We start from the raw sequence: 57,671 nt of genomic DNA, 5'->3' as shown, positions 1-57,671 counted from the left end.
GCGCTCGACGACCCGCGCCTGAAATGCGATGCGGTCGTCGAGGCGCCAGCATTCGAGCCGGATCGTGTCCCCAGGAAAGACCGGCGCAGACATGCGCGCCCGGATCGTCTTCAGCCGTGCGGGATCTCCGTCGCAGAAGCTCTCCACCAGGCCGCGACAGGCAAATCCATAGCTCGCAAGCCCGTGCAGGATGGGCTTCTGGAAACCGGCCTTGCTGGCAACCGCGGGGTCTATATGCAGAGGGTTGAGGTCTCCCGACAGACGATAAAGTACCGCCTGGTCCGGGCGCGTAGGCAAGGTGACGACGCGGTCCGGCGTACGATCCGGGACGGGCGGCGGAGCGGCGGCGGGTTCATCGCCGCCGGAAACTTGTGAGAAGCCGCCATCGCCGCGCAGCAAGAGCACCTGCTCACTGACGGCCACCAATCGTTTGTCCGTTTCGTCCCACAGTTCCTTCTCGACGTACATGATGGCGCCCTTGCCCTCGCCCTTGTCGACGAGCCGCGCGACACGACTCTTGCCGACCAGAATTCCGCTCGAAGGAAGCGCAGCATGCATCTGCACGGATTGCTCGCCATGCACCATTTTCGCGAAATTGATTCCGAGCTCCGCATTGTCCCTCATCCAGGCACCCGGCGAGGCTAGAACGGTCGCCATGGTCGGAAGTGGCACGAGATCCTTCTCGTAGACGAGGCGCAGTTGCCGCTCGTCCAATGGGCCGCTCGCGGCACCGACACCGAGCGCGTAGAGAATGGTGTCTCTCGCCGTGTAGACGTGGCGGACCTCGCTGGAACGCCAAGCCCGCGTCTTTGCATAATCAACCATCGCTCCCCCGGGTCTGGTCCCCCGCCAAGAAACAGATACAGCCTTGGTCTTTGGTTGAACCAATGATATACAGCCCGCCGGTCGTGGTCAACGATGCCCTATGCAGATGAGCGGCCACGGGCTGACGCGAGCGCGAGAGACCTGATGAGTATTCGAAGAAAGGCCTGCATAGCAGGCGCCTATGAGCACCCGACCCGAAAAGCACCGGATAAGACGGTCGCCCAGTTGCACGCTGAATGTGCGCGCGGAGCCCTGGAAGATGCTGGCCTGCGCCTCGAGGATGTCGATGGCTATTTCTGCGCAGGCGACGCGCCAGGACTCGGCGCGAACAGCATGGCGGATTATCTGGGACTGCGGCCCCGCCATGTGGACAGCACCGACACCGGCGGGTCCGCCTATTTGATTCACGTCTCGCATGCCGCCCAGGCGATTGCCATGGGCAAGTGTAACGTGGCTCTGATCACGCTCGCGGGGCGGCCGCGAAGCGAGGGATCAAGCGGCGTAGCGCCACGACTCGTCGGCGCGGGAACACCCGACGTGCCCTGGGAGGCGCCTTATGCTCCCGTGACGGTCAACATGTATGCGCTGGCGGCGGCCCGGCACATGTACGAGTACGGCACGACCAGCGAACAGCTGGCATGGATCAAGGTCGCGGCCGCAACCCACGCGCAGTATAATCCGAATGCGATGTTGCGCGATCAGGTCTCGGTCGACGATGCCCTCGCCTCGCCGATGATTTCCGATCCCTTGCATCGCCTCGACTGCTGCGTCGTCAGTGACGGCGGTGGTGCCCTGGTCGTCGTCCGCCCGGAGATCGCGCGCTCGCTCAAGCGACCCGTCGTCAATATTCTCGGCGCTGGCGAAGCGATCAAGGGTCAGTTGAACGGGCAGGTCGACTTGACGTTTTCGGGAGCAGCATGGTCCGGTCCTCGCGCGTTCGAGGAAGCCGGTGTCAAGCCTTCCGACATCGACTATGCCTCGATCTACGACAGCTTCACCATCACCGTGCTGATGCAGATCGAAGATCTCGGGTTCTGTGAGAAAGGCAAGGGCGGAGCTTTCGTTGCGGATGGCAATCTGATTTCCGGAGTAGGCAAGCTGCCGTTCAACACCGACGGCGGCGGACTTTGCAACAACCATCCCGCCAATCGCGGGGGCATCACCAAGGTCATCGAGGCCGTCCGCCAACTGCGCGGCGAAACCCACGCCAAAGTGCAGGTCCCGGATTGCAACCTTGCCCTCGCCCAAGGCACAGGCGGCTTGCTCGGCTCGCGCCATGGCAGTGCCACCCTGATCATGGAGCGCGCGTGAGATGACGACGATGTATCAGGACCGCCCGCTCGGCCTAGCGGTGCACGACCCCGCAACCGCGCCATTCTTTGCCGCAACGGCAGTCGGGGCGTTCCGCGTGAAGGTCTGCGTTTCCTGCCGCAAGCCGCATTGGTATCCGCGGCCGCTTTGTCCCTATTGTCTCGGAGACACCGAATGGAGCGATGTCACCGGCAAGGGTGAGATCTATAGCGTCAGCGTCACCCGCCGTGCCGGCCCCACACCCTACGCGATCGCCTATGTGCGGCTCGACGAGGGCATCACGATGTTGAGCAATATCGTCGATTGCAATCTCGATTCGCTGCGCATCGGGCAACGTGTCCACGTCGTATTCAAGCCCGCGGAGGACGGGACGATGATCCCGATGTTCGCCCCGGAACAGGGCTGACGAACGGCCCAGGAGCAGCTTCATGGCGCTTGACCCAAAGCTTCGGCGAACGCTTTCGTTGCCCGCCGTTTGCGCACCGATGTTCCTTGTCAGCGGCCCTGATCTCGTCCGCGAGGCCTGCAAGGCGGGCGTGATTGGCGCCCTGCCACGCCAAAACGCCCGCTCGTTCGACGAATTCGCTGAGTGGCTGCGCACGATCTCCGCGGATTTGCGCGAACACGCCGCGCAGGCGCCGGGACCGGTCGGTCCGCTCGCCGTGAACCTGTCTGCAAAGACGCCGGAAGACCAGATCGGGAGTCACCTCGATCTGTGCGTCGAACAAAATGTCGACATCGTCATCACCGTCGGCGGCAATCCCAAGATCATCGTGCAACAGGCGCATGATCGTGGGATAAAGGTCTTCCACGACATCACCAGCATCCCGTTCGCCGAGCGCGCCATGGCCGCCGGCGTCGATGGCCTGATCTGCATCGGCGCTGGAGGCGGCGGCCACTCCGGCACGATCAGCCACCTCGCATTGGTCCGCAAGGTCCGCTCGATCTTCAACGGAACGATCGTCATGGCCGGCGCCATTTCCGACGGCGCCACCATACGCGCGGCAGAAGTGCTCGGTGCCGACCTAGCTTATCTCGGGACCAGGTTCATCGCTACGAAGGAGTCGCTGGCGCCCGACGAATACAAGCGCATGATCGTATCGCAGACGTCCGCAGACCTGATTTATACGGAGAAGGTTGCCGGCGTCGCCGCGAACTGGCTGGCCGCGTCGTTGCGCGCTGCGGGCCTCGATCCGGACGCCTTGCCCGACCCGATGGGCAAGGGCATGCGGCACGACCATCTGCCTGAGAGCGCAAAGCCCTGGAAGAACCTGTGGAGCGCAGGTCAAGGAATCGATTTGATCGACGAGATTCCGACCGTCGCGGATCTGATTGTGAAGCTGAAGCGGGAATATGCGGAAGCTTGCCAGATCCCCGCCATGGTCTGAGGTACCTTGCAGGACGATCTCCGGGCGGCCGCATCACCTCTTATGGTGATTTCCTCAAAGCCCGAGCACCTGCTTGGCGATGATGTCGCGCTGGATTTCCGAACTCCCGCCGAAGATCGTGTTGGCGCGGCCGTTGAGATGACGTGCCACCACGCTTAGCAATTCTTCTGGGATGATCGGCTCGTCATTGAGAGCATGGAGAGGACGGCGCCTTTCCTCCACCAGTGCATTTTGCCCGATCATTTCAACTCCCACGCGCGAGATGGCCTGGTGGATCTCGCTCGCACGCAGCTTGAGGACCGACGACACCGGTCCTGGATTTTCGCCTCTCTGCAAGGCTGACAACACCCGCAGCTCGAGGAACTCCAATGTCTGGACGTCGAGTTCGATGTCCGACAGTTTGGTCGCGATCTCCGGGTGCGATATCGCCTTGCAAGACAGGTCGGAGTTGGCCAGTTCCCGCACCTTCTCAAGCGCATGTCTCAGTTTCGGCGAGTTGATTCCGCCGCCCCGCTCGAATTCCAGCAGATACTTGCCGCACGTCCAGCCCCGTCCCTCCTCGCCGACGAGATTGGTCACCGGAACTTCCACACCGTCGAAGAACACCTGATTGACGTCATGGTCGCCGCTGATCATCGTGATCGGGCGAATCGTGATGCCGGGCGACGCCATGTCGATGAGCAGGAAGCTGATGCCGTCCTGTTGCCGCGGTTCATCGCTGGTTCGAACCAGCGCGAACATGCGGTTTGCGAAGTGCGCGTGCGTTGTCCAAATCTTGGTGCCGTTGACGATGTAATGATCGCCATGGCGAACGGCGCGTGTCGTCAGCGAGGCAAGGTCAGATCCCGAGCCAGGCTCCGAATAGCCCTGGCACCATCGATCTTCGCCGCTGAGGATGCGGGGCAGGTAGAACTTCTTTTGCTCCGGGGTCCCGAAGCGCATCAAGACGGGTCCGACCATCTTGATGCCCATGGGAGATAGCTGCGGCGCGCCTGCTGCGGCACACTCGGATTCGAAGATCCATCGCTGCCTCGCGGTCCAGCCGGGGCCGCCATGCTCCTTAGGCCAACCGGGTGCGACCCAGCCCCGCTCGTGCAAAGCCGTTTGCCATGGCGCGACGATGTCGGGATCGGAGAAGAAGGAGACATTGAGAGAACTGGCCCGCCGCAGTTCGGGCGAAAGACGGGCCGCGATGAATGCCCGCACCTCATCTCTGAAGCACAACTCATCGGGCTTGAGCAATATCGACATGACTGATCTCATTCAGATCGGGAGTTGCCAAACAGCTTGGCGTGACGCTGCAGATGGTAGTCCACGCTGCCAAAAAGCGCTTCGAACGCCAACAGCCGTTTGAAATAGAGTCCGAGGTCGAGCTCGTCCGTGACGCCCATCGCACCGTGAAGTTGCACCGCCTGCTCCGCGACACTCCGTGCGCAGCGGCCGATTTTGGCCTTGGCTCCGGATGCGGCGAGCGATCGCTGCGTCGGACCGGCATCGGCACCCACGAAAAGAGCCGCGCGCGACGCCATCGCTCGGGCTTCCTCGCATTGCACATACATGTCGGCCAGCCTGTGACGGATCACCTGGTTGGCCCCGAGCGGCCGACCGAATTGCTTGCGCACCTTCGTGTAGTCGAGCGTGGCGTCGAACATGCTTCGCATCATGCCGACGGCCTCGGCGCAGAGTGCGGCAATCGCCCGATCGACGACACCTTCGATCGCCGGCAGCGCATCCCCGCCCCCTCCAAGCCGCGCATCCGGCGGAAGCCGAGCCTGTTCGAATGTCAGCTCCGCGACGCGGCCCCCACCTAGCCGTGGTGCATCGCGCAGCCTCAGCCCCGCGGCATCCTTCGGCACCAGGAACAGAACAATTCCAGCCCCCTGCGCATCGGGCAAGCGCGCCGACACGATATGGGCGTCCGCAGACGCTGCGTCGAGCACGGCGATCTTGCGGCCGTGGAGCATCCAACCCTGCTTGTCGGTCTGCGCCACAGTGTGGACCTCGGAAAGGCCTGCCCTTGCATCCGACTCGTAGTGAGCGAACGATAGCAGACGCTCGCCGTTGATGATGGACGGCAGCAGGCTTGTCCGCTGCCCGTCCGTGCCGCATTCCGCAATCAGGGTCCCAGCCAGCAGCACCGTCGAGAGATAAGGCTCGGTCGCAAGCCCGCGGCCGAACTCCTCCATCAGGATCGCGACCTCGACGGGTCCTGCGCCAAAGCCGCCAACCTCCTCCGCAAACGGAAGCCCGAGCCAGCCCAGATCGGCGAACTTGCGCCAGTTCTCGCGCTTGAATCCCATAGGATCCTGCATCGCATAGCGACGTGCCGCCTGGTCGTACTGTTCAGCGATAAACCGCTCGGCGCTATGGCGCAGCATCTGCTGCGCTTCGCTCGGCGTCAGATCCATCCTTGAGCTCCATTCATGTCGCCCGCCAATCTCGGTTTCCGGGCGCGCAGATCGACCATCGCCTAATAAAGTCGCGAGAAGCGGATCGGAAGCCGCTTCAAACCGCCGACGAAGGATGTCTCGGTCCAGGCCGGCTCGCCAGCAAGTTCGATCCCGTCGACGCGCGAGAGCAGTTCGCGCATGAAGGCGATCATTTCGACCTTGGCGAGATATAGTCCGAGGCAGGCGTGAATGCCGAAACCGAAGCCGACGTGGCGGTTCGGGGTCCGGTCGGCGACGAATGCGAAGGGAGACTCGAAGGCATCCTCATCCCGATTTGCAGAGGGATAGGCCAGCAGCAGATGATCGCCTTGTTTGATGGTCCTGCCGCGCAACGTATAGGTCTCCGTCGCGGTCCGGAAGAAATGCTTCACCGGAGATACCCAGCGCACCATTTCCTCGACAGCGGCAGGAATAAGATCGGGATTTTGCTTCAGCTTTCGCATTTCTCCGGGATTCTCGATCAAGGCGAGCAGACCGCCGGAGAGAGTTGCGCTGATCGTGTCGTGACCAGCACTGGCGAGCGCCACATAATAGGACGAGGTCTCGAACTCGCCTATCGGCTCGCCGTCGACCTCGGCCGTCGCAATGATGCTCGCGAGGTCGTCGGTGGGGTTCCGCCGTCGTTCCCGCGCCACTTCCTTGAAGAAGTTCACATAGGCGAAGGTGGCATCGATCAGGTCGTTGCCGCGCTGCACCTCCGCATCGCCACCGCCGAAATAAGCTCGAGTGATATCGAGCAATCGCGGGCCATGCTCATCCGGGATTCCGAGAATCAGCATGATGACCCTGAGCGGATACCACCCTGCGACATCTTTATAGAAGTCGCACTCGGTCCCCTTTCCAAGCATCTGGTCGACACTGGTCCGTGCGATCACGGCGATCCTGTCTTCCAGATGGCGCACTTCACGCGGCTGAAACCAGGCATGCGTAATCTTCTTGTACTTGGCATGGTCCGGATTATCCATCTGATTGATCGCGCGGACCAGCATTGGTCGGCCTGCCATCGCGTCCCGGACCTTTGTCTCGAAATCGATGGACAACAGCTTGGTGCGGGGCGCGTTGATGAACTTCTCGTTCTGCCGTTCGATCTCGATGACGTCCTGATGCTTGCTGATGGTCCAGAACGGACGGAAGCCCGGAGGTTCAGTCCAATGTACGGGATCCTGCTTGCGAAGGGTCGAGAACAGGGCATGCTGCCTGTCGAGAGCCCCGTAGGTTTCGTGGTCGACGATCGCTTGGTCTAAACTCGTTTCTTGCATCGCGTCCTCCCCTCGCTTCTTGTTCAGTTCATCCGCAGCACTGGCTTGACGGTTGCGCCGGCTTCCATGTCTTCGACCGCCTGGTTTATCTTTTCGAACGGATAGAAGCTGACGATCCTGTCGAGCGGCAGCCGCCCCTGGCGGAAAAAATCAACGAGCCTCGGCAGGAAGATCGTGGGCACGGCATCACCCTCGACGACGCCCCGGACCGTCAGACCTCCGCCGACCAGAACGCTTGCCTCCACGGGAAACCGCGTCCCGCGCGGCGGCGCGGCCACCTGGGCGGATGAGCCCCGCTGCCGCAGGCACGCGATCGAAGCGGCGACCACCTCGGGCACGCCCGTGGTGTCGAGCGAGTGATCGACGCCGCGGCCACGGCCGAGCGCGGCAACGGCCTTGGCCAGATCGGGTGTCCGGCCATCCACGATGTGGGTTGCTCCGATGTCACGCGCACGGGCAAGACGTTCATCGCGGATGTCGACGGCAACGATCGTGCCGCAGCCCGCCAGCTTGGCGGCCATGATCGCCGCCATCCCGACCGCGCCGACGCCGAACACGGCGATCGACGCACCAGCCCGAGGGGTCAGCACGTTCATTACCGCACCCGCGCCGGTCTGGATCCCGCAGCCCATCGGCGCGAGCAGCGCGAGCGGCAGATCGTTGCCGACCTTCACCACGTTTCGGGCCGTGGCAATGGCATGGGTTGCGAACGCCGATTGCGCAAAGAAGTAGCCGCTAAGCTCAGCGCCGCGGTAGCGGAGGCCTGAGCCACCGCGCCGCTGACCGAACAGGTTGATCATCCCGAACTCATCACAATAGCCGGGCGCGCCGAGTTGGCACTGTCCGCATGCGCCGCACGAGCCAAAGCTCATCAGCACGTGATCGCCCTCGGCCAGCCCGACCACGCCCGGACCGACGCGTTCGATCACGCCCGCGCCCTCATGACCGAGAATTTTGGGGAGCGGCACGGGGAGGTGCTGCAGTTTCACCGCGAGATCGGTATGGCAGATGCCGCAAGCCTCGACCCGTACGAGCAGCTCTCCGGGCGCAAGATCATCCGACAGATCGCAGCTGATCAGTTCGAACGGTCGCTCCGGCGCAACTGCAACTGCGGCTGTGATCTTCATGCTCGTCTTCTCCGTTACAGATTGCGCAGTGCCGTCAAATCATGCGGAAGCGAGATGTAGGGGATGGATCAACGGAGTTGGAAGCGGATCGGGAGGCGCTTGGGCCCGTTGACGAACCAGGACACGGTCGTTGCTCCTTCGCCGTCGAGCTCAACGCAGGAAATCCGCTGCAACAATTCTTCGAAGAGGATCCGCATCTCGAGCTTGGCAAGATATTGCCCCAGACACAGATGGGCTCCGTAGCCGAAGGCGAGATGGCGGTTCGGCGAGCGATCGATCCGAAACGTGTCGGGATCCTGGAAGACGGCCTCGTCGCGATTCGCAGAGGCGTAGCACAGCATGAGCCAATCGCCGCGCCTGATGGAGCGGCCGTCCAGTTCGGTGTCCTCGGCGGCCGTGCGCATGAAATGCTTGACCGGCGTGGTCCAGCGGATCGCCTCGTCGACGAAGCCGGGGATCAGGCCAGGATCGGCTTTCAGCCTTTCGAACTGCTGCGGATGTTCGCAAAGCGCCCACATCCCGCCTGCACTCGAGGACGATGTGGTGTCGTGGCCGGCGGTCGCGATGGTCACGAAATAGCTGAGCGCATCCAGGTCCGAGATCGATTCGCCGTCGATCTGCGCGTTGGCGATGACGCTTGCAAGATCATCGGACGGGTTGGCGCGCCGGTCCGCAACCACAGACGAGAAGAACTCGCCGAACTCCAATACGACATCCGATAGAGCCGTGGCACCGTCGTTTCGACCCTTGCGCGCGTTATCCGGGTCCTTGGTGCCGAAGAACTCCTGCGTCAAGCGCAACATCTTGGGCTCATGATCCGGATCGACGCCCAGAATCGCCATGACCACCCGCAGCGGAAACCCGAGCGCGATTTCGGACACGAAGTCGCAATGCTGGCCGGACGCGGTGAGGCGGTCCGCATAGCTTCTTGCGATGTCGCGAATCCTGCCTTCGATCGAACGCAGATTACCCGGCGTGAACCATTTCTGCGTCAATGCACGGAACTTGGGATGATCGGGAGCATCCATCTGCACCAGGGTGCGGAGGAGGCCGTTGCCCCCCGTCGCCGCCTCGATCTTGGCTTCGGCTTTGCTGCTCAGCAACGCCACCGGGCGATCACTGCTGCGAAACAGCTGGCTCTGCTGGCTAATGGTCTGAATGTCCGCGTGGCGCGTCACGACCCAGAAAGGGTTGAACCCGCGCGGACTGGCCTTCCCGAGCGGTTGATTGACGCGCAGCCAGCGATAGGCATCGAAGATGCGTTGAGTGCCGTAGGCTGAAGGGTCCGTCAGCACGGCGACGATGTTGTCGGGGATTGGAAAATTCGCAGCGCTCAACCCCGGTCCCTCCTTCATGTCGCAGTGCTCGCGGGTTCAGGAAGGAAGCCCAGCGGCAGGCGATCGACGACTTCGACATTCCTGATGCGCCGTCGCGGCTACTCGGCTGCCGCGACGATCCTCTCTTCCGCGCCTCGAAGAACTTTGCCCTCGCGCAGCGCCGCGATCTCCTGCGGGCTCAGTCCCAAAAGGCTCTGCAACAACCTTGGCCCATCCTCGCCGAGCGCAGGCACCTTGTTCCGGACATTGGCCGCGCTCTGCGCGAACCGGAATGCGGGGTTTGGAATGAGCAGCGGCCCGGCGCCGTCATCGATCTCCTCAAAGACGCCGCGCTCCTGGATAGGCGGCAGCGCCATCGTCTCACGGATGGTCCGGTATTGAGAACACGGCACGCCGGCTTCGGTTAGGGTCGCCTCGCATTCCGCTGAAGCTCGCGATGCCGCCCAGCCGTCGAGCAGGTTCATCAATTCGGACCAGTGATGCTCGCGGGCGCTGCTGGTTGCGAAGCGCGCATCGGTGATCCATTCCGGATGACCGACGCCGCGCGCCAAAGCCTCGAAGTTGTTCTGGCTCACGGGGGCGACGAGCAGGAAGCCATCGCTCGCCTGCGTGGGTCGATAGACCGGCCGGCGGCGCTCGGCCGGGAATTGCGCTTCCTGGCACTCGTACACCAGCATGCCGACCATGGCGTCGAGCAGCGATACGTCGATATAGTCGCCCTGCCCGGTCTTGAGCGTCCGAAACAGTGCGGCTTGAATGGCTCCGAATGCCGTCGAGCCACCGAGAACATCAGCGATGAAGATTCCGTTCTTCAGCGGACGCTCGACATTCCCCTCCTGATAGTCGAGGTTCGCCATGTCGTAGCCCGAGGTTGCGTGCAGCACCGGCGCATACGCGCTCCGTCCGGACCACGAGCCCTCCTGGCCGAACCCCGAGATCGAGCAGTACACGAGCTTGGGATTGATCTTCGCAAGGGTTTCGTAGTCCAGCGCGAGCCGCTGCATGACGCCGGGGCGGTAGTTCTCCACGAGCACATCGCACCGGGGCACCAGATCGTAGATCAGCTTGCGGGCCGCGGGCTGCTTGAGATCCAGGGCGATGCTGCTCTTGCCGGCATTGAGCTGGGAGAAATAGGCGCTTCGCCCATCCCGCAGCGGCGGACGCAACCGGATGTGATCGCCCTCCGGGGGCTCCACCTTGATTACTTCTGCGCCCATGTCCGCCATCAACCGCGTGCAATAAGGGCCGGACATCATCGCGGTGAAGTCGAGGACGCGGATTCCGTCGAGGATTCCTGGCCGGGCCGGTCCGATTGCCATATCGACGCTCATTTCAGATTGGTTTCTGATACGGCAAGCGCCGCCAGCCGGCTGCCACCGATCGTATCGAGATAAACGCTGGACGAGGCGCTCCGCACGTAGCGATCGAGATAGGCGCTGAATGTCTCGGCACTGGCGCTGCTCTTCACATAGTCCTTCAGATGCGCTTCATCGGAGCGATAGAGCGAAGGTGAAGCGGTCGGATGCGCGCCGAATGGCGCCTCGACGACCGCGTCGACCATGGCGCTCGGCAGCTTGGTCAGATGATTGCTGCGCCTGATCGTGTCGGTCGACACGATGCGATCGACCGAGACGATGACCCGCCGGGACGCCTGGGCGATCATCGCGTCGAAGAACGGCGGCCCAAGGTGCTGAACGTTGCCGTGCTCGTCGGCTTGCTGCGCGTGCAGCAGGCAGACATCCGGCTTGACGGCCGCGACGGCGAGCATCCTGCGCTCGCCAGGCTTGGACGGGAGCGGCCAATAATGCTCCGGCGCAAATTTCGGCAGGTCGGTGCAGAGGTCCGGCACGGGCATGTAGGGCAAATCGCAAATTCCCGCGCGCAATCCGCCCGCAATAGCAGGACCGTCCAGATCGTAGACCTTGAGCGTGCCGTTCTCCGATTGACGACGGAAATGCGGCGCCAGACCGAACTGCTCAAAGCTGATGAAGACGCAGACGGTGGAGGCAACACATCCCGCACCGATCAGCATGTCCGGCGCGATCGAGCCGGGCGCAGGGATCAAATGCAGGTCGCGAGCTCCTTTGCGGATCAACGCGCGTACGAGCGCCATCGGCTGCGAATTGAATATCCAACCGCCAAGGGCAACTTTGGCTCCGTCCGGGATCTCGGCTACGGCCTCATCGACGGAAACGATCTTGCTCTTTGTCATGGGACTTCGGCTTGCCTGTCAGTCTGATGGAAGGAGATCCGCCGCACGGTCAGGGAAACTTGCGCCGGAGATCGCCGCGCCGATCGACATGTTCGCGCAGCAGCGCGAGCTCCTGATCGGTGGGCATGGTCGTCACAGGGGGCATGCCCTCGACGACGATGTCGAAGGCCGTGGAGTCGCGGATCTGCTCGAGCGTCACGCCGGGGCTGATCGACCTCACGCGCATGGCCTTGCTGTCCGGCACGAAATCGAAAACTCCAAGCGGGGACAGCACCAGTCTGGGGCCGCCAGGCGGCAATCCCGTGCGCTCGCGGGAATCACCGCCTTCCATGTGACCGGCTCCGCACAGGAAATCGACCCGCGGCACGAACGCGCTGCGGTCGTGACGCGTCAGGCACACATAGAACCGCTTGGCGAGACCGCAAAGCGCACTGATGCCGACGGTTCCCGGCCCGCGTACGCGCGGCTTACGCTGATCACCGACCACCACCGTGTTGATGTTGCCGAAGCGGTCGACCTGCAGCGCCGACAGGATGGCGAAATCGAAGAAGTGGATCTTCCAGTCGATGAAGTCGATCATGACCGGCAGATCCATCCAGGACTCCGCCGACTCGAGGTTCTCGTAGTCGGCCGTCGACAGCAGATGATCGCGCGTCGGATTGACCATTCCGCCCGGACCGGAGATCCACCACAAGCGCGGCGCCTGCAGGCGGCGCGCGAGATTGCAGGCGGCAAGCTGAATGTCGGAATTGGTTCCGATGATGACCTTCTCGCCATCGGCGATATCGCGCGCCAGCAACACCGCCAGCGTCTCTCCGAGGGAGGGATTTGCAGCCATTTGTCCGCGACCTATTGGTTGAACCATTGGCAATTTAGCGAGGGTCGGATGCCGTGTCAACGGACCCACGGCCGGCGGCGACGAGACCGCGCGGATTCGTGCCGGACAATTCGGACGTGATCGGGGGTCGGCCAGCCACGCGTGTCCGCATGCCATCCGGAGTGGACGCATCGGCTGCTCGACAGACGAGGGTCGCGTTGCGCAGTAAGTGGATTTAGCGCTGGGCGGCCGGCGGAGACCGGCGGGCGCGTGGAGCGGCCTTGGTAGCCGACACACCTGACACACCTTCCGCGGCCTGAATGCGCGACATATAGCTTCGCTGCAGCCGCTTCAGGCAGGATTCCATCTCGGCCACGGCAGCTTCAGCGTCGCCTGCAGCAAAATGATCCATGAAGCGGCGCCGCGACGGCAACACGAAGCTGTTGTCATACTCGCCGATCCGCTGCACGAAATGAGTGAGCACATCGAGCACCCCGTTCATGACGATGACCATGATCGGATTGTCCGTGAGACGCGCTAGCATTCTGTGGAATTCGATGTGCCTCTCCGCGCGGCCTGCGAAGTCGCCCCGGCGGCGCGCTTCCTGCGCTTCATCGATATTACGGTTCAGCATCTCGATGTCTGCGGCCGTTGCGCGCCGGCACGCTTCTCGGACAACGACCGATTCGAGCCAGATGCGGGCCTCGGTCAACTGTGCGGGCTGGATGGTACCGACGTGGTACATGTCCATCAACCCGGTCGCGATGGCTTCGCCGCTGTGCTGGCTGATGAATGCGCCCCCGCGGGCGCCCTTCTGCAGGCGGATGAGACCGGCATGCTCGAGCGAACGCAAGGCCTCACGAAGGGTATTGCGAGAGACGCCAAATTGCTCCGACAGCGCACGCTCGGAAGGCAGACGGTTGCCGACCGTAAGTCTGCCGGAGGAAAGCTCCGTTCGGATCTGAGCGGCAATCTCATCGAACGCGCGGGACGATTTAATTCGTTGGAACTGCGCAATCGGCGCAGCCTCTGCGTTGGATTTGGCCGGCAATTGTGAAGCGCTCATATCCACCCGATGGTTCGAAGCTGCAAGGAAATATAGGCGAAGCTGACGATTCTCGCCATAGCGCGTTGGCGTTGACCCAGACTTCTCACAAATGTAGAATGGTAGGACCAAACGGGGAGTAGCCACCAGAATGCTGCGGGAGTTGCCGTCGGACGAGGATCGCCGGATCCTGCAAGAAGCCGTCCGGGGATTCTTCGAGGACTTGTGGGACAAGGCTGCTCAGGTGCCCCCAAGGCTCTGGAAGCAACTGGCCGCTCAGGGCTTGACCCAGATTGCGGCCTCTCCCGCCGAAGGCGGCTTGCGCGAGATCGTGCTGGTCCAGGAAGAGGCCGGCCGTGCCAGCTGCCGTGCACCGCTCGCGGATGCAGCCTTGATCAACCTCATGCAGCTTCGAGCCCGCGGCGATGCCCACGCTCTCAGTTCGCTTGTAGATGACCTCCGTAGCGGTGACGCGGTAGTCGCCGTGTCTTTCGCAGGCTTCGATCATGAGGGAGCCGCAGGTTGGGCGAAAATGGAAGCAGGCCGCCTGATTGCGGACTTGGGCTTCGTCGAATCCGCCGACATCGTTACGCATCTGGCCATATTCGTGCCCGGCCCAGCTCTGGCCATCATCAACACCAGCGAAGGTGTCGCCGCTGAGCCGAGCCCGATGATGGGAAAGGCTGGTTGGTGGCGGGTACGGATCGATGCGGTTCCAGTCGTCCTGGTGCCGTCCACGGCTGCCGAGGTCCGAGACCTGCTCACAGTCGCGGCCGTGGCGGAGACCGCGCGGGCGTTCGGTGCAGCCCAGCGCGCATTCGAGCAGGCCGTTGCCTATGCCGGCGAACGTCGGCAGTTCGGGCAACCCATCGGGCGCTTCCAGGCCATTCAGCACAAGCTCGCGAACTGCCACATCGCCTTGCGCGCGGTTCAGCTCACGATCGCGAATGCCGCAGCTCAATATGACTTGGAAGCCGCGCAATGGCGCTGGTTCGCGGCCGCAGCCCTGGCGACGGCTAGCGGTTCTCTTCGCCAGGTGTCGCTCGAGACCCAGCACGCCTTCGGCGCGATTGGCTATAGCGAGGAGCATGAGGCTCCGCGGCACTTCCGACAGGTCCATGTCAGCATGCTTCGCCATGGCGGCCAACGCCCGCCGGCCGAACGACTCGCGAGCCATTTTCTCGACGGGGACGGGAAAATCCGGTTTCCGGACTACGATCTGGGACCGGCCGGCAATGCCTTCCGCCGTGAGGTGCGAGCCTGGCTCGACGCGTATTGGTCGGGCGAGCGCCGTGCGCGGCACGAGCAGCTCTCCTTTCGCGAACGCGAATATGACCGCGAGTTCGCCAGGGCGCTCGGCATGACCGGCTGGATCGGACTGAATTGGCCGAAGCGGTTCGGCGGACAGGAGCGTGGCGCCTTCGAGCAGATCGCCTTCATGGAGGAGATGGAGCACGCCGAAGCCCCGCGTGCCGGCGCGCCCGTGCAGGCGGCCATGCTTCAGGTCTACGGCACGCCGGAGCAGCAGCAGCGCTACCTGCCGGAAATCCTGCGCGGGGAGGCCATCTACGGCATGGGCTACAGCGAGCCCCAGGCTGGCTCCGATCTCGCGTCGCTGAAGACGCGCGCGGTCCGCGACGGCGAGCACTATGTGATCAACGGACAGAAGATCTGGACCACGACCTATTGGGGCGAGTATATGCTGCTCGCGACCCGGACCGATCCGAACGCGACCCCGCCTCATGCGGGCATCACGATGTTCATCGTTCCGATGACGACGCCCGGGATTGCGATCCGCCCCTCAGAGACGATGTATGGCGGCACCTTCGCCAACATCTTCTATGACGACGTGCGGGTACCTGCCGAAAATCGGATCGGTGCCGAGGGGGAAGGATGGAAGGTCCTGACCGGGGCATTGGCGACCGAACGCGGCTTCATCGGCGGCGGCATCGTCTTGAAGGTCGCCCACATGTTCGAACTGCTGTGCGAGCATCTCCGGACCGCCAAGCGCCACGGCATCCCGATGCGGCACGATCCGCTCGTGCGCGCCAGGATCGGCGCGCTCGCGGCCGAGATCGAAGCCGGGCGGCGCATGATGGTCTATTGTGCCGAGCAGGTGGACAAGGGCGAGACGCCCCCGGACGAGGCTGCCGTTAGCAAGGTCTATTCCGGCGAACTGATGGAGCGTTTCGGCGAGACCGCGCTGGACCTGCTGGGGCCGGAGGCGCTGCTCAGCGAACACAGCCCAGGCGCGGTCCTGCGCGGGCGCATTGAACAGATGCTCCGGCATTCGCTGATGTGGGTCATCAGCATCGGCACCAACGAAATCCAGCGCAGCCTGATCGCCCAACGCGGGCTGGGACTGCCGCGATAGCTGTTTGCCCCGGGAGGTGACATGACCACGACAGGCCGTCCGCAGCTTCCGCCGCCGCGCCCGAGAACGCCTGGCGCGCCCTCCGCGCTTCAAGGATTGCGTGTCATCGACTTCTCGCACTTCATCGCGGGACCCATGTGCACGCTCTTTCTAGCGGATATGGGCGCCGACGTGATCAAGATCGAGAACGCGGCGAACGGGGACGATTTTCGTCGTTTCCAACCTCACCTCGGCGGTGAAGGCGTGCCGTTCCTCTGGGTCAATCGGAACAAGAAAGGCATTGCGCTCGATCTTGCGAGCCAAGCTGCGCAAAAAATCGCAATTGAACTCGTCGCATCAGCCGATATCCTGGTGGAGAATTTCTCGTGCGGGGTGATGGAACGGTTCGGCCTCGGCTACGATGCGATGCATCAGCTCAACCCTCGCCTGATTTATTGCAGCGTCTCGGCCTATGGCCGCGACGGCGCAATGGCTGATCGTCTGGGCTTCGATCCGGTGATCCAGGCCGAGACCGGCTTCATGTCGATGAACGGTTTTTCGGACCAGCCAGGTGTCCGCACCGGCCCCGCGATCATGGACATCTCCACTGGCATGACGGCCGCGATTGCCGTGCTCGGCGCCTTGACCGCACGCCAGAACACTGGGCTGGGGCAGCGTGTCGAGACAGCGTTGTTCGATACCGCTGCGCTGATGCTGGGCTTTCACGCGATGAACTATCTTGCGACGGGTCGCAATCCGACTCGCGCCGGCAACCGCAGCGCCGATAGCACGCCGACGGGCACCTTCCAGACGGCAGACGGCCCGCTCTATGTCACCTGCGCGAATGATCGAACCTTTCGTCGCCTTGTCACGAACGTGCTGGAGCGGCCTGACCTGGCCGAGGATCCTCGCTTCGTAAGCAACCGCGACCGGATGGCGCATCGCGACGAGTTGACCGCCATCATCGAAGGGATTCTTGCCGGCCACTCCAGCGAACGGTGGGCTGCCAAGATGCAGGCCGCGGGCGTGCCGGCCGGCGTCGTCAGAACGATCGAAGACGCTTTCAGCTCTTTCGAAATGGCCGAGCGTGCGCTCGCGTCGTCCATTCCGCATCCGACAGCAGGCGACATACCGAACATCGGATCCCCATTGCGTTTCAGCGAAACGCCTGTTCTCGACCCGATCGCTGCCCCGACTCTCGGGCAGCATACGACCGAGGTGCTGGAGCACGTTCTCGGTTATGGGCCCGAACGCATTGCTGAACTGAGAACGGCGGGCGCATTCGGATCGTCAGGCTGACCCGCTCTCGCCGACGCGCGATGACGTCCGCTCACATCCGGCCGAAACGTCAATATCCAAGAAAGGGATTGCCGCCGCAGCGTGCTGCGCCCCCGCGCGCGACGGAAAAATAGCGGTCAGATGCGCCGGCCCGTGTCCTTCCAGAAGGGCTCCTTGAGCCGACGCTTGAAGATCTTCCCGCTTTCCTCGCGCGGAAGCGCTCCATGGAAATCGATCCGGCGCGGCACCTTGTATTTCGCGATACGTTCGGCCAAATAGGCGCGAACCTGCTCGGTCGTGAGTTCGCTTCCCGGTTCAGGCTCGATCGCGGCAGCCAGCGACTCGCCGAACTCATCGTCGGGAATGCCGAACACAGCACAATCGCGCACTCCAGGACATTGAATCAGAGCCGATTCGATCTCCGCCGGATAGATATTGACGCCCGCCGAAATCACCATGTCCGACCGCCGATCGCACAGATACAGCCGATCGTTCTTGAGATAGCCGACGTCGCCGACACTGATCAGCCCGTCGCGCTCGACCGATTTTCGCTTGGCCTCGTCGTTGAGGTAGACGAAATCCGCCAGCGAGTCCTGACGAACGTAGATCTCGCCCACCTCGCCCGGCGCGACCGGCTTACCGTTTTCTCCGTACAGCGCAATCCGGGCGCCCGGCGTGAGCCGCCCGACGCTGCCGGGGTGAGCCAGCCAATCGTCCGGCGTGCTCAGCATCACCGCTCCGACCTCCGTTCCGCCATAGGTCTCGTAGATGACCGGCCCCCACCAGTCCATCAGGGCCTGCTTGATCTCCGGCGCACAGGGCGCGCCCGTGTGGATCACCCATCGCAGAGAGCTCACATCGTATCGGCGGCGGGTCTGTTCCGGCAGACGCATCAGGCGGACGAACATGGTGGGAACCATCACCGCATGCGTGATCCTTTCCCGCTCGATCAGCGCCAGCGTTTCTTCCGGCTCGAATTTGGATTGGAACGCGATGATCTCGGCCTGTGCGATGGCCTGACGCAAACAGGCGTTCGGTGACGCATGGTAGAGTGGACCCCCGATCAACACGCGCACGCCGGGCGCGATGCCGTAGACGGCGCGCATCAGCTCTCCATACGCCTTGGCCTGCTCAACCGTCGCAGGCTCGCGCTTCACGCCTTTCGGGTTCCCCGTCGTACCGGACGTGTAGATCAGCGTCGCGCGGCTGCGCGGCGGGGCACCGCTCCAGGGCTGGAAATCCGCCAGCCAAGCCGGCCAGCAGCGGTCCGATCCCACCGGCTCCTCGGCACCTGGTGGAACGCCGAATTGCCGAACGAGCTCGGGCGGCGTCGGTACGCTCAGCACCAGAATGCCGCGCAAGGCCTCCCCGAGTTCGCTGCGCACCGCCGCGAGCAGATCGGCATGAGCCACCAGGACCTTGGGCTTCGCATCCCTGAGGATATAACCGACCTCCTGCGCCCGGCCGTGCCAATTGATCGGCACGCAATAGGCGCCGATCAACGCAGCGGCGTGGGTCGCCTCGACAAAAGCGAAGTCGTTGCGCAGCAGGACCGCAACAGTGTCGCCCTCGGAGACTCCGCAAGCATGCAGCCCGCTGGCCGCACGTGCGGCATTGCTCAGCACCTCTTCGCGCGCGCGAGCCGTTCCATCGAGAAAAATCAGTGGCGATGTCATCATCCCTCTAACAATGTTCTGTCCGGGGCGTGGGAGCACGTTTGGTGAAGCGCTCGACTTCTCGCGGCCGCCTGCCCGATCGTTCTGGAAACCGATCGGCTACTGCGTTGCCAGTTTGCAGTCCGGATTGGGCGCCTCCGGCATCAACTCTTCGGCTTTCATGCGCCGGACGATCTTGAAATAGTCCCACGGGGCCTTTGATTCCTCCGGCGATTTGACCTGGACCAGCAGCATGTCGCGCATCACGCGGCCATCTGCCCGGATCCTGGCCGAAGGGGTCGTGAGGTCCGAGATCGGCAGCTCGTGCATCTTCTTTGCGACCTCCGGTCCGGATGTCGAGCCCGCAGCCTTGACGGCCTTCAGGTAGTGCGTGACCGAGCTATAGACTCCGGCCTGAAGGGCGGACGGCGGTCGTCCCATTTTCTCGCTGAACCGCTTCGCAAAGCTGCGGGTGTTGTCGTCCGTATCCCAGTAAAATGCTGTCGTCGTATAGATGCCTTTCATGCGGTCCAAGCCGAGGCTGTGCACGTCGGAGTCGAACAACATCAGGCTCGCTATGCGCATTCCCTTCTGCAGCAGGCCGAATTCAACAGCGTTCTCGATGAGAAGGACGCCGTCGTGGCCGGCAAAGGACGAGGCAATCGCGTCCGGTCGCGCTTCCTGCGCCGCCAGGAGGAGCGAGGCATAATCCGACGTACCTATCGCCGCGCGCCGCGTGCCGACCAGTTGTCCCCCGGTCTCCTTCACGACGTCGGCAACCGCCCGCTCCATCTGGTGTCCGAAGGAATAGTCGGGCCCGACTACGAACCACTTCTTCACGCCGGACTCGGCTGCGCTCAGAACGGTGGCGCGCGGCAAAACGCTGGTATCGAATGTCCACACGAAGCCTGTCGGCGAGCACGATTTGCCATAGAGATCGATTGTCCCGGCGCCCGAGATGAGGGCGATCTTTCCCTTCGCATGGGCGAGATTCTGGATTCCGAGAGCGATGGTGGACACGGGAACGTCGGCAATCGCGTCAACATGCTCCTCGTCGAACCACCGTCGGGCGATGGTCAGGCCAACGTCCGGCTTCAATTGGTGGTCGGCCGAAACGATCTCGATCGGTCGGCCAAGGACGGTGCCGCCGGCGTCGCTGACCGCCAGCTCCGCGGCAAGGACCGAGCCGCGACCGACCGTATCGGCGATGACGCCCGACATGTCAGTCAAGACACCGATCTTCAGCGGCTCGCCAACCGCCAAACCGCTGCACAGGAACAAGCCCAGTACCGCGGCGACAACTCGTCCTGCCATGACCACTGCCCTCCCCTTTATTGGTTGGACCATTGATACATTGTGACTGTGATGGCCGCAAGCCCTGTTCGGTCCAACGAGTCCTTTGCCAGCCTCCGCCGGACGAGAAGGGAAGAGAGACTCGCTCGCAATCGGCCTATTCCCGGCCTTTGGGCAGGCCGCACCCACAATCGATACGACGCAAGGTTCTCCGCTCCCGGCCCGCCCTCGTCAGGCGCAGAATCGGCGGTCACCGTCGGCCATCTGAACCAGCATGCGCGGTGGAAGAAAGCGGTCGCCGTATTTCGTAGCGAGTTCGGAGGCACGTAGAGCGAACGCCTTCGGGCCAATCATGTCGATGTATTGAAGAGGTCCGCCGGTCCACCGTGGATAACCGATGCCTAGCACCGCACCGATGTTTGCGTCCCGGGAAGATTCGATGACGTTTTCCTCGAGGCAGCGCACGGCTTCGACGGCTTGGATAAAGAGAAAACGGTCGGACAACTCTTCGAGAGGAATTTGTGCCGAACGCGGCGGAAAGTGGTCACGCAAGCCGGGCCAGATTCGTTTCTTGCCACCGGCGGGATATTCATAGAAGCCGCCGCCACCGGCTCGACCGGGCCGCTTCAACCCGTTGACCATTCTGTCGACAACGGCCCAATGTGGATGGGCAGGCGCAGACTTACCCGCGGCCTGGAGGTCAGCGACGGTCTGGAGGCGAACACTCCAAGCCAGCGCAAGAGAGGTTTCATCCATGACGGCGAGAGGGCCGACGGGCATTCCGGCCCAGATCGCCGCGTTTTCGATTGCTGCAGGATCCACGCCCTCGGCCAGCATCGCGCCTGCCTCGCGTGTGAAGGTTCCGAACACGCGGCTCGTGAAGAAGCCGCGGCTGTCATTCACCACGATCGGCGTCTTGTTGATCTGCCGCACGAAGTCGTAGGCCCGGGCCAAGGTCTCCGCCGAGGTCGCTGCTCCCTTGATGATCTCGACGAGCGGCATCCGATCGACCGGCGAGAAGAAATGCAATCCGACGTAGTTCGCCGGTCTAGCCGAGGCTTGTGCGAGCCCCGTGATCGGAAGCGTCGACGTGTTGGACGCAAAAATTCCCCCGTGCGCCAAATATGGCTCGGCCTCCTGAGTGACGCTTCGCTTGAGGTCACGATCTTCTAACACCGCCTCGATGATCAATTCCGATCCTGCGAGATCGCTCGGGCTCCCGGTCGGCTTGATCAAGGCCAGCGCAGCGCTCATGCGATCCGCGGACAGTCGGCCTTTCTCGACCTGTCTCTCAAGTCCGCTCTGGATCTGCGATTTTGCCTTTTCCGCCTGCTCCCGGGTAACGTCCTTCAACACGACGGAGATGTCCCGTTGAGCGGCGACCTGGGCGATGCCACGGCCCATCAGTCCGGCACCCAACACTCCGATTCGCGCGAAACTGGCGTCGGGAATGCCTTCCGGCCGGCTCTTCCTGGCCTTGATTTCGTTCATCTGGAAGAAGGACGTCCGGATCATGTTCTTGGCAACGCTACCAACCGCGACGTTCGCGAGGTAACGGCTCTCGATCCGAGATGCCGTGTCAAAATCGAGGGCAGCCCCTTCGACCGCCGCAGACATCGCGGCTTCCAGGGCCGGGTAACGCAGGCGGTGCTTCTTCATCAGCAGCGTGGGCGCGGTTCGCAGCCAAGCCAGCGGCGCCGCGGCATTGGGCGTCGATCCTGGAATGCGAAAGCCTTTGCTATCCCACGGCTGGCTCGCCTCGGGATTGTCCAAGATCCAACTGCGCGCCTGCGCGAGCAACTCGTCTTTGTCCCGCGCGAGCCCATTCAGCAATTTCAGTTCAAGGGCGCGTTCCGCACCGAAGACTACGCCGTCGAGGACGAGCGGCATCGCAGCTTCGAGCCCCAGCATGCAGACCAGGCGCACGATACCTCCGGCACCCGGAATGAGCCCGAGAGTGGTCTCCGGAAGACCGAGTTGAAGGCCTCCGTCGTTGATGGCGAACCGCGCATGACAGGCGAGGCCGAGCTCGAAACCGCCGCCGAGCGCAGCACCATTGATGGCCGCGACCACGGGCTTTCCCAGCTTCTCCAGCCGACGCATCGTCGCCTTGGTGGCTTCGGCACGGGCAAAGAGCGCCGCGGCGTCATCGGCGGCGAGCAGCCCCTTGAGATCTCCGCCGGCAAAGAACGTCGGCTTGTTCGAGGTGAGGATGACCCCGATGATCATCTCGCGTTCCTGCTCGATCCGCTCAACCGTCCCGCGGTAAGCATCACGGAACGCCTGGGTCATGGTGTTCACGGCCTGACCTGGCATGTCCATGGTCAGCGTGACGATGCCCTGATCATCCCTGGCATAATCGATGGCGGTCATTCCGAATCCCCAATCAAACACGTTCAATGACAGTTGCGACGCCCATGCCGTCAGCTGCGCACAATGTGACAAGGCCCCGCTTCAGCTCGCGCCGCTCCAACTCGTCGAGCAACGTCCCAACCAGCACGCATCCGCTTGCGCCCAACGGATGCCCAAGCGCGATCGCGCCGCCGTTGACGTTGACTTTCGCCAGCGGCACCTTCGTTTCATCCAGGAAGCGCAACACTACGCTCGCAAACGCCTCGTTGACCTCGTAGAGATCAATGTCTTCGAAGCTCAACCCCGCCTTGCGGAGCGCCGCTTCCGCGACCGGTGCAGGCCCAGTGAGCATGATCGTCGGTTCGACGCCGAGCGCGGCCGTCGCGATGATCCGCGCGCGTTGCCTCAGGCCGAGTTCGCTCCCCTTTTCGGCGCTGCCGATCAGCATGAGCGCAGCGCCGTCGACGATGCCCGAGGAATTCCCGGCCGTATGAACGTGCCTGATCTCCTCGACCTGAGGATATTTCGACATTGCGATGGCGTCGAAACCGCCGAACTCGCCCATCTCGGCAAAGGACGGCATGAGCTTCGCCAGCCCCTCCACGGTCGCATCTGCCCTGATTGCCTCGTCCGCCGCAAGCAGGACGACGCCATTGATATCGCGCACCGGCACAAGAGATCCATCGAAGCGGCCTTCGGCGCGCGCTTGCGCCGCCAGTTGTTGCGAGCGCAGCGCGTAGGCATCGACATCCTCGCGCGTCCGACCATCGAGCGTGGCCAGCAAGTCCGCGCTCACACCCTGCGGAATCATCTTTAGCTCGAACGACAACCGCGGCTGATGATCACGCACACTCGGTGCTGCGCCGATGCCCATGCGCGACATCGATTCGACGCCACCGGCGACGATCAAGTCGTCCCACCCGGAACGGATCTTCTGCGCTGCCAGATTCACAGCATCGAGGCCCGAGCCGCAATAACGGTTGAGCTGAAGGCCCGGCCCCGTCCAGGACCATCCAGCGGCGAGCGCGGCGGTCTTGGCGATCACGCCACCCTGCTCGCCATACGGCTGCACGCAGCCGATCAGAACATCGTTGATCAGCGCGGTGTCGATTTCAGTCCGCCGCTCCAGCTCTTGCATCAGCCCGGCCAGGAGTTGAACCGGCCCCACTTCGTACAGCGCGCCGTCCCTCCTTCCCTTGCCTCGCGGCGTGCGGATCGCATCGAAGATAATCGCTTCACTCATTTCTGATTCCTGAAGTCGGTCTGAAAGATGATGTCGGAGCGCCCCCGCGGCAACGCACGGCACCTCGACCATCCGGCACGCGATGGCTTGATCACTGCACCGGGCAGCTCTTCATACGGTACGTGATCGGCAACCGCTTCGGGCCACTGACCAGATTGGCCTCAATCCACGCGGGCTCCCCCGCCAGTTCGATCGAGTCCACCCGAGCAACAATTTCCGTGAACAGCGCTTTCATCTCCATCCGCGCAAGGTTGAGGCCAAGGCACTGGTGCACGCCGTGCCCGAAAGCGATATGGCGGTTGGGCGTCCGATCGACACGGAACGCGAAAGGATCGACGAAAACCTCCTCGTCGCGATTGCCGGATGGAAAGCACATCATGAGCGAATCGCCGGCACGGATCTGCTTGCCCCGAAGCTGATAGTCCTGAGTCGCCGTGCGGAAGAAGTGCTTCACCGGCGAGGTCCAGCGCAACATCTCTTCGACTGCGGAATTCAGCAGCTCCGGCGACTCGCGCAACCGACGGAACTCCGCCGGATGCTCGATCAACGCATGCAATCCACCGGCCATCGCCGAACTTGTCGTATCATGGCCCGCGGTCGCAATGACCAGGTAGTACGAGAGGCTCTCGAAGACTCCGGCCGGATTGCCGCCGACCGACGCATTGGCGATTACCGAGGCGAGATCGTCCTTCGGGTTCCTGCGACGGTCCTCCGCGATAGCGCCGAAGTAAGCAAAAAACTCCTGAGCCGCGACTTGGCGGCTTTGGAAGTTGTTGCTTCCTCCCGACAAATCCTTGTCAGACGAAGCGAGCAGAGCTTGCGTGAACTTGAGCATCTTGGCGTCGTCTTCGCGCGGAACGCCGAGGATCGTCATGATGATCCGCAGCGGGTACCAAAGCGCGACGTCGTTGACGAAATCGCACCGGCCACCGCGCTCGTCCATCAAAGCGACAAACTCTCCGGCAAGATTCTTGATCTCCCCCTCGATCTTGCGCAGGTTCACCGGCATGAACCACGCCTGTGTGATGCCGCGGTAAGCACGATGGTCGGGCTCGTCCATGGTGATGAGCGTCCTGACTAATTTCGCGTTCCCCGCGCGGACTCGTCTTTCTTCCTCCTCGATCGGCACGAGGCTATTACGCGGATCGTTGATGAATTTGTCGTTCTGCCGCTCGATTTCGAGGATGTCGCTGTGCTTCGCGATGGTCCAGAATGGCCGATAGCCGGCAGGTTCTGTCCATCGCACGGGGTCGCTTCGCCGCAGTTCGGCGAAGATTTCGTCGTACTTGCGGGGCGTTCCGTATGTGACAGGGTCTACGACCTGGTCATCGATCCGTTCGACCATCGGTCTCCTCCAGATGTTTGATTATTTTCTGACACCCTAACATCGGCACGAAAATCAAACCTGCCTCACAGCGCCAGGCACGTGACGCACGGTGCCAAGTTTATCTCGCAGCGGCCTGCCCGTCGGTGCGGGACGACGACCATTGCCTGGGCGATTGACCGTACCGTGCCCGAAACACCCGGCTGAAATGCGCGGGGTCGACGAAGCCGACGAGGTACGACACGTCGGTGATGCTCTGAGGTTCCTCCGCGCGATCTCGCAACAATCGCGCAGCTCGCGCGAGACGTAGCTCTTGGACCAACCCCATAGGCGTCTGATTGATCCGGCGGACGAGCCGGTACAGCGAGCGGCGGGACAGGCCGACAGATCGGCCGATGCCGTCGGGGCTGAGATCGGGATTACTCAACTGAACCTCAATGGCCTGTCTCACTTGGTCGATTTTCGCAGCGTTCGGGATGAAGGCGCTCCGTTTGGCAGCGCTCGCAGGCAGACTTGCTTCCACAGCATCCATAAACAGAACTTCCATCGAAGCCTGAACCCGCAAATTCGGCCATTCGGGAGACCCCAGGGCCTCGGAAATCATTGAGAGTGCAACCCGGCTCTCAGCCGACCTCGCGAGGCGGGTTCCGCCAAGCTGAGAGCGCGGCCAATGTTCGCAGTATCGATGACTAACGGTCACCCCGATCGTTCGACTGCCGTCCGGAATCAGAAATGAAGTCGGCACGGAAGCGTCAAAGATGGCCCATTCGCCGGCCCGGAGTTCCGTCGCACGATCAGACTGCTTCACGAATGCGCTTCCGAATCGCTGCAGCAAAATAAAGCAGCTTCCCGTCTCGGTCGGATCGATCGAAAATCCGTACGTGTCGTTGGCGCGGCCCAGTCCAGATGCGGCAACATAGTTGTCAACCAGCAGTGCATCGCCCAGTCGCTCAAGTCGTCCCCACACAGAGAACGAATGCGCCCGCCTCGTGTAGCAGCTTCCCGCGAAGTGCGGCTCGATAGCGGAGTGCCATTCGTCCGGCGACGTGAAGCGCCGGTGCATCGCGGAAATCGAATGGACGGGGCCGTAGGGCATTCTGCTCTCCAGGTCCCAATTATGAATGGTTGAACCTTTGCGTCAAGAGTGTTAGGTAGATGCCAATCAAAAGATCTGGCTGTCATCTGGATGGCCGGCAACAAGTCTGCTTGGCGGCAGGGAGGATCTGGTGGCTGGCGTGTTCCAGGGTCTGAAAGTCATTGACAGCGCCACCTTTGTCGCCGGCCCGGCGGCGGCCGTGATCCTCGCGGACTTCGGTGCGGACGTCGTCAAGATCGAGCCGGTCGGCGCCGGCGATCCGCAGCGGGTCCTCGGTCGTCTTCCTAACCTGCCAAAAGCCGACCATAACTACGCGTGGACAGTTGCCGCGCGCAACAAGCGTACGCTGGGGTTGGACCTCAAGACCGAGACTGGTCGAACCATCCTGGGGCAGCTCGTGCGTTCCGCCGATGTTTTCGTTACCAACCAGTCTCCGGCTTCACGCACTCGGCTCGGGATCAGCTATGAGCAGCTTTCGGAAATCAATCCGCGTCTCGTCTATGCGGCGCTCACCGGCTACGGGGAGACAGGCCCCGAAGCTGAAAGACCGGGCTTCGATGCCCATGCCTATTGGGCTCGATCGGGATTGGCCGATAGCGTACGCCCCGACCCCGAGAGCTCTCCTGCGGCACCCACTATGGGGATGGGCGATCAGCCGACAGCGGTCACCCTCTACGCCGGGATTGTCACGGCGCTCCTTTACCGGGAGCGCACGGGCCGGGGGAGCTGCGTCACGTCATCGCTGCTCGCCAACGGAGTCTGGTCGAATGCGGCATCGATCCAGGCGGTCCTGTGCGGTGGCGAGATCCAGTACCGCCTCCCCCGAAAGGCCACCCGGAACGCTTTGACGTGCTTCTATCGGTGCGCTGACGACCGCTGGTTCATGATCAGTCTGGTGCAGGAGGAACGCGATTGGCCGCGCTTCTGCCACGCAATCGGCCGCTCCGCCTTAATCGAGGACTCACGCTTTTCGGCGCTTGCAACACGGCGCGCCAATGCGGCCGAGCTTGTGGCACTTCTCGACGACCTGTTTGCGAGCCGCATCTCGTCCGATTGGCAACGCATCTTTCAGGCGGCTGACCTGACCGCGGCGATCGTGGCCAAGGCCGGAGATCTGGTCGGCGACGACCAGATGTATCATGCCGGTGCGCTTGTCAGAGCCGAGTGGATGCCGGGGCATGGCGCAATCGTGGACAGCCCGTTCCGAATAAGCGGTATCACGAAGAGGCCCCCAAACCCCGCACCGGAATTGGGCCAGCACAGTGGGGAAATCCTGGAGGAGCTTGGATATTCCGACGAGGACATTGCTCGCCTGAAAGTATCTGGCGTTGTCGGCTGATTGACGGCCGAAGTCCCGGCCCACTGTTCCAAATCGGTCGTAACCGAGCTGAGTTATGTCGATGGGAGGATCAACCATGCCACGAAGATACCTGCCCTATTTCGCCGCCGTTGGGTTGGCGGCGAGCCTCGCGGCTCTACCGGCCAATGCAACCGAAAAGAAGTACGATCCGGGCGCCACAGACCAAGAGATCAAAATCGGAAATCTCGCTCCCTATAGCGGGCCCGCATCAGCCTACGGCATCATCGGTCGCGTCGCTGCAGCGTTTTTCCGCAAGGTCAACGATGAAGGCGGCATCAACGGGCGGAAGATCACTTTCGTCAGCTACGATGACGCGTTCAGTCCGCCGAAGGCCGTGGAGCAGGCGAGAAAGCTGGTCGAGAGCGACGAGGTGCTCATGATCTACCAGTCGGTTGGAACGCCCTCGAACGCGGCGATCCAGAAATTCTTGAATGCCCGGAAGGTGCCGCAGCTCTTTGTCGCAAGCAATGCCACCCGCTGGGGCGATCCGGACCATTTTCCATGGACCATGGGCTGGCAGCCAAATTTCCAGAGCGAAGGGCGCGCCTACGCAAAATACATCCTGCAGAACTATCCGAACGCGAAGATTGCCATGCTCTGGCAGAATGACGACGGAGGGCGCGACGAGGCGAAGGGTTTGCGCGATGGGCTGGGAGAAAGGGCCTCGATGATCGTCGCCGAATCGTCATTTGAATTGTCGGAACCGACGATCGACGCTCACATCGCGCGGCTGAGAAACTCCGGCGCGGACATCTTCGTGTCCTGGACCACGCCGAAAGCAAGCGCTCAGGCCATCCGCAAGCTTGCAGAACTCGAGTGGAGGCCGGTCGTCTTCCTCGCAGGCGTCTCCACCTCCGTGGCGAGTGTGCTCCGTCCTGCAGGTCTGGAGAACGCCAAGGGGATCATCTCGAATGCCTATTTAAAGGACCCCAGCGATCCCGCCTGGAGCAACGACGCGGCCACGAGAGGTTGGAATGCGTTCATGGACAGGTATCTTCCAGATGGGGACAAGGCAGACCGCGTCACCGTCTATGGCTACGCCGTTGCGCACACGCTGCTCGAAGTCCTCAAGCGATGCGGCGACAACCCCACGCGCGACAACATCATGCGGCAGGCCGCGAACTTAAGGGACCTGGACGTTCCGATGCTCTTGCCCGGCATCAAGATCAATACGTCTGCTAAGGATTATTTTCCAGTCGAACAGATGCAACTCATTCGCTTCGACGGTCAGAGGTGGCAGCCTCTCGGAGAGCTGATCGACGGCGAAGTCGGAAGCGCCGGGACCAACTGAGGTGAGCTCGGTCCTGTGCTTTCCCAACGCAAATGCGAGAAGCAGATCCCATGCCTCGGCTCACGCCATCGTCGCGCGTGCGTCTGCGAGCCCTGGGAATCGGTTTCGTCGATGGCCTCAAGGTGCAGGACCTCTATCTCATGAAGCGTCGGAGAGGGGGTGACCGAGTATGCCCCGGGGGCATGCAGGTCATGGGAATTTATCGCTCGGGCGCACTCGCCGAGTACGTCGCCGTTCCAGCGGAAGCAGCACTAATCCTGCTGGATGGCACTTCCGCCGAGGCAGGGCCTCATTTTGCGCAGATATCTCACGGCCCATTCTGCGCTGACAGAGGGCGCAAGCTACAAGCTGGCGACCAGATGCTCGTCCCGCGCCCAGCCGGAGGCGTCGGAACCGCCGCGATACATTTGCGGATGATATTCGCAGGCCCGTCATTGCGGCGCCTCGACCGAAAAGAAACGAAAATCTTGCGTTCGATCAATTATACGCACTCCAATTCCGTAAGAGGCTATCATGAAAGCAGTCGTCGTCGAGAACTACGAAGCCATCGACAATGTCGCTCTAAAGGATGTGGCTCAACCGGACATAACGCCTGGGATGGTTCGTGTCCGGATACAGGCTGCAAGCGTTGGCTTTGTGGACGGCTTGAAGGTCCGGGGCCTATATCAGACCAGGGATCCCCTGCCCTTCACACCGGGCACAGAGTTTGCCGGCACAGTCGATGCAGTCGCCCCGGACGTGGAAGGCTTTGCACCAGGGACGCCGGTTATCGGTATGGCCAGATCGGGTGGGCTTGCTGAGTATATTTGCCTCCCAGCTTCAGCGCTTTTCGTCAGGCCGGAAGACGTGGCACCGGAAGTTGGCGCTTCGTTTTTTGCGAATTATCTTACAGCGCTCTATTCGCTGAAGGTGCGGGGAACGCTTCGTCAGGGCGAAACGCTGCTGGTGCTTGGCGCAGCCGGCGGGGTTGGCATCGCCGCGGTACAAGTCGCAAAGCTACTGGGCGCCTCGGTCATAGCAGCCGCATCGACTGAGGCGAAACGGCAGTTTGCGACGGCGTACGGCGCCGACGCAGTGGTGAACTACACCGTCGACGGCTGGCGTGACGAGATAAAGACTCTCACCAGTGGCCGCGGCGTCGACGTGATCTTTGACCCGGTGGGCGGTGACCTGAGTCTGCAGGCATTCCGTTCGATCGCCTGGAATGGGCGTCATCTTGTCGTCGGGTTTGCGGCCGGCAGCATTCCCGCGCTGCCGTTCAATTTACCACTTCTGAAAGGAGGCGCATTGCTGGGCGTCGACCTCGCTCAGATCGGCCGCCGCGAACCGGACGTGCGCGACCAACTGATTGCCCAGCTATTCGCCTGGTTGAGCGAAAAGACACTCCTTCCGGTCGTAGGGAAGATCTTCGCCTTTCGGGATTTCCGCGATGCCTTCAAGGCAATGACCACGCGTTCCGCACTGGGAAAGATGGTTGTTCGGATCGATTGACGATCGCCTTCGACGCTTTGCATGAGGACAACCTATGAAAGTTTCCGACGCCCTAAACTCACGAATGTCGGTCCGCGCGTTTCTGGATAAGCCGGTCCAGGGAGAGATCGTGAAGGATATCCTGCTGGCGGCCGGTCGTTCGCCTTCGGGCGGCAACCTTCAGCCCTGGCATGTCTGGGCGCTGGCTGGTCAAGAGCTCGAACGGTTCAGGTCGCTCGTCGCCGAGCGGATGAAGATCAACCCAATGGGCGAAAAAGCAGAATACAACATCTATCCACCCGAGCTGAAGGAGCCGTACAGGACCCGACGCTTCAAGAACGGCGAAGATCTTTATCGCACAATTGAAATTCCACGCGAGGACAAGGCCGCGCGCCTGAAGCAGCTCGCGAAGAATTTTGGATTTTTCGGCGCTCCGGTCGGCTTGTTCTTTGCCATCGATCGCGAGATGGAGCCGGGACAGTGGGCTGATCTTGGCATGTACTTGCAATCCGTCATGTTGCTGGCCTTCGAAAAGGGATTGGCCACTTGCCCGCAGGAAGCGTGGGCAATCTGGCACAGGACGATAGCCGAATTCATCGCTTTGCCGCCTCATCTCATGATCTTTTGCGGCATGGCTCTCGGCTACGCGGATGCTGAGCATCCCATCAACAGCCTTCGCACGGAGCGCGCCGACTTATCGGAATTTGCGACGCTTCGAGGCTTCTGACTTGCGGGGCACGATGAAATCATCGACACGACCACCTTCATGTTGGGTCTGAAGGGGCTTCGCTATCATGGCGGCACCATCCCTTCGCGAATGACCCTTGGAGCAAGGTGCTCCAAGGGTCCTGTCGTGTGCAGCGCTGGCGCTTAGACTCCAATGACAGAGCTCGGCGCAAGCGCAGGATAGCTCTTCCAAGAGCAACTTAAGGCGACATGACTCTCACGAACCGAACCGGCCTGCCCTCGAAGATCGCATCGCGGTTGCGCCTGCCTTTGGTGGCCGCTCCGATGCTCCGGGTATCGGGCGTCAACCTCGTCACGGCGGTTTGCCGGTCGGGGGCGATCGGCGCCTTTCCCACTGCCAACGCTGGATCGGTCGAAGAACTCGATCACTGGCTGAGAGCGATCGAGCATGGCGTTGCAGACTTGGGTCATCAGGCTGCACCACACTGCCCCAATTTGATCGTGCGGCAGCCGCGCTTCCAGGAAGACCTTGCTTGTCTCGTCCGCCACAAGGTGGAGATCGTCATCACCAGCGTCGGGTCTCCTGCAGCGGCCGTTGGACCGCTGCAGGATGTAGGCTGTCTCGTATTCGCCGATATCGCGTCTCTGAATCACGCAGAGAAAGCAATCAAGGCCGGGGCGGATGGGCTGATCCTGTTGAGTGCCGGGGCGGGCGGCCAGACCGGCTGGGCAAATCCATTTTCCTTCGTCCGAGCCGTCCGAGCAATCTTCGACGGACCGATCGTTCTTGCGGGCGGCGATGGCGTCGCGTTGGCTGCTGCGCAGCTGCTCGGTTGCGACCTTGCTTATATGGGAACGCGCTTCATCGCCACGCGGGAAAAGCATGGCGAGTGACGCCTATCGTCAAATGCTCATCGACAGCACCATGGATGACGTGATCTTGACGAAGGCCTTCACCGGACTCGAGGCGAGCATGCTGCGTCCTTCGATCGTCGACGCCGGTCTCGATCCCGCTCATTTGGATGAGTCCGTTTCGCAAGAGCGTGCCAAGGAGGTGTTTGGGACCAAGTCGGGCGGCCCGCGTCGTTGGGCCGAGGTCTGGAGCGCAGGCCACTCCGTGTCCGGCGTGCGCTCCGTGATGGGAGCGGCGGAATTGATCGACGAGATCGCCAGAGAATATGTAGCGTCGGTCAATTCGGATCTAGTCCGAAGCAGCAAGCAACTGCGAACGTGACGAACTGGTCCGCCGCGCGACAGTCAACGCATGATCAGCAGGCGAACCGTGTCGCAGGAAATCGTAGTTTGGCGCACGACGTCGTGCAAATGGCGGAGAGGGAGTCCGCGAGACGGCGCAAAATATCTCTTTTATTCAACTGGTTGGGAGATTCACGGACCAGCGGTTCCACAAAATTACCCTCACCCACTTAGTGGATTGGAATGGAAAAAGACGGACAAACGCGGCCAAGTCTCACAAGGCGCGAACTGTTACCAAATCTTTCTCATACCTCCAGGCTCCGACGGGTTCACGTCGAGCAGTGCTTGGAGCGAGCTCACGAGTTCCAACCGCCGACGTCCTACGGTTGTAGTAATGAGATCCCCTGTCCCAATCAACTCGTAAAGCTTCGTGCGTCCCAAGCCAGTGATCTCGCATGCTTCGTTAATCGTGCAGGTGAGCCGTAGAACGAACGGAATCGACCTCGGTTCTCCAAATGGCTTGGATGAAGCAATCGACACCCCTTCGCCTCTGTCTCCTGACCTTGCCCCCAAGTTTTATCCAGATCTGAGTTCGTTCGGGCGGTTGGATGTGCCCATCCGGGCGGTCGTAGCGGCGGGAGCTGGCGCGACCTCATATTTCTTGACGATTTACGCCTTCGCCATTGCTTATCGCCTCGTTGAGGCTCTTCAGCATAGCGCGTTTGAACAGCACCTGGATGGGCTATGAACAGCGCTCTATTTCAGCACCATCACAATAGCGACAGTTGGCTATGGCGATATCGTGCCGAAGACCGCCGCGGCGCGGTCGCTTGTGATGGGCCATTGGGCTCCTTTTTTTAATGCTACTGGGCTCGTCGGCCGAAGATCCACCGAAGTTAAGCGCCGCCTTCAGTATTCGACCACCGATTGACCACCGCTACACCGTGAACGAACGTGGAAGCTCGTGAGCCGACGCCACGAAAAACGTCAATGTTTTTCAAGACCTTCGAGCAAGCAGGCCCGCTCATAACGGCCTGGTTTCAGGTTCTCGCTGATTGCTGATCAGGGCTAGCGATTCTGGCCGCAAGATCGGCAAGATCGAGAACAATCTCCCCCCGCGGCCGACTATGCGTTGTTTCAGATCGGCAGTTGGGTGACGGGACGGCGCGGAGATCGACCGCTCGATGAAACGATTCCGAGATTTCGCGGCGTGGCCTTGTCCGTGGCGGAAAGTCACGGCCGACGACGATGCGACGTCCTCCGCCGCCCGACTATAATCCGCTGTCTTTCACAGACTGCATGACGACAAATGTCGACGTATTCGACACATGCGGAAGGCTCGAAATCTTTTCGCCCAATACCTGCCGATACCTTTTGATATCAGCGGTTCGAACCTTCAGCAGGTAGTCAAATGAACCTGCGATCATGTGGCACTCTTCCACCTCCTTGATCTTCATGACCGCCGAGTTGAACTCGGTCAACGCCTTCTCCCGTGTGTCCGAAAGCCGGACTTCCGCGAAAGCAACGTGCTCCAGTCCGAGCCGTCGTGGATCCAGCACGGCCCTGAAACCAACGATGTAGCCGTCGTCCATCAGGCGCTTCAATCGCACCTGACACGGCGTTTTGGATAGGCCGACCTGCTTGGCCAGGTCGGTTACCGACATCCGGCCATCTTCGGCCAAGGCCTGCAGAATTCGCCCATCGAACTGGTCTATTTCACTATTTTCCTGCGTTTTCGCCATGCGATTGGACCGACTTGCTCCAGATGAAAGGTCGATAATACCATATTTCGGCAGAAACAAAGTCTGAAAGCCGGAGCCGCCAATGCTATTTCTAACTCGGTTCGATCAAGCGTCAGATGAAGGCTGAGGTGATGTCCAACTCCACCATGACTGTTCTTCCGCAAAGCGACTCCGAGGCGGACCGGCATGCAGTCTTCTCCAACTTCGCTCCGCCGATCCATCCGCAGCGCGCATTGCGTCAAGCGATCACGGCGGCCTACCGGCGTCCGGAAACGGAGTGCCTGCCCCCACTCGTGGCGGCCGCAACACTCCCGGCGAGACTCCAGTCGGCGGCGACGGAGACCGCACGACGTCTCATTGAAAAGCTGCGCGCCAAGCAAACACGTTCCGGAGTCGAGGCGCTCGTTCAGGAGTACGCGTTGTCGAGCCAGGAAGGTGTGGCTCTGATGTGCCTTGCCGAGGCGCTGCTTCGCATCCCCGATACGCCGACGCGCGATGCACTGATCCGCGACAAGATCGCCACCGGTGACTGGACGTCGCACCTTGGCGGCGGACGGTCGCTGTTCATCAATGCCGCGACATGGGGACTCGTCGTCACCGGCAAATTGAGTTCGACCGTCAGCGACGGCAGTCTGGCTTCCGCACTGGCTCGCCTGATCGCGCGCTGCGGCGAGCCGGTCATACGTCGCGGCCTCGACATGGCGATGCGCATGATGGGAGAACAATTCGTCCGAGGCCAGACGATCGAGGAGGCGCTCCGCCATTCGAGCTCTCTAGAGCAACAAGGCTTTCGCTACTCGTATGACATGCTCGGCGAAGCGGCAATGACCGCCGCCGACGCCGAACGCTACTACAAGGACTACGAACACGCGATTTTCGCGATCGGACAAGCGTCCGCAGGACGCGGCGTCTATCAGGGCCCGGGCATCTCGATCAAGCTGTCCGCACTGCATCCACGCTACTCCCGGGCGCAGTCCACGCGCGTCATGGATGAACTCCTACCCAGGGTGAAGGCGCTGGCACTCCTGGCCAAGCGATTCGACATCGGCCTCAATATCGACGCCGAGGAGGCAGAACGGCTCGAATTGTCGCTCGATCTTCTCGAACAGCTCTGCCTGGATACGGACCTCTCAGGCTGGCATGGAATGGGGTTTGTCGTACAAGCCTACGGCAAGCGCTGCCCATTCGTACTCGACTACATCGTCGATCTTGCGCGCCGCGCCGGCCGCCGCATCATGGTCCGCCTCGTCAAGGGCGCCTATTGGGACGCTGAGATCAAGCGCGCCCAGGTTGATGGGCTGAACGGGTTTCCCGTCTACACGCGCAAGGTCTACACGGACGTCTCCTACATTGCTTGCGCCAGAAAATTGCTCGCAGCACCCGACGCGATCTTCCCCCAGTTTGCGACCCACAATGCCCAGACCCTCGCCACGATCTACTATATGGCCGGTCAGAATTTTCAGCCCCGGCAATACGAGTTCCAGTGTCTGCACGGCATGGGCGAACCGCTCTATGAAGAGGTCGTCGGTGACGCCAAGCTCAACCGCCCTGTGCGGATCTACGCACCGGTTGGCACGCATGAGACCCTTCTCGCATACCTCGTTCGGCGCCTGCTCGAAAACGGGGCGAACTCCTCCTTCGTCAACCGCATCGTAGACCCGAACATATCGGTCGACGACCTCGTGAGCGATCCCGTGGAAGCCGTCAAGGCGATGGCGACGATGGGCGCACAGCACAGCAAGATCAAACTGCCGGCCGAGCTGTTTGGAAGCAGTCGAACGAATTCGGCAGCCCTTGATCTGACCGATGAAGCCATCCTCGCGTCGCTCACACGCGCGTTGAAGGCGAGCACCGGCATCGAATGGAAGGCGACACCTCGACTCACGACCAACGAGGCGAGCGCTCCAGCACGTCCGATCTGCAATCCCGGAGATCGCCGCGACATCGTCGGCTGGGTGACTGACGCATCGGACGACGATGTGCTGCGGGCGACTGAGCAGGCTTCCGCTGCAGCCGCGAGTTGGGCGTCCGTACCACCGCCGGAGCGCGCCGAATGCCTCACCCGGGCTGCCGATTTCATGCAAGATCGGATGCCCACCCTTCTCGGCCTGATTTCGCGTGAAGCCGGCAAGTCGTTGCCGAATGCGATCTCCGAGGTGCGCGAGGCGATCGATTTCCTGCGCTATTATGCAGCGGAAGCACGCCGCACCCTCGGCCCGGCTCAAAAGCCGCTTGGTCCGGTCGTTTGCATCAGCCCGTGGAATTTCCCGCTGGCGATTTTCATCGGACAGATCTCAGCCGCACTGGTCGCCGGCAATCCGGTGTTGGCAAAACCTGCCGAAGAAACCCCGCTGATCGCGGCCCAAGGCGTTCGCATCCTGCATGAAGCGGGTATTCCGGCCGACGTCCTGCAACTGGTGCCGGGTGATGGCCGCGTCGGCGCCCTTCTGGTCGCCTCGCCGGCGATCTCGGCCGTGATGTTCACTGGATCGACCGAGGTCGCGCGTCTGATCCAGTCGGAGCTTGCAAACCGACTTTCGATGGAAGGTCGGCCGATCCCATTGATCGCAGAGACCGGCGGGCAGAATGCGATGATTGTCGACTCTTCGGCGCTTGCAGAACAGGTCGTCGGTGACGTGATTGCATCGGCCTTCGATAGCGCTGGCCAACGCTGTTCGGCTCTTCGGGTCCTTTGTCTCCAGGAAGATGTTGCGGATCGCATTCTGAACATGCTGAAAGGCGCAACGCGTGAGCTGACCATGGGGCGCACAGACCGCCTGTCGGTCGATGTCGGTCCGGTCATCACGTCGGAAGCAAAGAAGACGATCGAGGAGCACATTGAGACGATGCGCGGCTTGGGTTGCGCGGTCGAACGGATCGGCCAGAGCGCGGACACCACCAATGGCACGTTCGTATCTCCAACGATTATTGAACTCGATAGGCTCTCTGATCTGACACGGGAAGTCTTCGGACCTGTTCTTCACGTTCTGAGATACCGCCGTGAAGATCTCGATGCCCTGATCGACGACATCAATGCAACGGGCTATGGCCTCACCTTTGGCCTGCATACACGTCTGGACGCAACGATCGCGCACGTCACACATCGCGTCAAAGCAGGAAACATCTACGTGAACCGCAATGTGATTGGCGCTGTCGTCGGTGTCCAGCCATTTGGCGGCCGCGGACTGTCCGGTACGGGCCCCAAGGCCGGCGGCCCGCAATATCTGGGGCGACTTGTCACGCCCTCCCCGATCGCGCTGCAGCCCAGCTCCAACAACACCAACACGGCGCTTCTCGATTGGGCGAAGTGGCTTGAGGACAAGGGGGCGAACGCGGCCGCCGACGCGGCTCGTTATTTCGGTCAAGTCTCCGCGCTCTGGCATGAGGTCGAGCTCCCCGGGCCCGTCGGTGAACGCAACGTCTACGCGTTGCATCCGAGAGGCCTCATCCTTTTGGCACCCGAAACGGTGACCGGCCTCTATCATCAGCTTGGCGCAGTCATCGCCACCGGCAATCACGCGATAATCGACGCTGCATCGGGATTGCAGAGCTCGCTGGCGGGGCTACCGCCACACTTGGCCGGCCGCGTGTCCTGGTCGACCGACTGGGACGCTCACGGTCTCTTCGGGGGCGCCCTGGTCGAGCGCGGGGTCGAGCGCGTCCAGTCCGTCTGCAAGCGGATCGCCGCCATCCCGGGACCACTCGTGCCGGTTCAGGCAGCTTCAGCAAACGAAATTGCCCGAAATCAGAATGCTTACAATATCCAATGGCTGCTGGAGGAGGTGTCGACGTCGATCAACATGGCCGCGGCCGGCGGCAATGCGAGCCTGATGACGATCGGGTAGGACGTCGAGCGCACGCGCTTCCCGCGCGTGCACTTCGAGATGCGATCGCAGCAGACGTACGTCCTGGCCAAGCAGCCTGAAGATCGACGCCGCTACACAGCCTTGTACTTGCGGGCGAGCGCAGCGCTTCCGACGATGGTCATCATCAGCGTGACGGCGAGCAGGATGAAGGCGAGAGCGGCGCCGAAAGGCCAGTTGCTGACACGGTTGAACTGATCGTAGACCGCCGGGGCCATCATCTGGAACTGTGGCCCTCCCAGCAGGACGGGGGTGGCATAGGCGTTCATGCTCAGGATGAACACCATGACCCCACCTGCAATGACGCCGGGCATCGCCAGCGGCAGGACCACGCGCCGAAACACGGTGAACGGCCGCGCCCCGAGATTGGCTGCGACCTCCTCTGTCTGGCGCGGAATGCCCTCGATCACCGCGGAGAGGGTCAGAACCATGTAGGGCAGGACGATGCCGATGATGCCGATGACCACGGCACCGGGGGTATAGAGCAGTTTCAGGGGAGCCGTGCCGAGGCCTGCGCCCTGCAGCGTGGCATTGATCAACCCGTCATTTCCCAGCAGGGCAATCCAGCCTGCCGAACGAACCACGTTGCCGACCAGCAGCGGGAACATCGTGAGGATGGTCACGAGGCTCTTGAGCTTGCTATCCATCCGCGACAGCCAGTAGGCCGCAGGAAACGCGAGGATCACCGTGACCAGGGTGCAGAGGACGGCGACGCCCAACGTCATCAGCAGGACGCGCTGATAGTAGGGGTCGGCCACCGCGCGCAGATAGTTCTCACCGGTCAGGGCCTCGATCATCAGCGAGGCCGCGTCAAAATGGTTCAGAGAGATGCGGGCCATCATGACCATCGGCGCGACAAGGAGCACACAGACGAGAAGACCGGCAGGCAGGATGAAGATCGCCATATCGCGCCTCAGCCCTTGAAATCTTTGTTCCAGAAATCGAGAAAGGCGGCCTGCTGCTCCACGAGATAGGTGAAGTTCGGCGTCCAGAGGCGCGCCCGCTCGGCCTCGGAGAAGTTGATCTGCTTGTCGAGCTCGGGCGGCAGCGGTGCGTCCGTGACGGTCGGGACGTATCCCATCTTGGTGGCAAAGGCGATTTGCGACGAGGGCTCGAGCATGGAGTTCAGATATTTGAAAGCATCTTCCTTGTTGCGTGCGTTCTTGGGAACCGCAGCCTCATAGATCGTCGGGAAAGCCCCCTCTTCGGCGATCACATGGCCCAGCGGGATCCCGGCCTGTTTCCACATGAAGCCCCGCGCGGCCGCGATGATGGTGAACCAGATGTCCTCGGATTTCAGGGCCGCGGCGACGGCTTCCGTGGAGGCCAATACCTTCACGTCCAGGGACCGCCATTCCATCAATTTCTTCTTGGCGGGCTCGAAGTCGTTCATTGAGCCGCCGCCGGCGATCGCGGCAAACGCCATATTGGTGGTGAAGAGGAAATCGGAGAGGCCGACCCTGCCCCGATATTTCGGATCCCAGAGATCGTTGATCGACCTGGGCGGCGTGGGCACGCGGTTCGTGTTGTAGACGATGGTATGGGCCGAATAGATATGAGGAATGGAGTTCGGCTTGCGCAGGAACGGCAGCACTTTGGCGGTCCGCGGCACGACCTGCTCCGAGACGCCTTCGAGCACGTCGCGCTGAGCGGCGGCGAACATGTCGAAATCTGCGAGACAGGCGACATCCATGCTCCCGCGCCGGCTCTGACGCTCGGCGAGCAGCTTGGTCCGGCGCGGAACAGGGCTGGATACGTCCTGAAGAACGTCGATACCCGTCGGCTTCATGATGGCGATGTCAACGCTTTCGCGCAGCAGATCGCCGAAGTCTCCGCCCCAGGTCCCAACGGTGACCTGGCGGCTTTGGGCCGATGCCATGCCTGGCAGCAGAGCGGCGGCTGAGGCAGCGCCGAGAAATCCACGACGGGTGAGTGCGGTCATTGTCGTAACCTTCTGGATTGGATTTTCTATTTTCAGGCGAGGATCAGCCGTGCAGCAGCCGGCTCCCAGTTCACGCGAACCACGTCTCCGGTCTTGAGCTGACGCATGGCATCGCCGGCGGCCGGCGTCGCTCGAATGGCGGTGAGCGCTACGCCGTCGAGTTCGAGCCGGTACTCGGTTTGAGCACCGAGATAGAAGATGCCGGAGATCCGCGCGGGAAGTCCGACAGCGTCGGGAGCGGCGTGGACCGCGACGCGCTCCGGCCGCAGAGCCAGCACACTGGCATTGCTGGGAGCCGCCGCGACATCGCAGGGCAGCAGGCTGCCGCCTGCGCTTCGCAGCGCCTGGCCCTCGATGGTGCCGGTGATGATGTTGCAGCGTCCGACGAAATCCGCGACGAAGGCATCCGCGGGCTGCTCGTAGAGCTCTTCAGCGGTCCCGATCTGCCGCACGCGCCCGCTTTCCATCACCACCAGACGGTCGGACATGGTCAGCGCCTCCTCCTGATCGTGCGTCACCATCAGGGTAGTGAGACCGAGACGCTGCTGCAGGGCGCGGATCTCAGTACGCACATCGGCGCGCAGCTTGGCGTCGAGATTGGACAAGGGCTCGTCCAGTAGAAAGACGGCGGGATTGATGACCAGCGCTCGCGCAAGCGCTACGCGCTGTTGCTGGCCGCCCGACAATTGGCGTGGCATGCGATCCGCCAGATGGTCGAGCCGAACCAGCTTCAGCGCCTCGGCGATGCGCCGATCGCGGTCGGCGCGATTGACCTTGCGCATTTCGAGGCCGAACCCGACGTTGTCGGCGACGCTCATGTGCGGAAAAAGCGCGTAGGATTGGAAGACCATGCCGGTCTGGCGAGCGTAGGGCGCGGTGCGCGTGACGTCCTGCCCCGCGATGACGACGCGGCCGGCGGTCGGCTCGATGAAGCCGGCGACCATCCGCAGCGTAGTGGTCTTGCCGCAGCCGGAGGGGCCGAGCAGCGAAACCAGTTCACCTTCGGCGATCGCGATGTCCGCGCGCTCGACGGCGACGGATAGTCCGTATTCCTTGCGCAGTCCCTCGAGACGGAGCGTGCCCACGGTGTATCCTCCTCAAAGGGTCAGACGACCCGGGACAATTTCACGAAACGGTCGGTGACGAGCATCAGCGCCGCGACGACCAGGATCTGCACCGTCGCGACCGCGGCAAGGGTCGGATCCATGCGGAATTCGAGATAGTTGAGCATCGCGACGGGCAGCGTGGTCTTGCCAGCGCCCACCAGGAGCAGGGTCAGCTCGAGGCTCTCGAAGCTCTGGATGAAGGAGAACATGGTCGCCGCAACGATCCCCGGCCGCAGCATCGGCAAAGTCACGCGGCGAAACACGGTCCAGGGGCGCGCGCCGAGATTGGCGGCCGCTTCTTCGGCGATGGTGTCCAAGCCCTGCAGGCTGGCGGTCACCACCCGCACCGTCCAGGGGATGGTGAGCAGGACGTGGGCCGCGATCAGGCCCGGCAGGGTGCCGACGATGTCGAGGTCGAGCCTGTTCTCCAGCTTGAGATAGAACAGATACAACGCCGTTCCGGCGACGATGCCGGGCACCGCCAGCGGACCGAGCAGAAGCGTATTGATGGCCGACTTCGCCGCGATGGTGCTGCGCGACAGCGCAAGCGCCGCTGCCGTGCCGAACGCGACGCCAATTGCGGTTGCGATCAGCGCCACTTGCAGGCTGAGCAGAAAGCCATTGGCGAATTCGCGCCGGGTCCAGGCATTGAAGTACCAGCGAAAGGTCAGGCCGCTCGGTGGAAACGACACGATCTCGTCGCGGAAGAAGCTGGTCATGATCACCATGACCACTGGCGCAAGCATCAGCACATAGGCGATCGCCACCAATGTGCGATGAGCGAGACGGCTCGACGTCATGGCCCGCCCCTCCGTGCCTGCTGAGCTGCGAGGAGAAATGCCGGGACGACCATTTGCGCCAGCATTTCAACGATGGGCAAATGCCCGTCGTGAAAATGCCCCGCCTCGTGCAGCAGGTTGATCTGGCCGATGACTTCGCTGTTCCAGCGCACGGGCATGTTCAGGATGCTTGCGCATCCGAGCGCGAGGATTTTCTCATGATCAGGAAAGTCGCGTGCAATGTCGCTGGCGTTTCGACCAATATAGGGCACGCCCGACATGAGCACGCGGCGCATGGTGGGGGCTTCTTCCAAGGCCTTTGAACCCTGGGCCGGAAACCGATCCGGCGCGCTGCTATAGAGCCGATCGGCGACACCGTCCGCCGGCCGGTAGAGCAGAGCCGTAAACAGCTTGTGGCCGACGGCCGCGGCGAGCAGGCGGTCCAGCACGCGCAGGCTCGCGCCGGGCTGGTCCCGCTCGGCCAGCGCAGTCGCCAATGCCGCGAGCGGCGCCATGGAGCTACTATACTGAAGCGCGTCGCGGGTGCTCATGCGCCAGGTCCCCGGCTTGCAACAAGCGGAAGATGCAGTGCCGATGGGCGCTCGCCGCCAAACGCCACCGTGAGGAGCGGAGGCCTGCCGTGCGGCACCTGCGCGAAATGATCGGCGTCAGCGCCGGCAATCGACAGACGGATGCGGCTGCCGGCTGCGAAACGCCAGGCGGTCGGCAGCAATGGAATGCGGATGCACTCCCAGGCGCCGGGGACCAGCGGTGCCGCATCGGCCCGCGAGAAGCTCCGGAATGGCCAGGTGGTGCTATAGCTGTCCGGCGCCGGGGTTTCCTTGCGGTGCAGAGCCCGCAGCAGTCCCTCGGTCACGTAGCGCTCGGTGCCATCCGCTTCGATTTCGCTCACATAGACGAACAGCGCCGCATCGGGCTCGCTGGAGGATAGCCAGATATCCGCAACGCCATGACCGGCGAGCTCCATGGCCTCGACCAGGGGCGCCGAGGTGTAGCTCAGCATCCGATCGGTGCGTCCTTGCCAGTCGGTGTAGTAGCTCCGGCTATCGACGCCCGCGATGCGCTCAAAGCGCGTCTGCTGCCCCGTGCCGAGGGTGAAGTCGACCTTGTAGGACTCCGCGCCGCCATGGGTGGCGGTGTCGCCGAGACCGTGGCCGGACGTGAGGAACAGTGTCCGCTGCGCTTCAATCGGCGGCCAGGCGCGAGACGCTCGCCATGCCTGCGCATGGAGGGAAAAATAGTGGATCGGGGCCTCGTTCTTAAGGCCTGTGTCCCACCCGAGAAGATAGGTATCGAAGAATCGCAAGACTTCGCCGAGAAGCGGGAAATCCACGACCTCGGAGGTCCGCCAGGGCGAGATGTCGATCCGGGCGCCATGGTCCCAGGGGCCGAGCAGGAGATGGCGCGGATTGTCCTTCATGGTCAGGAAGCGCGAGATCGCACCATTCATGTAGCCGGCCCCGTCGCACCAGCCGGAGACCGACAGGATCGCCACGTCGCGCCGCACGCCCGCAGACAACGCATAGGGACTGAACGAGGCAGAGCTGAAGCCGGGATCGTAGACAAGCGCTTCTTCGCGGAATTTGAACTCCGCCATGAAATCGGTCTGGCGGAAGTTCGCCAGATGCTCACGGACCGCTTCCCGCACCAGAACGCCGTCGGTATCCGCATCGACCGGCTGCGGGCCTTCGAAATCCGGATTGCTGTAGTAGGAGAACTTCTGGAGCACGTCGCGCCGATCATGATCCAGGCCGATGAGCAGCTCATCATAGATCTGCGTCAGCGACGTGACCTGAAGGCCGCCCGGGAAGTAGTTGTCGGTGTAGGTGTCCCACACCGAAAACAGCGGCGCGATGGCCTTGACGGCCGGATGACCCGTGCTGGCCAGGAAGTCCGACGCCGCGCCGAGATAGGACACGCCGGTGGCGCCGATGCTGCCGTTGGACCAGGGCTGGGCCACGATCCAATCGGCAATCTCGCGGCTGTCCTCGCGCTCCTTGGGGGAGCGGAAGCTGTCGCGGGTGCCGAAGCTGGCGCCCGTGCCACGGACATCGACCACCACCACCGCATACCCGCGTGGCACGAAGAAATCGCGGAACTTACCGGTGTTGGGATTGACCTCGCCACTCCCGCCCGGCCGCAGCTTGAAGCGGCGATAATACGGGGTGAACAGAGCGATCGTTGCGAACGATTTGTCGGGTGCCGCGCCGTCGATGGCTTCGGGCAAATAGACGTCCACGGCAATGCGGCAACCATCGCGCATCGTGACGTAGCACGAGACAGGCTCCGTCAAGCGGGACGTCACTGGTCGACGCTCAACATAGTCGCCCGGGGCCATCTGCCAGGCGCGATCGGTTTCGGCACACACGGTCATTGCGGCTCTCACATGCCCATCATTTGGGCTTCCACTTGAGCTGCAAAGAAACATTGCAAATTTCATGCGTCAAATGCGTAATATGTCGTATTATATGCGGAATGCGCATTCAGGAGCTGGATTTGCCCAATCACCGTGGTCTGGAAGCCCTCCGGGCGTTTGTGGAAACAGGGTCCGTGTCGCGGGCGGCCGAGCGGCTGGGGCGCACGCAGCCCCAGGTCGGGCGGCTGCTCAGCGCGCTGGAGAAGGAGGTGGGCTTTCCTCTGTTCGGACGCGACAGCCGTCCTTTGACGCTGACGCGCGAGGGGCGGGAGTTTTACGCCCATGCGGAGCGCGTTCTCCTTGGCCATGATGGACTGCAACGTTTTGCGGTGCAGATGAGCCGCGGAACGCGCCATCATCTGCGAATCCTCACTGCTCCCTTCATTGCTCACGCCATGGTTGCCGATGCCGTAGCCACCGTGGCCAAGCGCTCTCCGAACTTCACGGCTTCGATCGAATCCCGGGTGCGCCTGGATATCGAGACCTGGGTCGGCCAGGAAACCTTCGATCTCGGGGTCACCATCCTGCCGCTCTCGCATGCGGCTTTCGGGACCGAGGAGTTCCTGCGCGTCGAAGCCATGGTCGCAATGCGCCCGGATCATCCGCTCGCGGCGCAGCAGATCGTGACCTTCGATCAGTTCGCCGCCGAGGACGTCATCGTCACGCATCCGCGCTCGATCCTGCGACAACATCTCGAACGCCTGAGCCGTGAAGCCCGCAAGCCGTTAAAGGTGCGATTTGAAGCCACCAATGGCGTGATCGCCTGTCAGCTCACCGGGAGAGGACTCGGATGTTGCCTGTCCGACCCCTTCGTCGCCCGCTCCAGCGGTGTGCCGGATCTGGTTCTCAGGCCATTTCGTCCGGCCTTTCCGCTCCAATACGGCTTCCTGCATCCCATCTGGCAATCCCGTTCGCCGATGGTCGTCGAGCTGGCTGCGGAAATCAGCGGGGTCGCCAAGTCTCAGTCCGAAGCATTCCTCCAGGCCCCTCGTTGAGCCGCCCAATCAGGCTGTTCTGACGCCGGTGCTTGTAAGGTGCCGGCCGTATTCTGGCTTCTTTTCTCGAGACCCCAGCGGCGAAATGCCTGCTCCACTGAGAGAAACTATCTAAGAAAGACGCCATGGTCCGCGAACCTGTTTCGCACCAGAACCAGGCGCAAAAAGCACGATCAACCTGAACGAAAGCTAGCAAGAGCAAGGAAGCTGATCGCTCGGTCGCCGGCTCGCAGCATAGAGAAGCTTGCCGCTCAAATGGTAGTTGATTGGTCATCGGCTTCTTGCGTCCGCTAAGCGGATCTGACGAAGTTTCAATTTGATCCTTCAGACTTCATCGCAAACCCTGGTTGAAACTCGCTAAGCGAGTCGAGACGTGCGTTGCCCGGCTGTTGACGATGATTTCCGCGCTCGCTTGCTCGATCTGGTGAACGAAGTAGAGCGTAACTCCTCGAAATCGAATGAAATTTCTGCGGAACCAACGAACCTCATCAATACCCTGCCGCTCATAACGGTCTGGTTGCAGGTTCGAGTCCTGCCGGGCCCACCACGCTTCGTCCTTCGGGCTACGCGTGGCGCAGCCATGCGGAGACCGAGGAGCGAGAGAAAGCGAAGACGGACTGTCGCCGAAGTCGGCTTCCGCGCCAGAAATGCCGACGCAAGCGTTCGTCACTTCCAGCCGCGCACAATATCGAGGAGGGCCGGAGCCGACAGTGCAGCGAAGGCACCGATCGCGGCGACCTTGTGCTCGTCATACCATCCGGCCTGGTGAAGTAAATTGAGCGATCCGATTGTCTTTCCGTTCCAGCGCACGGGATAGTTGACGGCACTTTCGCAGCCGAGCGACCGGATAAGCTCATGATCGAAGAATGCGCGCTTCATGTCTTCGTAGTCGTAGCAGATGCGCGGCTTACCGGTCAGCACGATCTCCTTGTAGAATGCGCTTGATCGATCGATGGGCTTGCTTCCGCCGACGGGATAGGCCCCTGGCTGGTTGGAATAGTAGCGCTGGTTCTGCCCGACATCCTCGTTGAGCACCAGAACGGTGAACAGCTTGTGTCCAACCGTTTGCGCCAACGCGAGGTTGAGGCTGGCCAGAATGACATTGGGCTGCCCCGGCTCTGTCCCCGCCCGCGCAACCTCGTCTATCGCAGCCAGACGAACCTTCGAATCAGGCGCGATGCTCGCCTCCGTCGCGGCCCGAGCTGAACCGCATATCGGCGTCGCAAGAACCGTCCCCAGTCCTCCTGTCAATAGGCCACGGCGCGCGAAGACCGGTGAGCTGATCGACAGCATTGCGTATCTCCTTTCCATCAAAAATTGACAATAGAAGCTTCTCTCCCGAGAGGCGCCAACGACCGCGGAGCGGAATCCAGATTGAAACATTCACGCCGGCGCAAGTCGCTCCGGCGGAGCACGAGACAGCTTGCCGTAGCGCCGAGCGAAACCAACGCTCCCGAGCACGGTGAAGGCCATGGTGAAGATCAGAAGCAAGAACGCCAACGCCGCTCCCATCGGCCAGTTGTTGCTCCTTATGAACTGGTCGTACACGGCAGGCGCCATCATCTTGAACCTGGGACCGCCCAGGAGAACCGCAGTCGCGTAGGTGTTCATGCACAGAACGAACACAAGCGTGCATCCAGCTGCGACGCCCGGCAGCGCGAGCGGAAGAACGATGCGCCGAAAGACCACGACCGGGGACGCTCCGAGGTTGGCGGCCGCTTCTTCCAATTGGAGGGGAATACTCTCGATCACCGACGAAATGGTTATGATCATGTACGGCAACACCACCGCAATGATGCCGAATACGACCGCTTTCGGCGTATATATGAGTTGCATAGGCTGTGCGATCAGACCCAGCCGCGCAAGTCCCCAGTTGATGAGACCGTCGCGATCGAGCAATGCCATCCAGCCCGCGGACCGGACCACGTTGCCCACAAGCAGGGGAAACAGAGTAGCGATCAGAACGATGCTCTTCCACCGGCTCTCGATGCGTCCCAGCCAATAGGCTGCCGGAAATGCGATGATGAGCGTGACCATCGTACACAGCAGCGCAATGCCAAGCGTCGTGAGAACGATCTGCTGATAGTACGGATCGGTCGCTGCGCGTAGGTAGTTGCCGGCGGTCAGCGCCTCTACCATCATCTGCGTCGGACCTAGCTCGTTCAACGAGATCCTGAACATCAGAACGAGCGGACCGACGAGCAAGCCGAGAATGAGAAGACATGCGGGAACGAGCAGGATCGCCATGATCAGGCCTTGAACTGCTTGTTCCAGAAATCGAGGGTACGTTGCGAGCGCCCCGTCGAGTAGGCGTAGTCGAGCTTCAATAGCCTGGTCCGCTCCTCCTCGGTGAGAAGCACCTCCCGGGCAAGATCTTCCGGGAGCACCGCATCGCGCACCGTCGGGGCATATCCCATCCTTTCGGCGAAGCCCGTTTGCGCCTTGGCGTCCAGCATCGCATCGAGATAAGCGAAGGCTCCCGCCTTGTTCCTGGCGTTCCGGGGAATACCCGCCTCGAACACAACGGAAGGAGTTCCTTCCTTCGGCACCACATGGGCGAGGGGGATTCCGGCTTTCTTCCACATGAAGCCACGCGCCAGCCACATGATCGTGATCCAGACTTCCTCCGATTTGAGGCCCGCTGCCAGCGCTTCGTTGGACGGATATATCCTCGCGTCCAGTGACCGCAGCTCCAGGAGCTTCTTGTCGGCCGGCTCGAAATCGTTGACGCTTCCGCCGCCCGCGAGCGCTGCAGCAAGCGTGTTCGCCCCATAAAGAATATCGGAAAGCCCGACACGACCACGCCATTTCGGATCCCATAGATCCGCATATGACTGCGGCGGAACGGTCACCTTGGTCGGATTGTAGAGGATGACCTGCGCCGAGTAGATGTGCGGAATCGAATATCGCTTGCGCAACTCCGGAAACACGGCGTCAAGTCTGGACAGTTGCTCGGGCCGGATCTCCTCCAGGACCTCCGATTGCGACATCAGGTAGGCGTCCGTATCGGACAGGCAGGCTATCTCCATCGAGCCACGGCGGCTGCCTCGCTCGGCCAGCAACTTGGTCTTCCTGGGATCGACATTGGCGACGTCCTGAACGACCTCGACGCCCTTGACCGAAGCCAGCGGCTTGTCCAGGAGATCACCCAACAGCTGGCCGTAGTCGCCTCCCCATGTTCCTACCACGATGGGTCCATTCGCCGCTGCGACCGATCGGGGGTTGCCGAAGAGAAAGGTGGCTCCGGTGCCGCAGCCCAGCGATAGAAAGTTACGCCGTGAGTATCTCATCTTGCCTAATCCTTCGCGGTTTCGGGAATCAGCCGAGGAGCATCCATGTCCCAGCTCAGCGAGACCGGATCGTGCGGGCGCACTGAGAGCATCGGGTCGTCCCGGACCGGCGTTGAACGGGTAACGACCACCCGTTCCGCCTCGCCCAGCAGCACCTGGTACTCCGTCTGCGCGCCGAGATAAGTCACAGCCTCGAGCCGCCCCTGGATCGCCGCGCGATGGCCGGGCTCGATCGCGATGCGCTCGGGGCGGATGGCAATCGTGTCTGCCGTGGAACGTTCGTCCTGTCGTTTCCTGGACGGCAGCAGAAGACCGCCGCGCGTTCTGACGCGCTCATCGTCTTCCCGCCTCGCCGGCAACAGATTACAGCGTCCGACGAATTCGGCGACGAATGCATCGCAAGGTTCTTCATAGAGCTCGCGCGCGGAGCCCACCTGCCGAACCCGCCCTCCTTCCATCACGACCAGCCGATCGGCCATCGTCAGCGCTTCCTCTCTGTCGTGCGTGACGATCAAGGTCGTCAGGCCGAGCCGCTGCTGAAGCGCGCGGATCTCGGTACGGACCTCCGCCCGGAGCTTGGCATCGAGGTTGGAGAGTGGCTCGTCCAGCAGGAACAGCTTCGGGCTGATCGCGAGTGCGCGGGCAAGAGCGACACGTTGCTGCTGTCCTCCAGACATCTGTTTCGGGAAACGGTCGGCCAGATGTGACAGCCTGACGAGGTTCAACGCGTCCGCAATGCGCGGTGCGCGCTCCGCACGGCCAAGGCCGCGCATCTCCAGACCGAAGCCGACGTTCTCGGCAACGGTCATGTGCGGAAACAGCGCATAGGATTGAAACACGAGACCCGTTTCACGCGCATGCGGCGGGCTTCGTGTGATGTCGGTTTCCGCCAACAGCATTCGGCCGCTCGTCGGCGTCACGAAACCCGCGATCATGCGCAACGTGGTGGTCTTGCCGCAGCCCGATGGCCCGAGCAGCGCCACCATCTCCCCCTGAGCAATCTCTAGATTGAGATCATTCACCGCGACCGAGGCTCCAAACTGCTTCGTGAGCCGCTCGACTGTCAGCCTGGCCATCAAACAATCCTCGAAAGCTTCACGAATCGATCGGTTGCGAGCATGAGCGCGCCGACCAGCACAATCTGAGCCGTCGCCACGGCCGCGAGCGTCGGGTCCATGCGAAATTCCAAATAATTCAGCATGGCCACGGGCAACGTGATGCGTCCGGGCGCGACCAGGAGAAGCGTAAGATCCAGATTCTCGAAGCTCTGGATGAACGAGAACATGGCGGCGGCGACAATGCCCGGCCTCATCACCGGCAGCGTGATCCGCCGGAAGACCGTGAATGGTCCGGCTCCGAGATTTGCCGCAGCTTCCTCGATGGCTTGGTCGATACCTTGAAGGCTGGCGACGACCAGCCGCACCGTCCACGGGATGGTGAGCATAGTGTGGGCAGCCACCAGACCGGCCATCGTCCCCTTGATATCGGTGTCGAGGGCATCTTCGACGGCAACGTACGTCATATAGATTCCCGCACCGGTGACGACACCGGGCAAGGCCAAAGGGGCCAGCAGGAGCGCATTGATGCCACCCTTTGCCGGAAACTTCGAACGCACGAGCGGCAATGCAGCCGCAACCCCGATGGGAACCCCAACCGCGGTCGTCGCCAGCGCAATCTGGAGACTGGTCAGAAGCCCACGCGAAAACTCCGGCCTGGACCACGCGTTTTCGTACCAGCCCAGCGTCAAGCCATCCGCAGGAAAACTCACGATCTCCTGGGCGAAGAAACTTATCAGCACGATCATCGCCACCGGAGCGAACACCAAGAGGTATGCGCCGGCGACGCTCGCCGCGAAGACCAGGCGCCCAAGTCTCGGGTATCCCCGACCTGTCGAGGGTGACGATGCCAGACTTCGGAGTGCATCCTCGGACATCAATTGACGATCTGGCTCTTGATGTCTCTTGGCGCCTTGGTCAAGATCTCCGGCTGGCGCCCCACGACGACGGTGTCATCCATGCGGAAGCCCCCGAGACCATAGACATAGATGCCGGGCTCCGCCGAATACACTTCATTGTCCAGAAGGGGCCGATGGTTGAAGGCCATATCATGCGGGTACTCGTGACCGAGCAACCCCATTCCGTGGCCCGTTCGGTGACGAATGAAGCTGCCGCATCCAGCCTCTTCGATGATCTTCTGCGCGGCTGCATCGATCGATGACACCGGCGCACCCGTCACGGCCGCTGCTGATGCGGCTTCATTGGCCGCGCGAGCGACCTCGTAGTACTTGCGCTGATCCGGCGAAGGCTCGCCTGCAAACCAGGTGCGCTCGTTTTCGATCACGACGCCGTTCAGGCGCGGAATGACGATGTTGACCAGAACGTCGCTCTTGCCGATCTTCGCTCCGCATGAAGCACCGTCGCCATGCGGAGACGCCGATGCGGGACCGCTCAGCGTCCAGCACCTCAGCACTTCGAGATTTGCACCGGGAAAGCGCCGCGCCCCCTCCTCGACCATGCTGACCGCCATCTGACAGTCCAGCTCCTGGACCAGGCGGCCGGGCCTTATGTTTTCCCGGTAGCGATCCTGGATGTAGTCCGACAGCGAGGCTGCCTGCCGCATGATCTCGAGCTCCTCGGCATGCTTGACCCAGCGCATTGCCCGCATGTCCTCCAGACACGGGATCAGCTTGACCTCGGGCGACATTCCGGCGGCGCGGGCAAGACTAGGCTGGCTCGCATCAATACCGATGCGAGATGCCCTCAATCCGCAGCGACTCAACAGATCGTGGATCATCTCGGGAAGCTGAGGCAGCGAGAAGCCGCGCTCCGTCAGCTTCGGATGCTCGAAATAGAATTGCACGTCGTCGACCCAGAATTGCTCCCGCTCGCGCGCCATGCGGACGTGGTGCGTCGACAGTTCGTTCATGATCGCGCGCGGCTCGCCATCGAACGGCACGCAAACCAAGATCGGGCGCTCCCATGTCTGCACATCGACGTTGAAATTGGTCGCAAACTGAAAGAAGTCGGCGGTGGAGAACAGAAGCGCGTCGAGGCGATTTCGGGCCATGACGTCACGCATCAGTTTTCGTCGATAGTCCCAGACCGAACGGCTCAGAAACTTCATGATTCTCCAACTCTCCCAGTCGCGCGATCGATTGTCCCGGCTCATCGCCCAATCGACGCGGCCCGAACGCGGGGCCCCGCCCGCACCCGCGAACCTGCCTTCAAATGACGTTGGCATAATGGGTGTGAAGGGGCGAAAGCATCCGGCAGATTCCTGCTGAGACCGGCCAATTCCTGCTTTTTTCACCCAAGGGATCGTCGCGTTCTTCCCTGCAATATGCTTCCGCCGAAGGCGCACGCGCCGGTCGAATGGCCGTTTCGTGCGGAATGTTGCCCGATCCTGCCAATTTATTTTCGACCGCGTCACTTTACGGTCATCGTCAATTCCTGTTCGGTGCCCCGCACGAATTCGGCGGTCGCAGCGGTTTTGCAACCATGCACCACGACGGATGAATGCCGACCGTCGAGCCGGCAATGCCGCCCTTTGGATGGACTCTCCAATGATCTCGAAATCGGAATACGCTCACCGGCTGAAGCGTCTGCAAGACAGAATTCGCGACCTAGATGTATTCATCGTTACTTCGCGCGAGAGCATCTACTACCTGACCGGCGCAGGTTTCGAGCCGTTGGAACGGCCGTTCTTCCTTCTCGTACCGAGCAGCGGCTCTCCCACGCTGCTGACGCCGATGCTCGACCTCGATCACCTCGGTAAGGCGCACAATATCAGGCCGGCGAACCTGAAGGCCTATTGGGACTACCCGGCGCCCCATGGCAGAGGTTGGCGCGAGACATTGCTGGAGTTGATCGGCTCGCATTCGGCCATCGGCGTCGAAGCGAGCCTCCGCATGGAGATCCGGGCCGCACTTCCTCACGAGGTACAGGTGCTGCCGCTCGTCGAGGAATTACGGCTGATCAAATCGCCGGCCGAGATCGAAATGATCCGCCGCGCAGCGCGATATGCCGATACTGCCGTGCAGCAGCTCATCGCAGCGGCCTATTTCGGTTCAACAGTCGCCGAAGGGATCGCCCGCACCCGACACGTGACCGCCGCGATGATCCGCGAAACATCCGATTTCGAACTGGCCGACTCCAACGTTCTCATGGCGACCTGGGCAGCTCCCCAAAGCGCTCAGCCCCATTCCATCCCCGCGCTATCGGACAGAACCCTCGAGGGTCCGCACGTAGCGCTCGCGCTGACGCGCTGCAACGGCTACGCTGCCGAGTGCGAGCGGACTTTCTTCACCTCAAGACCGCAAGGCTGGTCGGTTGGCGCCTTCAAGGCGATGATGGCTGCGCGCGAGCTCGCAATTTCCCTCGTGCGTCCTGGCATTCCATGCGCGGAAGTCGACAAGCGCGTAACGGATTTCCTGAAAACCGAGGGGTATTCCGGCGACGAGGCTCGCCTGCACCGGGTCGGTCACGGGTTTGGCCTGGGTAACCACGAGGGCCCGTGGATCTCGGAAGGAAGCCAGGAGACTCTGCAGGAGAACATGGTGATCAGCATCGAGCCCGGCATCTACGACAAGCGAGAGGGCGGCGTTCGTCACTCGGACACGATACTGGTCACCCGAGACGGCGCGGAAATGCTGACAAAATTCCCTGACGGACTGGATGATCTCATTGTAGGTGGAGCGAGGCTTAGCGCCCGCATCCAGGGGGCGCTCGTCAAGCGCGCCCTGAACGTGCAGCAGAGGGCCGCGATCAGTTGAGGCGACGATAATCCCGTGGAGACTGGCCAACGACGGATTTGAAGGATCGGCTGAAATGCGAGGGATCCTTGAATCCGCAGTCGAGCGCAACTTCCAAGATGTCGGCACGACGATCCAGCAGCTGTTCCTTGGCCCACTCGATCCTCTTGACGAGCGCATATCGAGCAGGAGATAGGCCCGTCGACGAACGGAATTGGCGCGAGAAGTGAAACGGACTCATTCCGGCTTCCCTGGCCATCTCGTGCAGCGATACGCCGCTCGCGATTCTGGAGGCGATGAGATCCATCACCCGTCTGAGCTGCGCTGGACGCAAGCCGGACGCCGAATGCGGCAGGCTATTCCGCGTGTATTGTTGCAGCAGATAGGCCAGCAGGGCATGTGTGAGCCCGTTGGCAAACTCAACGCCAAAGCGGCCGTCCTGCTGCATGGCCCACAGCAGTTGATTTCCGATCTGAAGAATCCTGTCGTCGCGCGAGTAGAGCGGATCGACGAAACGGATCCTCTCCTCACTATCGATCATTTCCGCGATAGCGGTCCTTGGGATCATGCAGTGGAGCAAATCGAAGCCGTCGTCGGTGGACCATTCCCGTTCACAATCCGGATCGACAATTCGCACCGAATTTGCGGGGATCGGTCCAGCCCAGATCTGACGTCGGTCGACGAACGATCGGGCCTTCATAGGCTTCAAGACGAGCGACAGGAGATAGTGGTTCGCTCGCGGAGCCTTCTGACTGAATGGACTGCCCGCCTCCGTTCGCCGCCAACGAGCGAGGCTGATGCCGGATTTCGGCAAGGGCTCAAGAAATGCCGCCGGAGGCATACCCCATCTGGCTGCGATCTTGGCCTCAGTCACGGATGTCATTTCCGAAACTCCATATTTGCCCTCGGCGATCTCTGAACGTCGTTGAGTGAGGGAGACATTGCGCATCCCTACTCTACGTTCAGGGCGGGAGAACCCCGGGGGCAAAACAAGACGAAAATTACGTGCTCCGAGACGGTCTACTACGTAGATTTCAAAAGACAAAGTGGAATGTTCCGCACGTTCTGCGCCATAGCCGAGACCGCCCTACCGTCCCAGTTTCGCACCAGAAACGACGACACCGAAACGCAACGAAAGCGATCGAAAGCAAGCAAAATTATAGCAAGACCAACGAACCCGACCAATATACCGCCGCTCATAACGATCTGGTTGCAAGTTCAATTCCCCGGGCTTCCCGTGTGTACAATCGGTTGCGGGTGAGTGGAGGCCCGGCGGATGGGGTGCGACACCAGGAACGCACCAATTTGCGGTAAGTCGGGTTGCTTCGAGATCGGACTGGTGCCGCGCCTCTTCGTGCATCGGATAGGTGTTCTGCTTCCCCTCTCGGGGCTCTTAGTCAGAATTGCCCGTCCTTTGCGCGCGAAAATCTGCGACAAGCTTCGACCTGGCAAGTTCGTCTCTGATTTGGGAAGTCTGGCGATGATAGATGTAGGTCGCTTGTGACCGGACAAGTCCCACGAACTGCGCTTGGAATCCATACGACTGCCGCGGCTGTCGAGATTGAGGCCCTTAATGTCGAAACGAGTCATGCAGCCTACGGCTGACACGATCGACCCATCTGCGCCGCTACGTCTAGATGTTGCCGCCAAAATAGCCTTCCCGGATGGATCTATGACCGCTTCTGGCCTGCGAAGAGAAGGCGCTAGAGGTCGACTGACTCTCGAACGGATCGCGAATAGAGACTATACTACCCTTGAAGCTATCAAGGCCATGAGGGAGTTATGTCGCGTCCAAGCAAAGGGATCAGACTCTACAAGAGAAAGGCCCGATACCGAGACGGAAAACTTGTTCACCAGGCGGTCTGGATTATCAAAGATGGAGATCGCCACATCGCCACGGGATGCGTTGCAAGCCCGACTGAAACGAAACCGCCTCGAGAGGCAGAGCAGGCCCTAGCGGATTACATCGCCGAAAAGTATCAACCCGAACGCCGCCGGCAGGATATCGAGGATATCGACTGTGCTGACGTACTGTCGATCTATCTGACCGATATTGGCGAACCGAGCGACCAGTTCGAGATCGGAGCTAGGATTGACCGCCTCAATGAATTCTGGGGCGGCAAGAGACTGTCCGCGGTCAATGCCCAGACCTGCGCCGCATATGTCAGGCATCGTGGCAACCGCGGTGGTGCACGCCGGGACCTGGAGACATTTCGTGCTGCCATCAACCATCATGCGAAAGAAGGCTTTCACCGGGGCTTAGTGCGCGTATCACTTCCGCCGAAGGGAGTTCCGCGCGACCGATGGCTTACGCGACAGGAAGCTGCGGCGCTTATTTGGCATTGCTGGCGGCATCGAGAGAAGCAGACGATCCATTCAGGAGCGTCGAAAGGTGATCCGGTCAGCACGAACCGTCGGCCACTGAGACATGTGGCCAGATTTATTCTGATCGGCCTTTACACTGGCACTCGGGCTGGGGCTATTGCGTCAGCCTCGCCGTATACGGAGCGGGACCGCTCTTACGTCGACCTTGAGCACGGGATATTCTACCGAAAGCCGATCGGGAAGCGTGCAACCAAGAAGCGCCAGACTCCAGCGCCCATACCCCCGCGGCTGCTCGCCCACCTGCGGCGGTGGAAAGATCGCAAGCTGATCGCCACGTGCTTCGTCGAGTTCAACGGCAAGCCAGTCGCATCGGTAAAGAAGGGGTTCAGCAGAGCCGTCGGGCTGGCTGGCCTGCCCGGCAAAGTCACCCCGCATACCTTGCGCCATACCGCCGCGACCTGGCTGATGCAGCGGGGCGTATCAATCTGGGAAGCAGCCGGGTTCCTAGGAATGTCCCCGGAGATCTTGCAAGACACCTATGGCCACCATCACCCCGACTACCTGCAAGGTGCGGCGGTTGCGATCGGTCAAAAGGGCTTCAATGTTTCGGTGGCCAAAACGGTGGCCAGCCCCATCGAAGATCGTACGCAGGAGAGAAACTCTGGGAAAAAATGGTCGGAGCGGCAGGATTCGAACCTGCGACCCCTGCGTCCCGAACATAGGGCTCCACCTATCCACCATTGATTTTATTGGGCTTTTTGACGACTCTGAACCGCGATCTTCCTCATTTGTTCACGCTCAATCTGTACCCAATCTGTACCCCAGCCTCATCGTCCACCATCCGTTCTTTGGAGCAAATCATGACCAAAACCATGATGGCAATCGCCATGCTATTCGTCACTGCTGCTCACGCCGAGAGCCCCTATCCCACCCCGAGCCGCGACGGCCGTGAGCGGATCGAGCGCACCGGCACCTGCCCTACGGGGTATGTTGGAAAGGGGGACTTCTGTGAAGCCCTCCACCAGGACACGCCCAGGGCCTACCCTGTGATCCCGGGCAAGCCCTGCCCGTCCGGCACCTTCCGGAGCGGAGACGCATGCAAGAGCTTCCGCTGAACTTCAGCGTCGATGACTTCCGCGTTGGCCGGTCACTGGCGGACAAGCTGATAGCGACCTGTCAGCCTGCCGAGCTTTGGGACGACCTTGACGCACTGTCCCGTGAGCAGTGTCACGCACTCGATACAATCGCCTTCGAGTGCGTGACCTGCAATCACTGGTTTGCGGTCACTGAGCGACGCGAGGTGGAAGGAAGGTGGAAATGCAGGGAGTGTGTGTGACCGAAGAAAGGAAGCCGAAACCATGAGTGCCACTGACATGAGCAAGAAACTGATCAAGATCGGCGACCTAGTCCAGCAGAAGGTCTGGGACAGCGGCGATCCCATCCCCGAGGAGCATCACCCCTCCCCCAAGCGGGTCACTGACCTGACTGGCGCCTATCTGGTTCGCGTCGAGGGCGCGCGTGACTGGCAGGCAGGATCTCAGTTCGAGACAATCGGATGAAGGTCGCCTTCGTATCCTGCGTGAAGACCAAGGCAGACCGGCCGACGTCCGCCAAGAACCTCTACATCTCGCCATGGTTCAAGCTGGCGAGGTTCTGGGCCGAGCGGAATGCCGACGAGTGGTACGTGCTCTCTGCCGAGCACGGCGTGCTGCATCCGGACGATTGGGCTGTCCCATACGAGAAGACGCTCAACTCGATGCCGCTCATCGCCAGGCGCATCTGGGCAGACGAGATCGACAGAGAGATCCAGAAGCGCGGCATCCGTGGCGACACAGCTGTCTTGCTCGCCGGAGTGCGCTACAGACAGTTTGTTCACGGCCACCTTCTCCAGTATTTTGGAGCCGTTGAAGTTCCGATGTTCGGACTGACGATGGGCCGGCAGCTGAGCTGGCTCGCCGAGAGGACTTGAAGATGTCGAAGATGATGTTGTTGCTTGCTGCGGCTGCTGCTCTTACCGCCTCCCCGGCCAGCGCATTCTACACCGAATGCACGGCCATCAAGGAAATCGAACTGCT

The 57,671-nt window shown here is 61.8% G+C and carries 48 protein-coding genes and 2 pseudogenes (2 of these 50 cut by a window edge); 19 read left to right on the top strand and 31 right to left on the bottom strand.

Features of this window, described 5'->3' with window-relative positions:
- Window positions 1-825 carry the 5' portion of a MaoC/PaaZ C-terminal domain-containing protein gene (locus QW887_RS10440; RefSeq protein WP_316171388.1) on the bottom strand. 39 nt of this gene lie to the left of the window's left edge, so only the first 825 of its 864 coding nucleotides appear in the window; its start codon is at window positions 823-825; its stop codon lies beyond the left edge, outside the window.
- Window positions 826-969: 144 nt separating this feature from the next.
- Here QW887_RS10440 and QW887_RS10435 point away from each other — a divergent pair, with 144 nt between their 5' ends.
- The 3 genes from QW887_RS10435 to QW887_RS10425 are packed head-to-tail and all read left to right on the top strand — an operon-like array spanning window position 970 to window position 3,524.
- On the top strand, window positions 970-2,136 hold the full coding sequence (locus QW887_RS10435; RefSeq protein ID WP_316194502.1) for a thiolase domain-containing protein: 1,167 nt from the start codon (window positions 970-972) through the stop codon (window positions 2,134-2,136).
- 1 nt (window position 2,137) lies between these two features.
- Window positions 2,138-2,542 carry a Zn-ribbon domain-containing OB-fold protein gene (locus QW887_RS10430; RefSeq protein WP_015665275.1) on the top strand — a complete coding sequence of 135 codons (405 nt, stop codon included), beginning with the start codon at window positions 2,138-2,140 and terminating at the stop codon, window positions 2,540-2,542.
- Between the two features lie 22 nt (window positions 2,543-2,564).
- Window positions 2,565-3,524 (top strand): nitronate monooxygenase, encoded by a 960-nt coding sequence (locus QW887_RS10425; RefSeq protein ID WP_315754131.1) that lies wholly within the window; start codon window positions 2,565-2,567, stop codon window positions 3,522-3,524.
- A 54-nt stretch (window positions 3,525-3,578) separates the two neighbouring features.
- Here the strand turns inward: QW887_RS10425 and QW887_RS10420 are convergent, their stop codons facing one another.
- From QW887_RS10420 to QW887_RS10380, 9 genes are all read right to left on the bottom strand, one after another.
- On the bottom strand, window positions 3,579-4,775 hold the full coding sequence (locus QW887_RS10420; protein WP_315828353.1) for an acyl-CoA dehydrogenase family protein: 1,197 nt from the start codon (window positions 4,773-4,775) through the stop codon (window positions 3,579-3,581).
- A gap of 8 nt (window positions 4,776-4,783) precedes the next feature.
- Window positions 4,784-5,932, bottom strand: a complete 1,149-nt coding sequence (locus QW887_RS10415) for an acyl-CoA dehydrogenase (RefSeq protein ID WP_315754127.1) — start codon at window positions 5,930-5,932, stop codon at window positions 4,784-4,786.
- A 62-nt stretch (window positions 5,933-5,994) separates the two neighbouring features.
- Complete coding sequence (locus QW887_RS10410; RefSeq protein ID WP_315754124.1) at window positions 5,995-7,233, bottom strand: cytochrome P450; 1,239 nt, start codon at window positions 7,231-7,233, stop codon at window positions 5,995-5,997.
- A 23-nt stretch (window positions 7,234-7,256) separates the two neighbouring features.
- Entirely contained in the window at window positions 7,257-8,360 is a 1,104-nt protein-coding gene (locus QW887_RS10405; RefSeq protein ID WP_315754121.1) for an NAD(P)-dependent alcohol dehydrogenase, read from the bottom strand.
- Between the two features lie 68 nt (window positions 8,361-8,428).
- Entirely contained in the window at window positions 8,429-9,715 is a 1,287-nt protein-coding gene (locus QW887_RS10400; protein WP_315754119.1) for a cytochrome P450, read from the bottom strand.
- A gap of 80 nt (window positions 9,716-9,795) precedes the next feature.
- Window positions 9,796-11,028 (bottom strand): CoA transferase, encoded by a 1,233-nt coding sequence (locus tag QW887_RS10395; RefSeq protein WP_315754117.1) that lies wholly within the window; start codon window positions 11,026-11,028, stop codon window positions 9,796-9,798.
- On the bottom strand, window positions 11,025-11,909 hold the full coding sequence (locus QW887_RS10390; RefSeq protein ID WP_315754114.1) for a CoA transferase subunit A: 885 nt from the start codon (window positions 11,907-11,909) through the stop codon (window positions 11,025-11,027). The genes QW887_RS10395 and QW887_RS10390 overlap by 4 nt, the downstream gene beginning before the upstream one ends.
- Window positions 11,910-11,958: 49 nt before the next feature.
- Window positions 11,959-12,747 carry a CoA-transferase subunit beta gene (locus tag QW887_RS10385; RefSeq protein WP_315754112.1) on the bottom strand — a complete coding sequence of 263 codons (789 nt, stop codon included), beginning with the start codon at window positions 12,745-12,747 and terminating at the stop codon, window positions 11,959-11,961.
- 214 nt (window positions 12,748-12,961) lie between these two features.
- Entirely contained in the window at window positions 12,962-13,792 is an 831-nt protein-coding gene (locus QW887_RS10380) for a FadR/GntR family transcriptional regulator (RefSeq protein ID WP_315754159.1), read from the bottom strand.
- A 130-nt stretch (window positions 13,793-13,922) separates the two neighbouring features.
- Between QW887_RS10380 and QW887_RS10375 the strand changes: the two genes are divergently transcribed.
- Together QW887_RS10375 and QW887_RS10370 are read left to right on the top strand one after the other, a co-directional pair.
- Window positions 13,923-16,145, top strand: coding sequence for an acyl-CoA dehydrogenase (locus tag QW887_RS10375; RefSeq protein WP_315754109.1), 2,223 nt, complete (start codon window positions 13,923-13,925; stop codon window positions 16,143-16,145).
- Between the two features lie 21 nt (window positions 16,146-16,166).
- On the top strand, window positions 16,167-17,423 hold the full coding sequence (locus QW887_RS10370; RefSeq protein ID WP_315754106.1) for a CoA transferase: 1,257 nt from the start codon (window positions 16,167-16,169) through the stop codon (window positions 17,421-17,423).
- A 116-nt stretch (window positions 17,424-17,539) separates the two neighbouring features.
- Here the strand turns inward: QW887_RS10370 and QW887_RS10365 are convergent, their stop codons facing one another.
- From QW887_RS10365 to QW887_RS10340, 6 genes are all read right to left on the bottom strand, one after another.
- A complete protein-coding gene (locus QW887_RS10365; RefSeq protein ID WP_315754104.1) occupies window positions 17,540-19,078 on the bottom strand; it encodes an acyl-CoA synthetase in 1,539 nt (512 codons plus the stop codon).
- Between the two features lie 99 nt (window positions 19,079-19,177).
- Window positions 19,178-20,371, bottom strand: a complete 1,194-nt coding sequence (locus QW887_RS10360; RefSeq protein WP_315754102.1) for an ABC transporter substrate-binding protein — start codon at window positions 20,369-20,371, stop codon at window positions 19,178-19,180.
- Window positions 20,372-20,581: 210 nt separating this feature from the next.
- On the bottom strand, window positions 20,582-22,723 hold the full coding sequence (locus QW887_RS10355) for a 3-hydroxyacyl-CoA dehydrogenase NAD-binding domain-containing protein (protein WP_315754100.1): 2,142 nt from the start codon (window positions 22,721-22,723) through the stop codon (window positions 20,582-20,584).
- A 13-nt stretch (window positions 22,724-22,736) separates the two neighbouring features.
- Window positions 22,737-23,945 carry an acetyl-CoA C-acetyltransferase gene (locus QW887_RS10350; protein WP_315754098.1) on the bottom strand — a complete coding sequence of 403 codons (1,209 nt, stop codon included), beginning with the start codon at window positions 23,943-23,945 and terminating at the stop codon, window positions 22,737-22,739.
- Between the two features lie 91 nt (window positions 23,946-24,036).
- Window positions 24,037-25,290, bottom strand: coding sequence for a cytochrome P450 (locus QW887_RS10345; protein WP_315754096.1), 1,254 nt, complete (start codon window positions 25,288-25,290; stop codon window positions 24,037-24,039).
- A gap of 100 nt (window positions 25,291-25,390) precedes the next feature.
- A complete protein-coding gene (locus tag QW887_RS10340; protein ID WP_315828351.1) occupies window positions 25,391-26,365 on the bottom strand; it encodes a helix-turn-helix domain-containing protein in 975 nt (324 codons plus the stop codon).
- Between the two features lie 130 nt (window positions 26,366-26,495).
- On the opposite strand from QW887_RS10340, the gene QW887_RS10335 reads away from it, so the two are divergent.
- From QW887_RS10335 to QW887_RS10315, 5 genes and pseudogenes are all read left to right on the top strand, one after another.
- Window positions 26,496-27,704, top strand: a complete 1,209-nt coding sequence (locus tag QW887_RS10335) for a CaiB/BaiF CoA-transferase family protein (RefSeq protein WP_315754092.1) — start codon at window positions 26,496-26,498, stop codon at window positions 27,702-27,704.
- Window positions 27,705-27,780: 76 nt separating this feature from the next.
- Window positions 27,781-29,016 carry an ABC transporter substrate-binding protein gene (locus QW887_RS10330; protein WP_315754090.1) on the top strand — a complete coding sequence of 412 codons (1,236 nt, stop codon included), beginning with the start codon at window positions 27,781-27,783 and terminating at the stop codon, window positions 29,014-29,016.
- Window positions 29,017-29,529: 513 nt separating this feature from the next.
- Window positions 29,530-30,507, top strand: coding sequence for an NADPH:quinone oxidoreductase family protein (locus QW887_RS10325; RefSeq protein WP_315754088.1), 978 nt, complete (start codon window positions 29,530-29,532; stop codon window positions 30,505-30,507).
- A 34-nt stretch (window positions 30,508-30,541) separates the two neighbouring features.
- Window positions 30,542-31,213: a nitroreductase gene (locus QW887_RS10320; RefSeq protein ID WP_315754086.1), complete on the top strand. Its 672-nt coding sequence runs from the start codon at window positions 30,542-30,544 to the stop codon at window positions 31,211-31,213.
- Window positions 31,214-31,422: 209 nt separating this feature from the next.
- Window positions 31,423-32,407 (top strand): annotated as a pseudogene (locus QW887_RS10315) (NAD(P)H-dependent flavin oxidoreductase).
- Window positions 32,408-32,658: 251 nt separating this feature from the next.
- On the opposite strand, the gene QW887_RS34900 reads toward QW887_RS10315, so the two are convergent.
- Entirely contained in the window at window positions 32,659-32,907 is a 249-nt protein-coding gene (locus QW887_RS34900; protein WP_409998687.1) for a helix-turn-helix domain-containing protein, read from the bottom strand.
- A gap of 223 nt (window positions 32,908-33,130) precedes the next feature.
- On the opposite strand from QW887_RS34900, the pseudogene QW887_RS34895 reads away from it, so the two are divergent.
- Window positions 33,131-33,298: pseudogene (locus QW887_RS34895) on the top strand (ion channel); the annotation flags it as partial.
- Window positions 33,299-33,638: 340 nt separating this feature from the next.
- On the opposite strand, the gene QW887_RS10310 reads toward QW887_RS34895, so the two are convergent.
- Window positions 33,639-34,109 (bottom strand): Lrp/AsnC family transcriptional regulator, encoded by a 471-nt coding sequence (locus tag QW887_RS10310; protein WP_315754084.1) that lies wholly within the window; start codon window positions 34,107-34,109, stop codon window positions 33,639-33,641.
- Between the two features lie 146 nt (window positions 34,110-34,255).
- Here QW887_RS10310 and putA point away from each other — a divergent pair, with 146 nt between their 5' ends.
- Window positions 34,256-37,954 (top strand): trifunctional transcriptional regulator/proline dehydrogenase/L-glutamate gamma-semialdehyde dehydrogenase, encoded by a 3,699-nt coding sequence (gene putA / locus QW887_RS10305; RefSeq protein ID WP_316172773.1) that lies wholly within the window; start codon window positions 34,256-34,258, stop codon window positions 37,952-37,954.
- Between the two features lie 92 nt (window positions 37,955-38,046).
- Here putA and QW887_RS10300 read toward each other — a convergent pair whose 3' ends face one another.
- The 6 genes from QW887_RS10300 to QW887_RS10275 are packed head-to-tail and all read right to left on the bottom strand — an operon-like array spanning window position 38,047 to window position 44,113.
- Window positions 38,047-38,877, bottom strand: a complete 831-nt coding sequence (locus QW887_RS10300) for an ABC transporter permease (RefSeq protein ID WP_315828350.1) — start codon at window positions 38,875-38,877, stop codon at window positions 38,047-38,049.
- A gap of 8 nt (window positions 38,878-38,885) precedes the next feature.
- Window positions 38,886-39,914, bottom strand: a complete 1,029-nt coding sequence (locus QW887_RS10295; protein WP_315828349.1) for an extracellular solute-binding protein — start codon at window positions 39,912-39,914, stop codon at window positions 38,886-38,888.
- 32 nt (window positions 39,915-39,946) lie between these two features.
- Window positions 39,947-40,999, bottom strand: a complete 1,053-nt coding sequence (locus tag QW887_RS10290; protein WP_315754078.1) for an ABC transporter ATP-binding protein — start codon at window positions 40,997-40,999, stop codon at window positions 39,947-39,949.
- Window positions 41,000-41,019: 20 nt separating this feature from the next.
- Window positions 41,020-41,820: an ABC transporter permease gene (locus tag QW887_RS10285; RefSeq protein ID WP_315754076.1), complete on the bottom strand. Its 801-nt coding sequence runs from the start codon at window positions 41,818-41,820 to the stop codon at window positions 41,020-41,022.
- Window positions 41,817-42,350, bottom strand: a complete 534-nt coding sequence (locus QW887_RS10280; RefSeq protein WP_315754074.1) for a GAF domain-containing protein — start codon at window positions 42,348-42,350, stop codon at window positions 41,817-41,819. Before QW887_RS10280 ends, QW887_RS10285 begins: the two co-directional genes overlap by 4 nt.
- Window positions 42,347-44,113 carry a CocE/NonD family hydrolase gene (locus QW887_RS10275; protein WP_315754072.1) on the bottom strand — a complete coding sequence of 589 codons (1,767 nt, stop codon included), beginning with the start codon at window positions 44,111-44,113 and terminating at the stop codon, window positions 42,347-42,349. The genes QW887_RS10280 and QW887_RS10275 overlap by 4 nt, the downstream gene beginning before the upstream one ends.
- Before the next feature lie 182 nt (window positions 44,114-44,295).
- On the opposite strand from QW887_RS10275, the gene QW887_RS10270 reads away from it, so the two are divergent.
- The gene (locus tag QW887_RS10270; RefSeq protein ID WP_315754070.1) at window positions 44,296-45,231 is read left to right on the top strand and encodes a LysR family transcriptional regulator; all 936 of its coding nucleotides are present in this window, start codon (window positions 44,296-44,298) and stop codon (window positions 45,229-45,231) included.
- A gap of 666 nt (window positions 45,232-45,897) precedes the next feature.
- Here QW887_RS10270 and QW887_RS10265 read toward each other — a convergent pair.
- The 6 genes from QW887_RS10265 to QW887_RS10240 all read right to left on the bottom strand — a co-directional run bounded on the left by QW887_RS10265 (window position 45,898) and on the right by QW887_RS10240 (window position 51,830).
- Window positions 45,898-46,524, bottom strand: a complete 627-nt coding sequence (locus tag QW887_RS10265; RefSeq protein ID WP_316159595.1) for a GAF domain-containing protein — start codon at window positions 46,522-46,524, stop codon at window positions 45,898-45,900.
- Between the two features lie 90 nt (window positions 46,525-46,614).
- A complete protein-coding gene (locus tag QW887_RS10260; RefSeq protein ID WP_315754067.1) occupies window positions 46,615-47,478 on the bottom strand; it encodes an ABC transporter permease in 864 nt (287 codons plus the stop codon).
- A gap of 2 nt (window positions 47,479-47,480) precedes the next feature.
- Complete coding sequence (locus tag QW887_RS10255; RefSeq protein ID WP_315754065.1) at window positions 47,481-48,521, bottom strand: PotD/PotF family extracellular solute-binding protein; 1,041 nt, start codon at window positions 48,519-48,521, stop codon at window positions 47,481-47,483.
- A 5-nt stretch (window positions 48,522-48,526) separates the two neighbouring features.
- Complete coding sequence (locus QW887_RS10250; RefSeq protein WP_315754063.1) at window positions 48,527-49,597, bottom strand: ABC transporter ATP-binding protein; 1,071 nt, start codon at window positions 49,595-49,597, stop codon at window positions 48,527-48,529.
- Window positions 49,597-50,325: an ABC transporter permease gene (locus QW887_RS10245; protein ID WP_315754154.1), complete on the bottom strand. Its 729-nt coding sequence runs from the start codon at window positions 50,323-50,325 to the stop codon at window positions 49,597-49,599. Before QW887_RS10245 ends, QW887_RS10250 begins: the two co-directional genes overlap by 1 nt.
- 128 nt (window positions 50,326-50,453) lie before the next feature.
- Entirely contained in the window at window positions 50,454-51,830 is a 1,377-nt protein-coding gene (locus QW887_RS10240) for a M24 family metallopeptidase (RefSeq protein ID WP_315754061.1), read from the bottom strand.
- Between the two features lie 253 nt (window positions 51,831-52,083).
- Between QW887_RS10240 and QW887_RS10235 the strand changes: the two genes are divergently transcribed.
- Complete coding sequence (locus QW887_RS10235; protein ID WP_315754059.1) at window positions 52,084-53,292, top strand: Xaa-Pro peptidase family protein; 1,209 nt, start codon at window positions 52,084-52,086, stop codon at window positions 53,290-53,292.
- Here the strand turns inward: QW887_RS10235 and QW887_RS10230 are convergent.
- The gene (locus QW887_RS10230; RefSeq protein WP_315754057.1) at window positions 53,285-54,220 is read right to left on the bottom strand and encodes an AraC family transcriptional regulator; all 936 of its coding nucleotides are present in this window, start codon (window positions 54,218-54,220) and stop codon (window positions 53,285-53,287) included. The two genes, QW887_RS10235 and QW887_RS10230, sit on opposite strands and share 8 nt — an antisense overlap.
- A gap of 833 nt (window positions 54,221-55,053) precedes the next feature.
- Here QW887_RS10230 and QW887_RS10225 point away from each other — a divergent pair.
- The 5 genes from QW887_RS10225 to QW887_RS10205 form a co-directional block, all read left to right on the top strand.
- Entirely contained in the window at window positions 55,054-56,340 is a 1,287-nt protein-coding gene (locus QW887_RS10225; RefSeq protein ID WP_316194495.1) for a site-specific integrase, read from the top strand.
- 116 nt (window positions 56,341-56,456) lie between these two features.
- Window positions 56,457-56,711: a hypothetical protein gene (locus QW887_RS10220; RefSeq protein WP_316194494.1), complete on the top strand. Its 255-nt coding sequence runs from the start codon at window positions 56,457-56,459 to the stop codon at window positions 56,709-56,711.
- Between the two features lie 243 nt (window positions 56,712-56,954).
- Window positions 56,955-57,155, top strand: a complete 201-nt coding sequence (locus QW887_RS10215; RefSeq protein ID WP_316194493.1) for a hypothetical protein — start codon at window positions 56,955-56,957, stop codon at window positions 57,153-57,155.
- Window positions 57,152-57,565 carry a DUF6884 domain-containing protein gene (locus QW887_RS10210; protein WP_316194492.1) on the top strand — a complete coding sequence of 138 codons (414 nt, stop codon included), beginning with the start codon at window positions 57,152-57,154 and terminating at the stop codon, window positions 57,563-57,565. Before QW887_RS10215 ends, QW887_RS10210 begins: the two co-directional genes overlap by 4 nt.
- A gap of 2 nt (window positions 57,566-57,567) precedes the next feature.
- Window positions 57,568-57,671 carry the 5' end (the start) of a hypothetical protein gene (locus QW887_RS10205; protein WP_316194491.1) on the top strand. It continues 172 nt past the right edge of the window, so only the first 104 of its 276 coding nucleotides appear in the window; it begins with the start codon at window positions 57,568-57,570; its stop codon lies beyond the right edge, outside the window.

It is taken from the genome of Bradyrhizobium sp. SZCCHNRI3052, from assembly GCF_032484895.1.
GTDB lineage: Bacteria > Pseudomonadota > Alphaproteobacteria > Rhizobiales > Xanthobacteraceae > Bradyrhizobium.
The sequence above is the reverse complement of the archived record's forward strand: the minus strand, read 5'-3'. Positions and strand labels throughout refer to the sequence as shown.

Excerpts from the sequence above, each read along its gene's own strand:
- QW887_RS10260 (WP_315754067.1), bottom strand. The coding sequence starts at position 47,478 with ATGGCGATCCTGCTCGTTCCCGCATGTCTTCTCATTCTCGGCTTGCTC.
- QW887_RS10355 (WP_315754100.1), bottom strand. The coding sequence starts at position 22,723 with ATGACCGCCATCGATTATGCCAGGGATGATCAGGGCATCGTCACGCTG.
- QW887_RS10230 (WP_315754057.1), bottom strand. The coding sequence starts at position 54,220 with ATGCGCAATGTCTCCCTCACTCAACGACGTTCAGAGATCGCCGAGGGC.
- QW887_RS10380 (WP_315754159.1), bottom strand. The coding sequence starts at position 13,792 with ATGAGCGCTTCACAATTGCCGGCCAAATCCAACGCAGAGGCTGCGCCG.
- QW887_RS10220 (WP_316194494.1), top strand. The coding sequence starts at position 56,457 with ATGACCAAAACCATGATGGCAATCGCCATGCTATTCGTCACTGCTGCT.
- QW887_RS10215 (WP_316194493.1), top strand. The coding sequence starts at position 56,955 with ATGAGTGCCACTGACATGAGCAAGAAACTGATCAAGATCGGCGACCTA.
- QW887_RS10390 (WP_315754114.1), bottom strand. The coding sequence starts at position 11,909 with ATGACAAAGAGCAAGATCGTTTCCGTCGATGAGGCCGTAGCCGAGATC.
- QW887_RS10370 (WP_315754106.1), top strand. The coding sequence starts at position 16,167 with ATGACCACGACAGGCCGTCCGCAGCTTCCGCCGCCGCGCCCGAGAACG.
- QW887_RS10425 (WP_315754131.1), top strand. The coding sequence starts at position 2,565 with ATGGCGCTTGACCCAAAGCTTCGGCGAACGCTTTCGTTGCCCGCCGTT.
- QW887_RS10400 (WP_315754119.1), bottom strand. The coding sequence starts at position 9,715 with ATGAAGGAGGGACCGGGGTTGAGCGCTGCGAATTTTCCAATCCCCGAC.
- QW887_RS10415 (WP_315754127.1), bottom strand. The coding sequence starts at position 5,932 with ATGGATCTGACGCCGAGCGAAGCGCAGCAGATGCTGCGCCATAGCGCC.
- QW887_RS10395 (WP_315754117.1), bottom strand. The coding sequence starts at position 11,028 with ATGAGCGTCGATATGGCAATCGGACCGGCCCGGCCAGGAATCCTCGAC.
- QW887_RS10345 (WP_315754096.1), bottom strand. The coding sequence starts at position 25,290 with ATGGTCGAACGGATCGATGACCAGGTCGTAGACCCTGTCACATACGGA.
- QW887_RS10435 (WP_316194502.1), top strand. The coding sequence starts at position 970 with ATGAGTATTCGAAGAAAGGCCTGCATAGCAGGCGCCTATGAGCACCCG.
- QW887_RS10285 (WP_315754076.1), bottom strand. The coding sequence starts at position 41,820 with ATGACGTCGAGCCGTCTCGCTCATCGCACATTGGTGGCGATCGCCTAT.
- QW887_RS10430 (WP_015665275.1), top strand. The coding sequence starts at position 2,138 with ATGACGACGATGTATCAGGACCGCCCGCTCGGCCTAGCGGTGCACGAC.
- putA (WP_316172773.1), top strand. The coding sequence starts at position 34,256 with ATGACTGTTCTTCCGCAAAGCGACTCCGAGGCGGACCGGCATGCAGTC.
- QW887_RS10420 (WP_315828353.1), bottom strand. The coding sequence starts at position 4,775 with ATGTCGATATTGCTCAAGCCCGATGAGTTGTGCTTCAGAGATGAGGTG.
- QW887_RS10325 (WP_315754088.1), top strand. The coding sequence starts at position 29,530 with ATGAAAGCAGTCGTCGTCGAGAACTACGAAGCCATCGACAATGTCGCT.
- QW887_RS10310 (WP_315754084.1), bottom strand. The coding sequence starts at position 34,109 with ATGGCGAAAACGCAGGAAAATAGTGAAATAGACCAGTTCGATGGGCGA.
- QW887_RS10295 (WP_315828349.1), bottom strand. The coding sequence starts at position 39,914 with ATGACCGCACTCACCCGTCGTGGATTTCTCGGCGCTGCCTCAGCCGCC.
- QW887_RS10270 (WP_315754070.1), top strand. The coding sequence starts at position 44,296 with ATGCGCATTCAGGAGCTGGATTTGCCCAATCACCGTGGTCTGGAAGCC.
- QW887_RS10250 (WP_315754063.1), bottom strand. The coding sequence starts at position 49,597 with ATGGCCAGGCTGACAGTCGAGCGGCTCACGAAGCAGTTTGGAGCCTCG.
- QW887_RS10410 (WP_315754124.1), bottom strand. The coding sequence starts at position 7,233 with ATGCAAGAAACGAGTTTAGACCAAGCGATCGTCGACCACGAAACCTAC.
- QW887_RS10225 (WP_316194495.1), top strand. The coding sequence starts at position 55,054 with ATGTCGCGTCCAAGCAAAGGGATCAGACTCTACAAGAGAAAGGCCCGA.
- QW887_RS10265 (WP_316159595.1), bottom strand. The coding sequence starts at position 46,524 with ATGCTGTCGATCAGCTCACCGGTCTTCGCGCGCCGTGGCCTATTGACA.
- QW887_RS10245 (WP_315754154.1), bottom strand. The coding sequence starts at position 50,325 with ATGATCGTGCTGATAAGTTTCTTCGCCCAGGAGATCGTGAGTTTTCCT.
- QW887_RS10210 (WP_316194492.1), top strand. The coding sequence starts at position 57,152 with ATGAAGGTCGCCTTCGTATCCTGCGTGAAGACCAAGGCAGACCGGCCG.
- QW887_RS10330 (WP_315754090.1), top strand. The coding sequence starts at position 27,781 with ATGCCACGAAGATACCTGCCCTATTTCGCCGCCGTTGGGTTGGCGGCG.
- QW887_RS10385 (WP_315754112.1), bottom strand. The coding sequence starts at position 12,747 with ATGGCTGCAAATCCCTCCCTCGGAGAGACGCTGGCGGTGTTGCTGGCG.
- QW887_RS10375 (WP_315754109.1), top strand. The coding sequence starts at position 13,923 with ATGCTGCGGGAGTTGCCGTCGGACGAGGATCGCCGGATCCTGCAAGAA.
- QW887_RS10235 (WP_315754059.1), top strand. The coding sequence starts at position 52,084 with ATGATCTCGAAATCGGAATACGCTCACCGGCTGAAGCGTCTGCAAGAC.
- QW887_RS10280 (WP_315754074.1), bottom strand. The coding sequence starts at position 42,350 with ATGAGCACCCGCGACGCGCTTCAGTATAGTAGCTCCATGGCGCCGCTC.
- QW887_RS10360 (WP_315754102.1), bottom strand. The coding sequence starts at position 20,371 with ATGGCAGGACGAGTTGTCGCCGCGGTACTGGGCTTGTTCCTGTGCAGC.
- QW887_RS10365 (WP_315754104.1), bottom strand. The coding sequence starts at position 19,078 with ATGACATCGCCACTGATTTTTCTCGATGGAACGGCTCGCGCGCGCGAA.
- QW887_RS10350 (WP_315754098.1), bottom strand. The coding sequence starts at position 23,945 with ATGAGTGAAGCGATTATCTTCGATGCGATCCGCACGCCGCGAGGCAAG.
- QW887_RS10405 (WP_315754121.1), bottom strand. The coding sequence starts at position 8,360 with ATGAAGATCACAGCCGCAGTTGCAGTTGCGCCGGAGCGACCGTTCGAA.
- QW887_RS10300 (WP_315828350.1), bottom strand. The coding sequence starts at position 38,877 with ATGGCGATCTTCATCCTGCCTGCCGGTCTTCTCGTCTGTGTGCTCCTT.
- QW887_RS10320 (WP_315754086.1), top strand. The coding sequence starts at position 30,542 with ATGAAAGTTTCCGACGCCCTAAACTCACGAATGTCGGTCCGCGCGTTT.
- QW887_RS10340 (WP_315828351.1), bottom strand. The coding sequence starts at position 26,365 with ATGCCCTACGGCCCCGTCCATTCGATTTCCGCGATGCACCGGCGCTTC.
- QW887_RS10255 (WP_315754065.1), bottom strand. The coding sequence starts at position 48,521 with ATGAGATACTCACGGCGTAACTTTCTATCGCTGGGCTGCGGCACCGGA.